Source organism: Actinospineispora spinosispora DSM 44797, assembly GCF_000429025.1.
In the GTDB taxonomy this organism is placed as follows: domain Bacteria; phylum Actinomycetota; class Actinomycetes; order Mycobacteriales; family Pseudonocardiaceae; genus Pseudonocardia; species Pseudonocardia spinosispora.
Window position 1 is genome coordinate 1 of sequence record NZ_AUBB01000048.1, and the last position, 47,147, is coordinate 47,147.

The 47,147-nt window shown below is 69.2% G+C and carries 42 protein-coding genes; 21 read left to right on the top strand and 21 right to left on the bottom strand.

Annotated elements, in window-relative coordinates; all coding sequences use genetic code 11:
* Window positions 1–1,042: 1,042 nt before the first annotated feature.
* Entirely contained in the window at window positions 1,043–2,230 is a 1,188-nt protein-coding gene (locus tag G406_RS0120270; protein ID WP_037077568.1) for a lactate 2-monooxygenase, read from the bottom strand.
* 38 nt (window positions 2,231–2,268) lie between these two features.
* Here G406_RS0120270 and G406_RS0120275 point away from each other — a divergent pair, with 38 nt between their 5' ends.
* Complete coding sequence (locus tag G406_RS0120275) at window positions 2,269–3,054, top strand: DUF427 domain-containing protein (RefSeq protein WP_028935226.1); 786 nt, start codon at window positions 2,269–2,271, stop codon at window positions 3,052–3,054.
* Window positions 3,055–3,060: 6 nt separating this feature from the next.
* On the opposite strand, the gene coaA is transcribed toward G406_RS0120275, so the two are convergent.
* The 5 genes from coaA to G406_RS0120300 form a co-directional block, all read right to left on the bottom strand.
* A complete protein-coding gene (gene coaA, locus G406_RS0120280) occupies window positions 3,061–4,050 on the bottom strand; it encodes a type I pantothenate kinase (RefSeq protein ID WP_245607174.1) in 990 nt (329 codons plus the stop codon).
* 75 nt (window positions 4,051–4,125) lie between these two features.
* A complete protein-coding gene (locus tag G406_RS0120285; RefSeq protein WP_028935228.1) occupies window positions 4,126–4,506 on the bottom strand; it encodes a hypothetical protein in 381 nt (126 codons plus the stop codon).
* On the bottom strand, window positions 4,503–4,748 hold the full coding sequence (locus G406_RS0120290) for a ribbon-helix-helix domain-containing protein (RefSeq protein WP_028935229.1): 246 nt from the start codon (window positions 4,746–4,748) through the stop codon (window positions 4,503–4,505). The genes G406_RS0120285 and G406_RS0120290 overlap by 4 nt, the downstream gene beginning before the upstream one ends.
* Window positions 4,749–4,830: 82 nt before the next feature.
* Complete coding sequence (locus tag G406_RS0120295; protein WP_037077576.1) at window positions 4,831–6,003, bottom strand: DUF418 domain-containing protein; 1,173 nt, start codon at window positions 6,001–6,003, stop codon at window positions 4,831–4,833.
* Window positions 5,996–6,604 carry a hypothetical protein gene (locus G406_RS0120300; RefSeq protein WP_051342410.1) on the bottom strand — a complete coding sequence of 203 codons (609 nt, stop codon included), beginning with the start codon at window positions 6,602–6,604 and terminating at the stop codon, window positions 5,996–5,998. The genes G406_RS0120295 and G406_RS0120300 overlap by 8 nt, the downstream gene beginning before the upstream one ends.
* Before the next feature lie 143 nt (window positions 6,605–6,747).
* Between G406_RS0120300 and G406_RS48340 the strand changes: the two genes are divergently transcribed.
* Window positions 6,748–7,974 (top strand): sensor histidine kinase, encoded by a 1,227-nt coding sequence (locus G406_RS48340; RefSeq protein WP_064742979.1) that lies wholly within the window; start codon window positions 6,748–6,750, stop codon window positions 7,972–7,974.
* Window positions 7,971–8,618 carry a response regulator gene (locus G406_RS0120310; protein ID WP_028935232.1) on the top strand — a complete coding sequence of 216 codons (648 nt, stop codon included), beginning with the start codon at window positions 7,971–7,973 and terminating at the stop codon, window positions 8,616–8,618. Before G406_RS48340 ends, G406_RS0120310 begins: the two co-directional genes overlap by 4 nt.
* Before the next feature lie 3 nt (window positions 8,619–8,621).
* Here the strand turns inward: G406_RS0120310 and G406_RS0120315 are convergent, their stop codons facing one another.
* Window positions 8,622–9,605, bottom strand: a complete 984-nt coding sequence (locus tag G406_RS0120315) for a helix-turn-helix transcriptional regulator (RefSeq protein WP_028935233.1) — start codon at window positions 9,603–9,605, stop codon at window positions 8,622–8,624.
* Between the two features lie 61 nt (window positions 9,606–9,666).
* Here G406_RS0120315 and G406_RS48345 point away from each other — a divergent pair, with 61 nt between their 5' ends.
* From G406_RS48345 to G406_RS0120340, 5 genes are all read left to right on the top strand, one after another.
* Entirely contained in the window at window positions 9,667–10,266 is a 600-nt protein-coding gene (locus G406_RS48345) for a DinB family protein (protein WP_156935016.1), read from the top strand.
* A 545-nt stretch (window positions 10,267–10,811) separates the two neighbouring features.
* The gene (locus G406_RS0120325) at window positions 10,812–11,279 is read left to right on the top strand and encodes a PPOX class F420-dependent oxidoreductase (RefSeq protein WP_028935234.1); all 468 of its coding nucleotides are present in this window, start codon (window positions 10,812–10,814) and stop codon (window positions 11,277–11,279) included.
* Window positions 11,280–11,361: 82 nt separating this feature from the next.
* The gene (locus tag G406_RS0120330) at window positions 11,362–12,699 is read left to right on the top strand and encodes a hemolysin family protein (RefSeq protein ID WP_028935235.1); all 1,338 of its coding nucleotides are present in this window, start codon (window positions 11,362–11,364) and stop codon (window positions 12,697–12,699) included.
* Window positions 12,696–13,754 carry a hemolysin family protein gene (locus G406_RS0120335; protein ID WP_028935236.1) on the top strand — a complete coding sequence of 353 codons (1,059 nt, stop codon included), beginning with the start codon at window positions 12,696–12,698 and terminating at the stop codon, window positions 13,752–13,754. The genes G406_RS0120330 and G406_RS0120335 overlap by 4 nt, the downstream gene beginning before the upstream one ends.
* A gap of 10 nt (window positions 13,755–13,764) precedes the next feature.
* A complete protein-coding gene (locus G406_RS0120340; protein ID WP_028935237.1) occupies window positions 13,765–14,637 on the top strand; it encodes a hypothetical protein in 873 nt (290 codons plus the stop codon).
* Between the two features lie 27 nt (window positions 14,638–14,664).
* Here G406_RS0120340 and G406_RS0120345 read toward each other — a convergent pair whose 3' ends face one another.
* The 6 genes from G406_RS0120345 to clsA all read right to left on the bottom strand — a co-directional run bounded on the left by G406_RS0120345 (window position 14,665) and on the right by clsA (window position 18,219).
* On the bottom strand, window positions 14,665–15,243 hold the full coding sequence (locus G406_RS0120345; RefSeq protein ID WP_051342412.1) for a MerR family transcriptional regulator: 579 nt from the start codon (window positions 15,241–15,243) through the stop codon (window positions 14,665–14,667).
* 60 nt (window positions 15,244–15,303) lie between these two features.
* Window positions 15,304–15,777, bottom strand: a complete 474-nt coding sequence (locus G406_RS0120350; RefSeq protein WP_028935239.1) for a bifunctional nuclease family protein — start codon at window positions 15,775–15,777, stop codon at window positions 15,304–15,306.
* A 163-nt stretch (window positions 15,778–15,940) separates the two neighbouring features.
* Window positions 15,941–16,663: a transcriptional regulator FtsR gene (ftsR, locus tag G406_RS0120355; protein WP_037077570.1), complete on the bottom strand. Its 723-nt coding sequence runs from the start codon at window positions 16,661–16,663 to the stop codon at window positions 15,941–15,943.
* The gene (gene garA, locus G406_RS0120360) at window positions 16,660–17,142 is read right to left on the bottom strand and encodes a glycogen accumulation regulator GarA (RefSeq protein ID WP_028935241.1); all 483 of its coding nucleotides are present in this window, start codon (window positions 17,140–17,142) and stop codon (window positions 16,660–16,662) included. The genes ftsR and garA overlap by 4 nt, the downstream gene beginning before the upstream one ends.
* Before the next feature lie 88 nt (window positions 17,143–17,230).
* Complete coding sequence (gene gcvH, locus G406_RS0120365) at window positions 17,231–17,620, bottom strand: glycine cleavage system protein GcvH (RefSeq protein ID WP_028935242.1); 390 nt, start codon at window positions 17,618–17,620, stop codon at window positions 17,231–17,233.
* Entirely contained in the window at window positions 17,617–18,219 is a 603-nt protein-coding gene (gene clsA, locus G406_RS48350; RefSeq protein WP_037077572.1) for a cardiolipin synthase ClsA, read from the bottom strand. Before clsA ends, gcvH begins: the two co-directional genes overlap by 4 nt.
* A gap of 132 nt (window positions 18,220–18,351) precedes the next feature.
* Here clsA and G406_RS0120375 point away from each other — a divergent pair, with 132 nt between their 5' ends.
* The 3 genes from G406_RS0120375 (at window position 18,352) to G406_RS0120385 (ending at window position 21,902) form a co-directional block, all read left to right on the top strand.
* Window positions 18,352–18,867, top strand: coding sequence for an OsmC family protein (locus tag G406_RS0120375; RefSeq protein ID WP_028935243.1), 516 nt, complete (start codon window positions 18,352–18,354; stop codon window positions 18,865–18,867).
* Window positions 18,868–18,930: 63 nt separating this feature from the next.
* Window positions 18,931–20,310, top strand: coding sequence for an FAD-binding oxidoreductase (locus G406_RS0120380; protein ID WP_037077574.1), 1,380 nt, complete (start codon window positions 18,931–18,933; stop codon window positions 20,308–20,310).
* A gap of 23 nt (window positions 20,311–20,333) precedes the next feature.
* Entirely contained in the window at window positions 20,334–21,902 is a 1,569-nt protein-coding gene (locus tag G406_RS0120385; RefSeq protein ID WP_028935245.1) for an acetolactate synthase large subunit, read from the top strand.
* A gap of 1,033 nt (window positions 21,903–22,935) precedes the next feature.
* On the opposite strand, the gene G406_RS0120390 is transcribed toward G406_RS0120385, so the two are convergent.
* Entirely contained in the window at window positions 22,936–25,275 is a 2,340-nt protein-coding gene (locus G406_RS0120390) for a glycoside hydrolase family 65 protein (RefSeq protein WP_245607175.1), read from the bottom strand.
* Between the two features lie 160 nt (window positions 25,276–25,435).
* Here G406_RS0120390 and G406_RS54230 point away from each other — a divergent pair, with 160 nt between their 5' ends.
* The 6 genes from G406_RS54230 (at window position 25,436) to G406_RS0120420 (ending at window position 33,526) form a co-directional block, all read left to right on the top strand.
* Entirely contained in the window at window positions 25,436–26,338 is a 903-nt protein-coding gene (locus G406_RS54230; RefSeq protein WP_028935247.1) for an ATP-binding protein, read from the top strand.
* Window positions 26,339–26,402: 64 nt separating this feature from the next.
* Window positions 26,403–27,338, top strand: a complete 936-nt coding sequence (locus G406_RS48360; protein WP_169736743.1) for an MEDS domain-containing protein — start codon at window positions 26,403–26,405, stop codon at window positions 27,336–27,338.
* A complete protein-coding gene (locus tag G406_RS54235; RefSeq protein ID WP_028935248.1) occupies window positions 27,335–28,288 on the top strand; it encodes an anti-sigma factor RsbA family regulatory protein in 954 nt (317 codons plus the stop codon). Before G406_RS48360 ends, G406_RS54235 begins: the two co-directional genes overlap by 4 nt.
* 249 nt (window positions 28,289–28,537) lie before the next feature.
* A complete protein-coding gene (locus tag G406_RS0120410) occupies window positions 28,538–29,386 on the top strand; it encodes an AfsR/SARP family transcriptional regulator (protein ID WP_169736744.1) in 849 nt (282 codons plus the stop codon).
* A 44-nt stretch (window positions 29,387–29,430) separates the two neighbouring features.
* Window positions 29,431–30,978, top strand: coding sequence for an adenylate/guanylate cyclase domain-containing protein (locus G406_RS48370; protein ID WP_051342415.1), 1,548 nt, complete (start codon window positions 29,431–29,433; stop codon window positions 30,976–30,978).
* A 49-nt stretch (window positions 30,979–31,027) separates the two neighbouring features.
* Complete coding sequence (locus G406_RS0120420) at window positions 31,028–33,526, top strand: DEAD/DEAH box helicase (protein WP_028935250.1); 2,499 nt, start codon at window positions 31,028–31,030, stop codon at window positions 33,524–33,526.
* A 202-nt stretch (window positions 33,527–33,728) separates the two neighbouring features.
* Here G406_RS0120420 and G406_RS0120425 read toward each other — a convergent pair whose 3' ends face one another.
* From G406_RS0120425 to G406_RS0120440, 4 genes are all read right to left on the bottom strand, one after another.
* On the bottom strand, window positions 33,729–36,110 hold the full coding sequence (locus tag G406_RS0120425) for a xanthine dehydrogenase family protein molybdopterin-binding subunit (RefSeq protein ID WP_028935251.1): 2,382 nt from the start codon (window positions 36,108–36,110) through the stop codon (window positions 33,729–33,731).
* Window positions 36,111–36,157: 47 nt separating this feature from the next.
* Window positions 36,158–36,649 (bottom strand): hypothetical protein, encoded by a 492-nt coding sequence (locus G406_RS0120430; RefSeq protein ID WP_028935252.1) that lies wholly within the window; start codon window positions 36,647–36,649, stop codon window positions 36,158–36,160.
* Window positions 36,650–36,677: 28 nt separating this feature from the next.
* On the bottom strand, window positions 36,678–37,370 hold the full coding sequence (locus G406_RS0120435; protein ID WP_028935253.1) for a hypothetical protein: 693 nt from the start codon (window positions 37,368–37,370) through the stop codon (window positions 36,678–36,680).
* A gap of 175 nt (window positions 37,371–37,545) precedes the next feature.
* On the bottom strand, window positions 37,546–38,454 hold the full coding sequence (locus tag G406_RS0120440; RefSeq protein WP_156935017.1) for a hypothetical protein: 909 nt from the start codon (window positions 38,452–38,454) through the stop codon (window positions 37,546–37,548).
* Window positions 38,455–38,594: 140 nt separating this feature from the next.
* On the opposite strand from G406_RS0120440, the gene G406_RS0120445 reads away from it, so the two are divergent.
* A complete protein-coding gene (locus G406_RS0120445; protein ID WP_028935255.1) occupies window positions 38,595–40,106 on the top strand; it encodes an acyl-CoA synthetase in 1,512 nt (503 codons plus the stop codon).
* Between the two features lie 2 nt (window positions 40,107–40,108).
* Here the strand turns inward: G406_RS0120445 and G406_RS0120450 are convergent, their stop codons facing one another.
* From G406_RS0120450 to G406_RS0120460, 3 genes are read right to left on the bottom strand one after another with little or no spacing between them, the layout of a single operon-like run.
* Window positions 40,109–41,365: a cytochrome P450 gene (locus G406_RS0120450; protein ID WP_051342416.1), complete on the bottom strand. Its 1,257-nt coding sequence runs from the start codon at window positions 41,363–41,365 to the stop codon at window positions 40,109–40,111.
* A 43-nt stretch (window positions 41,366–41,408) separates the two neighbouring features.
* The gene (locus G406_RS48375; protein ID WP_051342417.1) at window positions 41,409–41,984 is read right to left on the bottom strand and encodes a TetR/AcrR family transcriptional regulator; all 576 of its coding nucleotides are present in this window, start codon (window positions 41,982–41,984) and stop codon (window positions 41,409–41,411) included.
* 18 nt (window positions 41,985–42,002) lie between these two features.
* A complete protein-coding gene (locus tag G406_RS0120460; protein ID WP_028935257.1) occupies window positions 42,003–43,031 on the bottom strand; it encodes a patatin-like phospholipase family protein in 1,029 nt (342 codons plus the stop codon).
* Between the two features lie 125 nt (window positions 43,032–43,156).
* Here G406_RS0120460 and G406_RS0120465 point away from each other — a divergent pair, with 125 nt between their 5' ends.
* The 3 genes from G406_RS0120465 to G406_RS0120475 all read left to right on the top strand — a co-directional run bounded on the left by G406_RS0120465 (window position 43,157) and on the right by G406_RS0120475 (window position 46,602).
* Window positions 43,157–43,933 carry a sulfite exporter TauE/SafE family protein gene (locus G406_RS0120465; RefSeq protein WP_028935258.1) on the top strand — a complete coding sequence of 259 codons (777 nt, stop codon included), beginning with the start codon at window positions 43,157–43,159 and terminating at the stop codon, window positions 43,931–43,933.
* Window positions 43,934–44,333: 400 nt separating this feature from the next.
* Window positions 44,334–45,890, top strand: coding sequence for a long-chain-fatty-acid--CoA ligase (locus G406_RS0120470; protein WP_084216244.1), 1,557 nt, complete (start codon window positions 44,334–44,336; stop codon window positions 45,888–45,890).
* 73 nt (window positions 45,891–45,963) lie between these two features.
* Window positions 45,964–46,602: a TetR/AcrR family transcriptional regulator gene (locus G406_RS0120475; RefSeq protein WP_051342420.1), complete on the top strand. Its 639-nt coding sequence runs from the start codon at window positions 45,964–45,966 to the stop codon at window positions 46,600–46,602.
* Window positions 46,603–47,147 lie beyond the last annotated feature (545 nt).

Sequence of the window (47,147 nt, forward strand, 5' to 3'; positions counted from 1 at the left end):
CTCTGCGAAGTCACCCCGGGCGTTACGCGTGTGACAGGTGGGGTGATCCTGGGGTCGGGGCACGTGCACACAATGAGCGCGGTGCACCCGGAGACTGTGGGAGGCGACGCAGCCGTGACCAATTCCCCGCGATCCTGGCCAAGACCTGGCGTGGCCAGGATCGCGGAGATGGAGATGGTGTGCGTGCACGCCCCTCGCGGTGGCGAGCCGATGGCGCCTTCTTTGCGCATTGGGCTGCGCCCTCGCGCGATCGCGTAGCCCCAGGAGTCTCTGTGGTCACTTCTGTCACGCCTCGCAGAGCTACGTGTTGCGTCGCAGATGTTGGAACATGTGCGACGCGACATGAGCCTCTGCGAAGTCACCCCGGGCGTTACGCGTGTGACAGGTGGGGTGATCCTGGGGTCGGGGCACGTGCACACAATGAGCGCGGTGCACCCGGAGACTGTGGGAGGCGACGCAGCCGTGACCAATTCCCCGCGATCCTGGCCAAGACCTGGCGTGGCCAGGATCGCGGAGATGGAGATGGTGTGCGTGCACGCCCCTCGCGGTGGCGAGCCGATGGCGCCTTCTTTGCGCATTGGGCTGCGCCCTCGCGCGATCGCGTAGCCCCAGGAGTCTCTGTGGTCACTTCTGTCACGCCTCGCAGAGCTACGTGTTGCGTCGCAGATGTTGGAACATGTGCGACGCGACATGAGCCTCTGCGAAGTCACCCCGGGCGTTACGCGTGTGACAGGTGGGGTGATCCTGGGGTCGGGGCACGTGCACACAATGAGCGCGGTGCACCCGGAGACAGTGGGGGGCGACGCAGCCGTGACCAATTTCCCGCGATCCTGGCCAGGACCTGGCGTGGCCAGGATCGCGGGGATGGGGGTGGTGTGCGTGCACGCTCCTCGTGGTGGCGAGCCGATGGCGCTTTCTTGCGCATTGGGCTGCGCCCTCGCGCGTGCACTTAGTCCCAGGAGTCTCTGCGGTTGCTTTTGTCACGCTTCCCGAGCGTTACGCGCGTGGCTGGTGGGGTCACCTCGTGCGCAGAGTGCTCACGTCAGGGGCGGCCTCGCACCAGGGCGTCTGGCGTCAGGGTGGTTGCGTCCGCGTGGCCGGACAGGCCCAGGGTTATGTCCAGCTCGGTGAGCAGGCAACGCAGGACGTGGCGGATTCCGTGCTGGCCGGCCAGCGCCAGACCGTAGACGTACGGGCGTGCCAGCAGCACCGCATCCGCGCCCAGCGCCAGTGCCTTGAACACGTCCGCACCGGTTCGGATACCCGAGTCGAACAGCACCGCGGCCTGTCCGGCGACCTCCGCCACGATGCCCGGCAAGGTGTCCAGCGCGGCCACAGCGCCGTCGATCTGCCGTCCCCCATGGTTGGAGACCACGATGCCGTCCATGCCCGCCTCGATCGCTCTGCGCGCGTCGTCGGGATGCTGGATGCCCTTGAGCAGGATCGGGCCTTCCCAGTGCTCGCGCAGCAGGTCCAGCCGGTCCCAGCGCAGCGCCGTCCCGGTGAACATCGGGACCCACCGGCCGACCGCGGCCATCAGGTCGTCCTCCGGTGCGACCGCGAGCCCAGCGCGGAACGCCGGGTCGGAGAACGGGATCGCCGTGCCCACTCCGCGTAGGAACGGCAGGTAGGCCTGGTCGAGGTCCAGCGGGCGGTAGCCCAGCGTCCAGGTGTCCAGCGTGACCACGAGCGTGCTGTACCCGGCGGCCTTGGCGCGGCGCAGCAGGCTGATCGTCACCGCGTCCTCGGTCGGCCAGTACAGCTGGAACCAGCGTGCACCGGGGCCGGATGCCTCGGCGACCTCTTCGATCGTGTACGAGGACGCCGTGGACAGTACCGTCGGCAGGCCCAGCTCGGTGGCGGCCCTGGCCACCGCCAGCTCACCGTCGGGATGGACGATCGACTGCACGCCGATCGGGGCCAGCAGCACCGGAGCGGTCATGTCGGTACCCAGCACGGTGGTCGCCAGGGTGCGCTTGGTCGCTTCGCGCAGCATCCGGGGCACGATGCGCCAGGCGTCGAACGCCTCCCGGTTGGCCCGCATGGTGGCGCCGCTGCCCGCGCCGCCCGCCACGTAGCCGTACGGGCCCGCGTCCAGCTTCTCCCGCGCCAGCTGCTCCAGCGTGGTCAGGTCGGTCGGCAGAGCAGGCACCGCCCCGCTCAGCCCACCGAGGTAAATCTCGGCCTGATACGCGGTGGCGGGAACAGAATCCGGCGCTGGCGTGGTCATAGGGGGAGGCTAGTAGTCGCGCCCTGAGGAGGACGACCGTGACCCTGACCCGACTTCCCGGCCCGTTGGCCGGCACCGACGACCTGCTCACCAACTACCGGATCGACGGGCCGAAGCACCGCCTGCTGATGCAGCCGTTCCCGCGCAGGGTCCGCGCCGAGTTCGCCGGCGAGACCGTCCTGGACACCCGCGACGGGGTGCTCGTGCACGAGACCGGCCTGCTCCCCCAGCTGTACGTCCCGGAAGCCGACCTGCGCACCGACCTGCTCGAGGCGACCGACCTGCACACCCACTGCCCGTTCAAGGGCGACGCGTCCTACCGCTCGATCCGGGTGGGCGACCGGGTGGCGGAGAACGCCGTGTGGCACTACCCGGAGCCGATCTCCTCGGCGTCCTGGCTGAGCGGCTACGCCGCGCTGTACTGGTCGGCGCCGGACCGCTGGCTCGACGAGGACGACGAGGCCGTCGGGCACCTGCCGGACCCGTTCCACCGAGTCGACATCCGCGCCACGAGCAGCCGCGTACGGGTGCTCGCGGGTGACGTGGTGGTCGCCGATTCGACCCGCGCGCTGCTGCTGTCCGAGACCGGACTGCCGAACCGCTACTACCTGCCGGCCGAGGACGTCCGCGAGGAGCTGCTGGTACCGACCGAGACCAGGACCGTCTGCCCGTACAAGGGCTGGGCCAGCTACTGGTCGCTGCGCACCGGCGACACGGAGATCGCCGACGTGGCCTGGGGCTACCAGGAGCCCCTCGACGAGTCGGCCCGGTTGCGCGGCTACCGGAGCTTCCTGCACGACGAGCTGACCACCGAGGTGTCCTGAAGCGCGTCAGAGCTTGCGCAGGCGGACCCTGGTCACGGCGTGGTCGCGGCCCTTGCTGAGCACCAACGTCGCCCGGCCTCTGGTCGGGGCGATGTTGTGCTCCAGGTTCGGGCCGTTGATCTCGTCCCACAGCTGTTCGGCACGAGCGACGGCGGCCGGCCCGTCCAGGTCCGCGTAGCGGCGGAAGTACGAGGCAGGGTCACGGAACGCGGTCTCCCGTAACCTCAGGAACCGGCTGATGTACCAGCGCCGCACGTCGTCGGTTGCCGCGTCCACGTACACCGAGAAGTCGATGAAGTCGCTGACCGCGAGGCCGCTCCGGCGGCCGGTGCTGCTCGGCTGCGCGGGTTGCAGGACGTTGAGGCCCTCCAGCAGCAGGATGTCCGGCCTGCGCACCAGCACCGACTCCTCGGGCACGATGTCGTACACCAGGTGTGAGTAGACCGGCGCCCTCACGACGTCCTTCCCGCCCTTGACCTCGGTGACGAACCGCAGCAGGGCCCGCCGGTCGTAGGACTCCGGGAACCCCTTGCGCGCCATGAGCCCTCGGCGTTCCAGCTCCGCGTTGGGGTACAGGAAGCCGTCGGTCGTGATGAGCTCGACGCGCGGGTGGTGCGGCCACCTGGCCAGCAGCGTCCGCAGCAGACGCGCGGTGGTCGACTTACCCACCGACACCGAGCCCGCGATGCCGATGACGAACGGGGTGCGCGCGGGCTGACCACCGAGGAACGTCCGGTAGGCCCGGTACAGCCTGCCGCCCTCCTGCACGTGCAGGTTCAGCAGCCGGGACAGCGGCAGGTACACCTGGCGGACCTCGTCGAGATCCACCTCGTCGCCGAAGCTTCGGATCTGGTCCAGCTCGTCGGCGGTCAGCGGCAGCGCTATGGACTCGCCAAGGCGCGCCCAGGACGCTCGGTCGAAGTCGACGAAGGGCGACGACGACCGAGAGCCGTTGGTGGTCAATTGATTGACCCGCTGCGTCATTGCCTCGGCCATGGCCGAACGCTACCCGCGCTCGGTACCGGAATCCGACCCCTACGGGGTGTGATCTGTGCGTCGGCTGCGACTGGGTTAGGGAAGCTCCTCGGCGGGAACTTCGACATTGAACTCTTTGTAGCGGGTCGCGTCGGTGGTCACCAGCGGCCAGCCACGGCGCTGGGCGCACGCCACCGCGTGGGCCGCTTCCAGGTCACCCGGCTCCAGCTGTCCGACCGCCCGCGCCCGGTCTGCGTCGAGATCGTCGATCACCGTGTTCGGCAGCCTCAACAGCACTTCGAGAGCGGGATGGTGTTTGTCCTCCAGCTGGGACCACGCGGCGGCAACAGCCGCCGAGGGCAGCACCAGCACCATGTGTTCCTCGACGACGGTCCACACCAGGGCGGCCGCGTAGACCGATCGCTGCGAAGCGAAGGCCATCACGGCGGAGGCATCGAGTACGCGCCCGCCGATCACGCGACTTGCTGACCCGCCGCGGGAAGCCCCAAGTCGCGCCGGACCGCATCCAGCGCCTCCTGCGGAGGTCGACCTCCCAGGACGCGCTCCAGCTCGATCAGTGCCTGATTGCGCTCCATCTGGCTACGGAGCGCGTCGGCAACGAACGCCGAGAGGCTCGCCGCGGCTCCGCTACGGACCGCGGTTCGAGCGTTGGCCACCAGCTCAGGCGGCAAGGTGACCGTTATCCGCTCGGATCCCATGTGTCGGACATTACCGGAGTTCAAACACCCTGCGACAGCGGGTACTCACGTGAGTGTTGAGACTTGGCCGATTTGCGCCATGTCACCCGACCCGAGCGTTTCGCGTGTCCTTGCGCGAAACAGCCATCGGCCGCTGGTAGGCCCACTGCCAGACGATCTCCAGTGGTCCTCGTTCATGGCGTCCGACCCACACCGTCGCCAGTACGGCAAAGCTCAGGCTGATGCCGGCCCACAGGCCGATCACCCACCACGGCCGGTATCCGGACAGGGTGTCCGCCAGCCCCAGCCCCCAGCCGTAGCACAGCGCGCTCGCCACCAGGTTCTGGAACACATAGCAGGACAGTGCACAGCGACCCACCGCCGCGAGCGCCCGTCGACATCGGCCGGGCGCCTCTCTGTGCCGTAGGGCGATCGTGGTCACCAGTCCGAGCAGCCCAAGAGCCACGATCGGCGGCAGCAGGTAGCGGTCCAGCAACACCCATCCCGGTCCGGCCAGACCGGTCGCCAGATTGAGCGGCGCCGCGACCAGCAGACCCGCGATGATCAGCCGGGTACGGATGAGCTGTCCCCGGTCGGAGTCGGCAAAGACGCCGGCTCGCAGCAGCCGGGAGCCCGCCAGGAACAGCACCACGGCGGACGGTACGATGATCACGGCCTCGGCGCGGAGCAGCAGCGCGTTGTCCATCCGCATGAGGACCTGCGCGAAGTAGCCGCCCTCGCTGTACAGCCGAGGGTCGACGCCCGGTATCTGAACGCCCTGCCCCGGCGAGCCGCTGAGCAGGACCGCCGTGCCGAGGCTCAGAACCGCCACCTGGGTGACCCCCAGCACGATCATGACCGCCCGGACCGCACGATCGCTGCGTCCCACGAGATAGGCGACCACGAACGAGGTGATCGCGTACGCCATCAGCACGTCACCCTCGAAGACCAGGACGAAGTGCAGGGCGCCCTCGATCAGCAGCAGCGCGGACCGCCAGAGGTACCAGCCCGGCCAGCGCGCCCCCCTTCGGCGCGCTGACCGGTACTGCAGCTCGAGACCGACGCCGAACAGAACGGTGAGCAGCCCGAGGAACTTCCCGTTGGCGAGAGAACGCAGCAGCAGCTCGACGGTGTCGCCGACCGAGCCGGTGCGCGGAACGTCGGCGAAGAAGCCGACGATGCCGCCGGGATCGGTGAAGATCCAGATGTTGGTCCCGAGGGTGCCGATGATGGCCACGCCGCGAAGCAGGTCGAGGGACTCGATGCGGTCAGCCATCGTGCGCACCCGGCCGCAGTACCTCGCGGACGCTCACCCACACCGGCCAGCCGATCAGCCAGACGACCAGGACCACGGTCAGGTGCCGCATCGAGCCGAACAGAGCGTCCACCCTGCTGTCGTCGCCGACCATCGCGACCAAGCCCAGCATGATCGCGCAGGACAGCACCCAGGCGAGCGCGAAGCGACCCCATTCCTGCCATTCGTAGCGAACCCGGGCCCACCCCGATGTGGGTGGACGGTGCGGCTCGGGCCCTCCGGCGAACCGGTGCGCGATCCGCTGGTCCGCCCAGCGCACCATCCGGTGTCCGAAGACGACCGTGACGCCGACGTAGGTCGCGGCGAGACCGTGGCTCAACCGTGCCTCTCCACCGGCACGCAGGTCGATCACGGCCGCGACCAGCACGATCAGGTCGACCACCGGCAGTCCCCAGAGCAGCACCGTCGACAGCGTGCGCAGGCGCAGCAGGTAGCGCACGGCCAGTGCGAGAGCGAGCAGTACCCAGAAGCCGATCTCCCCCGCCGCGATGACCGTCAGCACCGGGTTGGCGGCGAAAAGGTCGGTCGCGGCGGCGGCCCGCCCGTCGAAGAGGTTCACCATGCTCCACAGGCTGGCCGGAGGAGGATGCCCGCGTCGTCGCCTGACCTCACCAGATCCCGGTCATCATTTCGGAGGACGATCACGGCGATCGGGTCCGGCCTCGGCAGGACGAGAACCGGCCGTCGTTGTGCTGTGATGAGGTCGTGCATCACGCCCCCGCCCTGGCCCGACGGCTGATCCAGCCGCCGTGGCGGGACGTACTGATCGCGGTGGGGGTCTTCCTCGGCGGCCTGCTGTTGTACCTCGCGGACATGTACACGCTGCGGGTCGAGCCGGCCGGTACGCCCTGGTGGCGGCTGGGGCTGCTGGCGGCGGGGTCCGCGACGCTACTGATGCGCAGGAACCACCCCGGCCTGGCCCTCGCGCTCGGCGCGCTGCCCGTCACCGCCGACCTCGTGCTGGGGCTGAGCCTCCCGATGTCGCTCGTCGCGGGCGACGTCCTGTACTCCGCGACGTTGAACGGGTCCCGCGCGTTGAGCAGGACCCTGTTCTTCGCCACGGTCGCCAGCCCGATCGTGACGTTCGTCGTGGCGCTCGTCCTGCTGCCGAACTGGCGCACGGCGATCCCGCTGACCGTGGGGATCGTCGCGCTACCGCTGATCGCGGTCGGCTGGGGCCGGGAGGTACGCCGCCACCGCGAGGTCGCCGACGCGGAGCGCACCAGGTCCGGTCAGCTCGCCAGGATCGCCGAGCTGGACCGGCAGGCCGCGATCGCCGAGGAACGTTCCCGCATGGCCCGTGACCTGCACGATGTCATCGCCGGTCACCTATCCGCGATCGCCATCCAGTCCGAGGCCGTGCTGTCGGTCGCCGACCGGGACCGCGAGACAGTGCACGCGGTGTTGCGTTCCGTGCGGGAGAACAGCATCGAGGCACTCACCGAGATGCGCGCGATGATCGACCTGCTGCGCGCGGGCACCGGCCACGCCGACGACCCGCCGACGGCGCCCCCGCGTCTGGTGGAGCTGGACCGCCTGGTGGAGTCCGCGCGGGCCGGCGGCCTCAGGGTGACCCGGACCGACGACCCACCGGTCGACGGCCTTCCCTCGGTCGTCGACCTGACCGCATACCGGATCGTGCAGGAGGCGCTGACCAACGCGGTCAAGCATGCGGAGGGCGCACGGGCGGACGTGACGGTCCGGCGCGACGGCAGCCGGCTGCTCATCGAGGTCACCAACGAGCTCCCCCAGGGCGTCAGCACCCGGGCGGCACCGCCCGGTGGCGGGACGGGGCTGACCAGCATGCACGAACGGGCCGCGGCCCTCGGCGGAACCCTCGACGCGGGCCGGCACGGCGCCGGCTGGCGGGTCCGCGCCCGGCTCCCGGTACCGCCGACGGACAGAACCAGCGACGAGAAGGTGCAGACGTGACGGTCAAGGTGCTGGTGGCGGACGATCACGGCGCGATCCGGGCCGGCCTGGTGCTCATCCTGCGTGCCTCACCCGGCATCGAGGTGGTCGGCGAAGCGGCGGACGGCGCGACCGCCGTCCGGATGGCGCGCACTCTGCGCCCCGACGTGGTGCTGATGGACGTCCGGATGCCCGGCACCGACGGCATCGAGGCGACCCGCCAGCTGGTCGGCGACGGGGTGTGCGAGGTGCTCGTCCTGACCACGTTCGATCTCGACGACTACGTGTATGCCGCGATGCGCGCCGGTGCCGGCGGGTTCCTGTTGAAGTCCGTCGAGGCACCCCGCCTGGTCGAGGCCATCCACCAGGTCGCGGCGGGCGAGGGCGTGCTGGAGCCGAAGATCACCCGACGCATGATGACCGCCTTCGCGGCGTCCTCCCCCGTCCCCGTGACACCACCCCGGGGGTTGGCCGAGCTGACCGAACGCGAGTCGGAGGTGCTGGCCTGCCTGGGTGAGGGGTTGTCCAACGCACAGATCGCCCGCAGGCTGTTCATCGGTGAGACGACGGTCAAGACGCACGTCTCCCGGGTGCTGACCAAGCTCGACCTCCGGTCCCGGGTACAGGCGGCGATCCTCGCCCAGGAGCACGGACTGGTGCCCTGAGCTTCAGGTTCCGTAGCGATCCAGCAGCTGCCGCGCGATCGTCGCGATCCGGTCGCGCAGCTCGGGCGGCGCCAGTACCTCGACCTCGACGCCGAGGCGCAGCCACACCGACTCGGCGTGGCGGACCGACTCGATGGGCACGGTGGCGGTGATCCAGCCGTCGGCGTCCGGCTCGGTCGCGGTGTCCTGGACGGCGCGTGCCTCGGTCGAGCCGACCAGCCACTCCACCAGCTGCACGCCTCGCGGTGAGAGCCGGACCGTCGCGCTGCCCCGCCACATCGCGGCCTTGAGCTCGGCCGAGCGCTGTTCCCAGTACCCGGCCAGCGAGAAGTCCGGCGGACGGGTCGCGGCCTCGGTCCGCCGGGTCAGTTCGAGCACCCGGGCCACCCGGTAGCTGCGCGGGCCCGGTTCGGCTTCGTCCGAGCGCGTGGCGACCAGGTACCAGACGCCCGCCTTCAGTACCAGGCCCAACGGGTCCAGCTCGCGGTCCCGGATCGTGCGGTCCCACCGCTGGTATCGCACCGAGATCCGGGTACCGGACCAGACCGCGTCGGCGATCGCCGCGAGGAACGGGGTCGGCTGCGGATCACGGAACCAGCCGGGTGCGTCCAGGTGGAACCGTTCCGTCGCGCGGGTCGCACGATCCCGCAGGTCGGCCGGGAGCGCGGCGCCCAGCTTGAGCTGGGCGGCCGCGAGGGCGCTGCCGAGACCGAGCTCCGCGGCCGCTCCTGGCACCCCGGCGAGGAACAGCGTGTCTGCTTCGTCGCCGGTCAGCCCCGTCAGCCGGGTCCGATAGCCGTCCAGCAGCTGGTAGCCGCCGAGCGGCCCCCGGTCGGCGTAGATCGGCACACCGGACGCGCTGAGCGACTCGACGTCCCGGTACACCGTCCGCACCGACACCTCCAGCTCGGCCGCCAGCTCGGGCGCGGTCATCCGCCCCCGGTTCTGCAGCAACAGCAGAAGGGACAGCAACCGACTCGCGCGCATGACCCAAGTCTGACGCAGTACCTGTCAGAAGATGTCAGGTATGTGCTCGAAGCTCTGTGTCATGAGCATCCCCGAGCAGACCCTCTTCGGCACCGCCTGCCAGGCCCTGAGCACCGTGATCGGCCAGATCGGCGCCGAGGACTGGGATCGTAAGACCACACCGAGCGGCGGCTTCCCCGGCCGCATTGTGCGCGAGGTCGTGGCATCGCACGCCAAGGAGAACCGCTGGGTCGGCCATGTGCTGGCCGGCGGCACGATCGAGGACGGAACGACGCTGTACCCCGAGTACCCGGCGGACCTCAGCGGTCCGGACGCGGTCTCGGCGTGGCACGAGGTCACCGCCACCGCGGCCTCGGACGTGCTCGCGCTGGACGATCCTTCGCGGCCCGTGCACCTGTCGTTCGGCTCGTTCGGTGACTTCACCGCGCGGGACTACCTGCAACAGGTCATCACCTACCACGGGTTCGAGACCTTCGACCTGGCCCGGCTCCTCGGCCTCGACTCCACGCTTCCTTCCGATCTGGTGGCGGGGTTGACAGTGATCATGTCCGAGGTGGCTGAGCAGTGGCGGACGTGGGGAGTCTTCGGGCCCGAGGTGACTGTCTCCCCGGACGCGAACGCTCAGGCGAAGCTCCTGGCTTTGTCAGGCCGCACCCCCTGAGTGCCCACGCCCCCGGTCCAGCACCACCGCGAGTCGCGGATTCCATCACCGCGAGTCGCTGGATTCCGTCAGCGCGAGTCGCTGGATTGTGCGGCGTCGGGGCGTCCCCGCTGGCCGTCCAGTGTCTTGGCGTGGTCGGGCGGTATCAACCCCCGGCTTCGCCGGCCTCGCGCTCGTTCCTGGTTGCACGCCGTTCGGGGGCGAGGGTTCCGGGTTGACACCGCCCGACCACGCCAAGTGCGGGCCAGGATCGCGGGGAAGGGAGCAGTGTGCGGGCTCTTTCGGCGGGGCTGCGGCCGCGGCCTGTGGCGCCTTGTTGGGTCACGGCTGCGCCGCGCCCCTGCGTCCGGCGTGCAGTGCGTGCCCCGGGCGTGCGGTGCGTGCCCGGGGCGCACTTCGCCGCCAGCGTCCCAACCGTCACGCCAGTCACATCTCGCAGAGGCTCGTGTTGCGTCGCAGATGCTGCAGTGTCTGCGACGCAGCGTGTGGATCTGCGAAGTCAGGGGTCGCCAGCGGAGAACCGGTGCACGCCATACAGTGCAGGCATGGCACCTACGATCGCCCGTGCGGATCGCGTGGACCGCGCGGCACTCACCGAGTTCCTGTCCACCCGTCACCACGCGTTGCTGATCACCGACCGCGCCGACGGCGGGGTCCAGACCTCCCCCGTGACCTGCGGTGTCGACTCCGAGGGTCGCATCGTGGTGTCCACTTACCCGGCTCGGGCCAAGGTCACCAACATCCGGCGGACCGGCCGAGCCTCGGCCTGTGTGCTGTCGGACGAGTGGAACGGGGCGTGGGTCCAGGTCGACGGCACCGCGGAGGTTCTGGACCTGCCGGAGGCGCTCGACGGGCTTGTCGAGTATTTCCGATGCATCTCCGGGGAGCACCCGGACTGGGACGAGTACCGCGACGCGATGCAGCGCCAGGGCAAGAGTCTGATCCGGCTGACGATCGAGAAGTGGGGACCGATCGCGACCGGCGGCTTCCCGCCGGACCGGGCACCCGCCTGAGGGTCTGACCGGCGCCCGTACACTGGGGGCTTCCCTAGGAGGTCTCCACCCCCCGTGCCCCCGCCCTGTTGAGCGATTCATCATGAGCACGCTCTGGTCGGTTCTCGGAGTACTCGCGGTACTGGCGCTCACGTTCGCCGCCGCGCTGTTCGTCGCGGCCGAATTCTCCCTCACGACCCTCGAACGCAGTCAGGTCGACTCACACGTCAACGAAGCCGGTGATCGGCGTGCACTGCAGGTGCAGCGTGCGCACCGGACGTTGTCGTTCCAGCTGTCCGGTGCGCAGCTCGGCATCACCATCACGACCCTGATCACCGGCTACATCGCCGAGCCCGCATTGTCGGTGTTGATCACGCCCCCGCTCGAGGCGATCGGGCTACCTGACGGGGCGATCGCTCCGGTCAACCTGACGATCACCCTGGCGCTGGCCACCGCGTTGTCCGTGGTGTTCGGCGAGCTGGTCCCGAAACACCTGGCGATCGCTCGTCCGCTGCCCACCGCGCGCGCGGTGGCGGGTCTGCAGACCGGGTTCAGCCGTGCCTTCCGGTGGCTGATCAACGCGCTCAACTCGTCGGCCAACTGGCTGGTGCGCAAGCTCGGCGTCGAGCCCGCCGAGGAGCTGCGGTCGGCCCGGTCGCCGGACGAGCTGCGCGCGCTGGTGTCCAGCAGCGCCGAGCACGGCACCCTCGACGAAGGCACCGCGATGCTGCTCGCCAGGGCGATCCGGTTCACCGACCGGGTCGCCGAGGACCTGATGACTCCGAGAGTGCAGGTCAAGGCACTGGAAACGGATGCGACCGTGGCGGACCTGGTGGCCACCTCGCTGGAGACCGGGTTCTCCCGGTTCCCGGTCTACCGCCACGACCTCGACGAGATCCGGGGCGTCGTGCACGTCAAACAGACCTTCGGGGTACCCGCCGACCAGCGTGCGAGCACCACGATGGCCGAGCTGGCGCGGCCGGTGCTGACCGTGCCGGACTCGTTGGACGGCGACGCGCTGCTCGGTCGGCTCCGCATGGGCGAGTCGGAGATCGCGATCGTCGTCGACGAGTACGGCGGAACGGCGGGCATCGTGACGCTGGAGGACCTCGTCGAGGAGATCGTCGGCGACGTCAGGGACGAGCACGACCAGGCCGGTCCGAGCCCGGTCCGACAGCTCGGGCAGGACGGCTGGCTGGTGTCCGGGCTGCTGCGCGGCGACGAGCTGGTCGAGGCGACCGGCTTCGTGCTGCCCGAAGGCGACTACGAGACGATCGCCGGCCTGCTGCTGGAGCGGCTCGGGCGCATCCCGGAGGTCGGCGACTTCGTCGACGTCGACGGGTGGCGCCTGACCGTGATGCGCAGGGAACGCAACCGGGTCGCCGAGCTCCGTCTGGCCCGGCGCACCTCGCTGAACGGACCGTCGGAGCTTCACCGATGAGCGAGTTGGTCGCAGTCCTCGTCTCGGTGCTGCTGCTCGCCGGCAACGCGTTCTTCGTCGGCGCGGAGTTCGCGGTGATCAGTGCCCGGCGCGACCGGCTGCTCGCGATGGCCGAGGGCGGCAGCGCCGGAGCCCGCTCCACCCTGCGCGCCGGGGAGCACCTGCCGTTGCTGATCGCCGGAGCGCAGCTGGGCATCACGCTGTGCTCGCTCGGCCTCGGCCGCCTCGGTGAGCCTGCCGTGGCGAGCCTGCTGGAGCGCCCGTTCGCGCTGCTGGGGCTGCCCAGCGCGATCCTGCACCCGATCGCGTTCACCCTCGGCCTCGGCATCGTGGTCGTCCTGCACACGGTGATCGGCGAGATGGTTCCGAAGAACCTCGCGATCGCCGGCCCGGAACGTGCCGCGGTGATCCTGGTGCCCGCGCACTACGCGTTCTGCCGCTTCACCAGCCCGGTGCTGTCGCTGTTCACCGCCGCGGCGACGGTCGTGCTGCGCCTGGTCAAGGTCACGCCCAGGGAGGAGATGGACAGCGCCTACACCCAGGCCGAGTTCAGCGAGATGATCGCCGACTCGCGCCGGGAAGGCCTGCTCGACGATCAGGAGAGCAGCCGGCTCACCGAGACGCTCGGTTCCACCGGGCGCACGGTGGCCGACGTGATCGTTCCGCTGGACCGCGTGGTCACGTTGCCCGTGTCCCCCACCGTCGGCGACGTCTCCGCGGCGGTCGCACAGGTCGGGGTCTCCCGCTTCCCGTTGAAGGACGGCTCCGGCCGCCTCGTCGGCTACCTCCACGTCAAGGACGTGCTGCCCGAGCTGGACGACCCGACGGCGGTCGTGCCGGCCAGCCGGGTACGCGGGCTTCCGGAGATTCCCTGCGACGCCAGGCTCGACGACGCACTCGCCGCGCTGCGCAGGTCGCAGGCGCACCTGGCCAGGGTCGTCACCGACCGGGGCGGCGAGACCGTCGGTGTGGTCTCCATGGACGACCTGGTCCAGTACTACGTGGGAGCGGTGCGCGCGGACCCTTCCGGCACCTCATCCGGCCACGCGTCGTAGGTTCGACGTCGTGCAGGTGTGGGACGAGCCGACCTGGCGTGCTCGCCAGTACGCGCATCGGGAGCGGGTGAACCGGTGGACGCAGCCGCACCGGGAGCGTCGCCGCGAAGGCCGGCCGCACCCGGTGCTGGATTTCCTGTTCACCTACTACTCGTTCCGCCCGAGCAGGTTGGAGCGCTGGCACCCCGGCCCCGGGGTGGTGCTCGGCGGCGACGCGGACGAGTTCCTCGGGACCCCGGGCTACCGCCGGGTGAGCGACGGAGTGGTGTTCGACCCGGTGCTGTTGCCGGACAACCGCCGGACGACGGCACGATTCGTGGTGTCGCTGCTGAGAGCTACGGCGTCCCGCCCGGCTCGCTTGAGCTGCTTCGGTCTGCACGAGTGGGCGATGGTCTACCGGGACGACTCACCGCGCCACGAGCAGCTACCGCTGCGGCTGGGGTCGGCCGGCACGGACACCGTCGTCGAGTCCCTGCCGGTGCGCTGCACCCACCACGACGCGTTCCGCTTCTTCACCGCCCCGGCTCGGCCGCTCAACGCGACCTTCCCGACCAGGGAGGGCCAGGTGGACTCCGAACAGCCCGGGTGTCTCCACGCGACGATGGATCTTTATAAGTGGAGTTACAAGCTCGCCCCGGCGACACCCGCTGAGCTGGTCGCCGACTGCTTCGAGCTCGCCGCGCGGGTCCGGGAGATGGACATGCGCGCCAGCCCCTACGACCTCAGCGAGCTGGGCTACTCAGCGGTCCGGATCGAGACGGCGGCCGGCCGCGCGGAATACGTCCGTGCGCAGTCGGAGTTCGCCGAGGCCGCGGTGCCTCTGCGTGCCAGGTTGATCGAGTTCGCGGAACGTCTCACGGAGCCGTCACCAGCGGTTCAGTAGCTGGCGTCAATCACCCGCGGGTGGGTCTCAGCTGATGCGCTTCGTCGCCCGACGCCTGCTCAGCTCGTCGGTCGGGGTCTCCTCGATGACGAGCCCGTCGGCGCGCTCGGCCGGGAACTCCTTGATCGTGCCGCTGATCTCACGCATCGCACCGCCGATGGCGATACCGAACACACCCTGACCACCCTGAAGCAGGTCGACGACCTCTTCGGGCGACGCACACTCGTAGACCGTCGTACCGTCACTGAGCAGCGTGATCCCGGCCAGGTCCCGAACACCTCGTGCCCTCAGGTGGTCCACGGCCAACCGGATGTTCTGCAGTGACACACCGGCGTCCAGCAGCCGCTTCACGACCTTCAGTACCAGGACGTCCTTGAACGAGTACAACCGCTGGGTGCCGGAGCCGGAGGCGCTCCTTATGGTCGGAACGACCAGCCCGGTCCGTGCCCAGTAGTCCAGCTGCCGGTAGGTGATACCCACTACCTGGCAGGCGGTCGGGCCTCGGTAGCCGCTGAGCTGGTCCGGCAGCCCGTCCGCCAGATCCGCGCCGGGGAACAGCTCGCCCTGCCCGGCCGGCTCGTCAGGGGCTTCGAAGTCCATAACCATGACCGTAAGAGGAGGTCACCGCGCGGTCAACGCGACGCGCGGGAACCGTGAAGGGGAACTTCAGGGTTGAGCCCCACGAAAATCCTCCGGCGAGACCGAATCGAGGAACTCACGGAACTTCTCCACCTCGTCCTCCTGCTCATCGGGGATGATCAGGCCGGCCTCGGCGAGGACGTTCTCCTCGGCGTGGATCGGAACCCCCACCCGCAGCGCCAGCGCGACCGAGTCACTCGGCCGGGCGGACACTCGGGCACCTCCGTCGAACACCAGCTCGGCGAAGAAGGTGCCTTCCTGAAGATCCGTGATGCGAACCTGCTCGAGGCGGCGACCCAACGACTTGATCACGTCTTTCAACAAGTCGTGAGTCAGTGGCCTCGCCGGTTTCACACCCTGTTGCTCGAGTGCGATAGCGGTAGCCTCGACCGAACCGATCCAGATCGGAAGGTAACGGTCGCCGTTGGTCTCCCGCAGTAGAAGAATGGGCTGGTTTGCGGGTAGCTCTACCCGAACACCCACCACGCGCATCTCACTCACGCGTCTCGCCTCCCTCCCCGACGGGGACTAGCACCACCTGATCGGCCCAGCGCTGGAACCTGTGGTCGGGTCGGATCCGATGGACCCTGATACATGAAGACGCTACACGGGCTAGCGGCGGTTCGCGCGCCGTCTGGCGACGGAAAACCGCTCTGGCCCAGATTCATCGAGGAAGACCCTCCCGCAGACCCACACGGATCAGCAGAGCGTGCAGTCGCACCGACAGACCGGCCATCTCGCGGAGCAGATCCTCGGCGCGCGCGGCGGCATCCGGGTCACGCTGCCTCGCCACGGGCCCGACCACCTGCTGCAGCAGACCCGTCTCACGGTCCGCCGCCGCGCGGAAGGCCCGCAGATGCCTCGGCTCGATACCGAACTCGGTCAGCGCACTCGCGGTACGAGCGAGCGCCACGGCGTCCACGTCGTAGAACCCGGACTGGCCGGACCGGACGATGCCGTACTGCTCCAGCGCGGCGAGCATCGACGAACTGATCTCGGCTTCGCTGAGCAGGTCTTCCCGGGTCAACCGGACCTTCGTCGGAGCGCTCACCTGCTCAGGTTCCCCGCTGGGGACCACAACCAGTGGACGCGACTCGCCCGAGTTCACTCGATCTCGGTCGTCCAACTGTTGTTTGATCACCTTCAGCGGAAGGTACTGATCGCGCTGCGCCGCGAGGACGAACCGCAACCGGTCGAGGTCGTCACCGGAGAACTGCCGGTAGCCCGACGCGCTCCTGGCCGGGGACACGAGACCTTCCGATTCCAAGAAACGAATCTTGGAGATGGTCACGTCCGGGAACTCACCCCGGAGCCGGTCGAGCACCGCGCCGATGCTCCACCGGCCGTCCTCGGAACCACGCCCCCTCGACCAGTGCGGGGCGGTCACGTGGTCCCCTGAACGCCCCCCTGACCGGCATCTCTCGGGCCGGTCAGGAAGACCAGCCGAAACTTGCCGATCTGCACCTCGTCGCCGTTAGCTAGCACTGCGGTGTCAACCGGTTCGCGGTTTACATAGGTTCCGTTGAGGCTGCCGACGTCGACAACCACGAACTCACCGACGTCACGCCGGAACTCGGCGTGGCGACGCGACACGGTGACGTCGTCGAGGAAGATGTCGCTCTCGGGGTGCCGTCCCGCGCTCGTGGTCGCCTGGTCCAGCAGAAAGCGCGAACCCGCGTTCGGCCCGCGCTTCACCACCAGCAGGGCAGAGCCGGGGGGCAGTGCGTCGACACCCGACACCGGCTGCTCCGGTGCCGGTGCGGCCTGTGCCTCGCGTTCCTGGAACTCGGTGAAGTCGGCGCGGAAGACCGACGTGGTCTCCGGGGATCGCTCCGGTGGTACACCGGGCCCGTCGTTGCTGGTCACCTCGGGGTCTCCTCCTGCGCGGTGTCGAAGTGGGCCGCACACACGGCGGCGGCTGGGGTTGCCCCCAACGTACCGCGCGGCCTCTTGGTCAGGACTGGTCGGTCAGCGAGCGGTAACCGGAGGCGTCGAGCAGACCTTCGAGGCTCTGCTCCACCGGCTCGTCGAGCCGCAGCTCGAACATCCAGCCGACGCCGTAGGGCTCCGCGTTGACCAGCTCGGGTTGGTCGGCCAGTGCCTCGTTGGCCGCGACCACCTCGCCGCTCAGGGGCGCGAAGAGCTCGGAGACGGACTTGGTCGACTCGACCTCGCCCACCGCGACTCCCACGACGATCCGTTGACCGACCTCAGGAAGCTCCACGAACACCACATCACCGAGCTGACGCTGGGCGTAGTCGGTGATGCCCACCCGAACCACGTCATCAGCGGTGACTCGGACCCACTCGTGGGCATCGGTGTAGCGCAAGTCCTCTGGGATCACCCGGTTAGCCTATCGAGGTCGTCGGACGGGGCTGGCACCGGTCGGCGCATCGCCCGCGCGAACTGCACGAGGTAGACGAACGCCGACCACAGGTACAGCGCGCCGCCCCAGGCAGTGAAGGCGTACCCCAGCGGAAGCGCGATCGCCGCGAGTCCCGACCGGCCCTGTGCCAGCAGCAACAGCGGGAACGCGTACAGCAGGTTGAAGGTCGCGGCCTTACCCAGATAGGTCACCTCGAACGGCCGATAGCCCCGCCGTCGCAGGATTCCCACGCACACCGCGAGCACCACGTCACGGCCTACGAGGGCCGCCACGACCCACCACGGCACGATCCCCCGGATCAGGAACGCGGCGAGCGTGGCGAGGATGTACAGGCGGTCCGCGGCGGGGTCGAGCATCTCACCGAGCTTGCTGTACTGGTCGAGCCAGCGGGCCGCCTTGCCGTCCAGCCAGTCGGTGAAGCCGGCGACCATGAGCACCAGCACGGCGTACCCGTCCGCGTGCGGCCCGAGCAGCAACCACAGGAACAACGGCACACCCGCGAGCCGAAGCATGCTCAATGCGTTCGGCACGGTCCAGACCCGTTCGTCCCCAACCACGGCCTGAGCGTAGCCCGCCCCACACCACCGGCCCGCTGACACAGACCGAGTACACGCCGCACAGAGGCTCGAGCCTCTGTGCGGCGTGTACTCGGTCTGTGCGAGCTCAATTTCTGATGCAGACTCGAGTCCATGGATTCCGCGAAGCTCAGGGAAGTTCAGGGGCCGCTCAAGGCCCAGTACCGCGAAGAGCCCACCAGTGCCGTCGTCACGCTGAAGGCCGATGGGGAGCTCGACGGCACGGGGATCGCCTGTCGGGTGCAGACCGCGACCGCGCTCGCCGAGGCCGGGCTGCATCCGGCCACCGGTGGGGACGGCACCCAGCTGTGCTCCGGCGACATGCTGCTCGAGGCGCTCGTCGCCTGTGCCGGTGTGACGCTGCGCGCCGTGGCGACCTCGCTCGGGCTCGAGGTGTCCGGCCGGGTGCACGCGGAGGGCGACCTGGACTTCCGGGGCACGCTCGGGGTGGCGAAGGACGCTCCGGTCGGGTTCCGCGACATCCGCATGACCTTCGACCTGGACACCTCCGCCTCCGAGGAGGAACAGGCCACCCTGCTGAAGCTCACCGAGCGGTACTGCGTGGTGCTGCAGACGCTGCGCTCCGCTCCCCCGACCGACGTCGTGATGCGGGCCAACACGGCAGGCTGACCGGGTAGGGTCGGATTCCTACCCGGCAGTAGGTTCCACTCGGGGCGAGCGAGGAGGACGGCGATGAGCAACGACGTCATCGCGGCACTGGGCGAGGTGGTCGGTCAGGACCAGATCCTCACCGGCGACCGGATCGGCGAGGACTACGGCCACGACGAGGCGCTGTCCCAGCTGCCGAGGCCACCGCTCGCGGTCGTCCGGCCGACCAGCTCCGCCGAGGTCTCGGGGGTGCTGCGCGTCGCGTCCGCCCACGGTGTCCCGGTGACGGCGCGCGGGAGCGGCAGCGGTCTGTCCGGCGCCGCCATCCCGGAGCCCGGCGGTGTCGTCGTGTCGTTCGAGCGGATGAACCGGGTGCTGGAGATCGACGTGGAGAACCACGTCGCGGTCGTCCAGCCCGGCGTCACACTGCTCGAGCTCGAGGAGGCGACAGCGGAGCACGGCCTGGCCTACCCGGTCTATCCGGGCGAGCTGAGCTCGAGCCTCGGCGGGAACGTCGCCACCAACGCGGGTGGGATGCGCGCGGTCCGCTACGGCGTCACCCGCAGCCAGGTGCTGGGGCTGGAGGCCGTATTGGCGACCGGCGAGGTGATCCGGACCGGCGGCAAGCTGGCGAAGGCGAGCACCGGCTACGACCTCACCCAGCTGATCATCGGTTCGGAAGGCACGTTGGCGCTGGTCACCGAGGCGACGCTGCGGCTGTATCCGAGGGCGGCGCACCAGGCGACCGTGCTCGCGCCGTTCCGCACTGTCGACGAGGTCGCCCACGCCGTGCCGAAGGTCGTCACGAGCGGCGTCGGCCCCTTGATCCTGGAGTACATCGACGCACTGACGATGGCCGCGATCACCCACGCACAGCAGCTCGACCTCGGCATTCCGGCGGAGATCCGGGAGAGCGCGCAGGCCTATCTGCTGGTCATGCTGGAGGACCAGCACCAGGATCGGGTCGAGCAGGACACCCAGCAGCTGGGCGAGCTGCTCACCGAGCTCGGCGCCGTCGATCTCTACGTCCTGCCGGGGCACTCGGCGCGACGGCTCGTCGAGGCGAGGGAGAAGGCGTTCTGGACCGCGAAGGCGGTCGGTGCGAACGACATCATCGACGTCGTCGTCCCGAGGGCGTCGATCCCCGAGTTCCTGAGACTCTCCACAGAGATCGCGCAGCGGCACGGTTCGACCGTGCTCGGCTGTGGCCACGCGGGCGACGGCAACGTCCACCTTTCGGTGTTCCAACCGGACGACGAGGTGCGTTCGGTGTTGCTGCGCGAGCTGTTCGAGGCCAGCATGAAGCTCGGCGGGTTGATCTCCGGCGAGCACGGCATCGGGCGGTCCAAGAAGCGGTACTTCCTGGAGCTGACCGACCCGACGACGATCGAACTGATGCGCCGCGTCAAACGAGCTTTCGACCCCGAGGGGATCCTCAACCCCGGCGTGCTGCTCGAAGCGTGAGGCCCGACGATGGAGGACACTGGATGAACGGCGCGCAGGCACTGATCAACACGCTGGTGGACGGCGGCGTGGACGTGTGCTTCGCCAACCCCGGGACGTCGGAGATGCACTTCGTCGCCGCCCTGGACTCGGTGCCGCAGATGCGCGGCGTGCTGACCCTGTTCGAGGGTGTGGCGACCGGCGCGGCCGACGGGTACGCACGGATCGCCGGCAGGCCCGCGGCCGTGCTGCTGCACCTGGGCCCCGGGCTGGGCAACGGGCTGGCCAACCTGCACAACGCCAGGCGCGCCCACGTCCCGATCGTCACCGTCGTGGGTGATCACGCCACGTACCACAAGCAGTACGACGCACCGCTCGAATCCGACATCGACGCACTGGCGGGCAGCGTCTCGGGCTGGGTCCGGCGCACCGAGCGGGTCGCCGACGTCGCCGCCGACACCGCGGCCGCCGTCGCGGCGGCCACCGCGGCCCCCGGCCAGGTCGCGACGCTCATGCTGCCCGCCGACGTATCCTGGGGCGACGGCGCACAGCCGGCACCGACGCCCGAGCCCGCCCCTGCCGAGACCGGCACGGCGGTCCAGGACGCCGTGACCTCGGCCGCGAAAGCGCTGCGGTCCGGCGAACACACCGTCATCCTGATCGGCGGCGACGCGACCAGGGAACCGGGTCTGAGCGCCGCGGCCAGGATCGCCGAGGCAGCGGGAGCCACACTCCTGTGCGAGACCTTCCCGACCCGTCTGGAGCGCGGCGCGGGCCTCCCGGTGGTCGCCAGGCTCGGCTACCTCGCCGAGATGGCCAGCTACCAGCTGGACGGCGCGAAGCACCTGGTGCTGGCCGGCGCCAGGTCACCGGTGACGTTCTTCGCGTACCCGGGCAAACCCAGCGACCTGGTACCCGAGGGCTGCGAGGTCCACGTGCTCGCCGAGCCGACCGCCGACGCCACCTCGGCGTTGTCCGCGCTCGCCGAGGAGATCGCTCCCGGGACGACCGCGACCACGGCGGCCCCGCATCGTCCGGAGCTGCCCACCGGCGAGCTGACCGCGGAGAGCATGGCCGCCGTCATCGGCGCGTTGCTGCCCGAGCGGGCGATCGTCGTCGACGAGGCCAACACGTCCAGCTTCATGCTGCCCGCCGCAACCGAGGGCGCACCCCGCCACGACTGGCTCACCCTCACCGGCGGCGCGATCGGCTACGGCCTACCGGCCGCCACCGGGGCCGCCGTCGCGGCGCCCGATCGTCCGGTTCTCTGCCTGGAGGCGGACGGGTCCGCGATGTACACGATCTCGGCGCTGTGGACGCACGCCAGGGAGAACCTGGACATCACGACCATCATCTTCAACAACAGCGCGTACGCGATCCTGCGAATGGAGCTGCAGCGCGTCGGGGCCGAATCCGACGGGAAGCCCGGACCCAAGGCCTCTCAGCTCCTGGATCTGAGCAACCCGTCGCTCGACTTCGTGTCGCTGGCGACCGGGATGGGGGTTCCGGCTGTGCGTGCGACCACAGCGTCGGAGTTCGCTGACGCGTTGCGGGATGCGCTCGCGTCGCCCGGGCCTCATCTGATCGATGCGATCATTCCGAGCATCGTGTGAGGTTTCAATCCCCGCTGGCGCGTCAGTGTGCTTGGCGTGGCGGGCCGGCCTCAACCCCCGGCTGACGCCGGCCTCGCGCGGGTTCCTGGTTGCACGGGCTCGGGGGCGAGGTTTCAGGGTTGACCCCGACCCGCCACGCCAAGTGCCGGCCAGTATCGCGGGGATGGGGGAGCTGCGCGGCGCTTGTGTTGGTCACGGCTGCGCCGCGCCCCGCTCACGGTCTCCGGGTGCACCGCGCTCGTTGTGTGCGCGTGCCCGGTGCGCCCAAGATCACCCCATTTGTCACACGCGTAACGCCTGGGGCGACTTCGCAGAGGCTCAGGTTGCGTCGCACATGTTCCAACATCTGCGACGCAACACGTAGCTCTGCGAGGTGGGGCCAAAGTAGCCACAGAGACTCCTGGGACTGCGTGATCGCGTGGGGCGCAGCCACCTGCGGCATGCACGCACACCACCCCCTTCCCCGCGATCCTGGCCACGCCAAGTGCCGGCCAGTATCGCGGGGGAAGGGGACGCCCTGCGGCGCTTGTGTTGGTCACGGCTGCGCCGCGCCCCCCCACGGTCTCCGGGTGCACCACGCTCGTTGAGTGCGCGTGCCCGGGGGCTCCAAGATCACCCCATCTATCGCACGCGTAACACTCGGGGCGACTTCGCAGAGCTACGTGTTGCGTCGCAGATGTTCCAACATCTGCGACGCAACACGAAGCTCTGCGAGGCGGCACCAAAGTAACCACAGAGACTCCTGGGGCTACGTGATCGCGCGAGGGCGCAGCCCAATGCGCAAAGAAGCGCCATCGGCCCGCCACCACCTACGGCATGCACGCACACCTGCCCCTTCCCCGCGATCCTGGCTAAGCACTTGGCGTGGCCGCCCGCTGTCAACCCTGAAACCTCGCCCCCGAACTACGTGCAACCAGGAGCCTGCGCGAGGCCGGCGCCAGCCGGGGGTGGAGAGCGGGCGGCCACGCCAAGCACACTGAAAGCCAGCGGGGACGCACACTGGACGAGCCAGCGGGCATGACCAGAGCAAAGATCAGCTGAACCAGGGATTCGGATCCCCGACCAGAGGAGGCCTCCCGGGCGGCTGGTTCACCGGCACCGGCGTCACCGCCGGTGGAATCTTCACGGTGATCGCCTTCCCGGCCTCGACCGTGATCTCCTCGCCGTGATGTCGAGTCGTGAGCGGCTCCCCCTCGGCGAGCTCATACGTTGCCGAGTCCTGCGTGATCTCGACCCGCAGCAGTCGTCCACGCCAGATCATCCCGAACCGCAACCGGGTCCAGTCCGGGGCCAGGCGAGGCGCGAACGTGAGCGAACCGTCGTGGTCGCGCATACCGCCGAAGCCCGCGACCAGCCCCAGCCACACGCCGGCCAGGTTGGCCATGTGCAGGCCGCTGCCGGTGTTGTGGTGCAGGTCGTCCAGGTCGGTGAGCGCCACCTCGCTCAGGTAGTCCTGCGCGAGGCGCATGTGGCCGATCTCGGCGGCGAGCACGGCCTGGGTGCACGCCGACAGCGACGAGTCGCGGACGGTGAGCGCCTCGTAGTAGGCGAAGTTGCGGGTCTTCTGCTCGGGAGTGAACGCGTCACCGCGCAGGTGCATGGCCAGGACCAGGTCGGCCTGTTTGATCACCTGCCGGCGGTAGATGTCGCCGTAGGGGTAGTTCAGCAGCAGCGGGTAGTGCGAGGCGGGGGTGTTCTCGAAGTCCCAGCGTTCGTGGTCGGTGAACCCGGTGGCCTGCGGGTGCACGCCCAGACGCTCGTCGTAGGGCACGTACATGGACTCGGCCGCCCTGCGCCAGCGCTGTACCTCGGCGGTCGCGACGCCCAGCTCGGCGGCTTTCTCCGGGTGCGCGGCGACGACATTCACCGCGCCGCGCAGGTTCCGCTGCGCCATCAGGTTCGTGTAGACGTTGTTGTCGGTGATCGCCGAGTACTCGTCGGGGCCGGTCACCCCGTCGATCCTGAACTTCCCGGCCGCGTCGGAGTGCCCGAGCGATACCCACAGCCGGGCGGTCTCGACGAGGATCTCCAGGCCGTACTCGCGTTCGAACTCCAGGTCGCCGGTGGCGTGGACGTAGCGCAGCACGGCGTCGGAGACGTCGGCGTTGATGTGGTAGGCGGCGGTACCGGCAGGCCAGTACGCCGAGCATTCCTGGCCTCTGATGGTGCGCCAGGGGAAGGTCGCGCCGGGGTGCCCCAGCTGCGTCGCGCGTTCCCTGGCCAAGTCCAGAGTGCTGTGCCGCCAGCGCAACGCGTCGCGAGCCGCCCTGGGCGCGGTGTAGGTCAGGACCGGCAGCAGGAACGTCTCGGTGTCCCAGAACGTGTGCCCGTCGTACCCGGAGCCGGTGAGGCCCTTGGCCGGGATGGCGCGCTGCTCGGCCCGCGCGCCCGCCTGCAGCACGTGGAACAGCGAGAACCGGATGGCCTGCTGCAGCCTCTCGTCACCGTCGAGCTGCACGTCCGCGCGGGCCCAGAAGTCGTCGAGATACTCCCGCTGCTCGGCGCACAGCCCATCGAAACCGGTGTGCTTCGCGGCGGTGACCGCCGCGGACACCTGGCTGCGCAGCGCGGGGCGCGAGCGCCTGCTCGACCAGCCGTAGCCGACCAGCTTCGTCAACCGGAAGGTCTGGCCGGGGTCGAGCGTCGTGCTCAGGGTGACGCGACCGAGGTCCTGGTAGCAGTTGACGGTGACCAGTACGTCGTCGTCGCCGTCCCACTGGTGGTCCATCATCGCCGCCATCCGCAGCCCGCTGCGCCGGGTGCGGTGCACCAGCGTCGCGCTGCTGTGGTTCGACTCGACCTCTTCCTCCTCCAGCGGCGCCTCCATCACTGCCGCCACCCGAGGGTCGTTGCCGGCGGACGGCAGCTGCTCGTTCGCGATCAGCTCCGACTGCAGGACGATGCGGACCGGCTCGTCCACCGGGGTGACCTCGTACTGGATGGCCACCACCGAGCGCTGCACGAAGGACACCAGCCTGGTGGACTTGACCGCCACCCGGCGCCCGGCGGGGCTGGTCCACTCCAGGTCGCGGCGCAGGACGCCGTCGCGGAAGTCCAGCACCCGCTCGTGACGGTGCAGCTCGCCGTAGCGCACGTCGAACGGCTCGTCGTCGACCAGCATCCTGATCGGTTTGCCGTTGGTCACGTTGATGACGCTCTGCCCGGACTCGGGATAGCCGTATCCCGCCTCGGCATACGGCAGCGGTCGCAGCTCGTACAACGAGTTCAGGTAACTGCCGGGTAGCGAGTGCGGCTCACCCTCGTCGAGGTTGCCGCGTAAACCGATATGGCCGTTGGACAGGGCGAACAGCGATTCGCTCTGCGCCAATCGCTCGAGATCCAGCTCGCGTTCGACAAGACGCCAAGAATCCACGGCCACGACAATGACATGGTCACCGGGTGTAGGGACACTCGCCCGCTCCTTGTCCCGTTCAGGTGTCTCAGCAGAGACTCAGGCGCCCGAACGAGTGTTATATCTTTGGGAATTCGTCATCCGCGGTTGACCTGGTCGCGTCCGGGGTAGCTACGAGTCCATGACAGCGACCCAGGTCGGCCTACGCCACGAGGCCGTACCGCACCACACCACGGCGGAGCTGCTCGCTGAGCTCACGCCGAGGGTGCGGGACGCGCTGAGCAGAGCGGAGCAGGTCGAGACCGTTCTCGAACCGGAAGCCGAGGCCGGCCTTCGCCGCCGCCTCGGCGACTCGGCCCGGCACGTGACCTTCCGTGACCCGACCGAGGTGTACGGCTGCTACTCGGCGCAGAGCATCGCGGTCGCGCGACGCAGAGAGTTCGCCGAACTGGGCTCGCTCGGCCCACGCACGGTGTTCGAACAGGTCGACTGCATCGTCGACGGCGCCGAGCGGCCGGCCGCCTTCTGGGCCGAGCTGGTCAGGGCGACCGACATCGCGCTCGCCGACCTGCCGGTCACGGTCCTGCGTACCAGCTCACATCGAGCGGAGCGCCCCAGCGCACGACGGCACCGGCGGACACTCGCCGCTCCGGCGCCGCCGATGCCTACTCCCCCTGACCTCACGCTGGAATTCGGCCTCGCCGAACTGCGCGATGTACGCGCCGAAGCGACACGCTTCGCCCATTGGTGTCAGCTCGATTCGGACCTGACCGAGTCATTCGTCCTCGCACTCGGTGAAGTCACCACGAACAGTGTCGAACACGGAGCCGGCAGGGGCACGGTACGACTGTGGGCCGGCATGGGCGAATTGGCCGTCGAGATCCACGATTCGGGTGTCCTCGCCGATCCTCACCTGGGACTTTGCCCGCCCGATCCGCGCGGCGCCCGCGGCCGCGGGCTCTGGATGGCTCGCCAGTTGTCCACCGTGATGCAGGTCTGGATAAGCGGATCAGGAACCTTTATTCGACAGAACTTCGACCGAGCGTCCGCTCGGCGCTCTAATCAGGCCGTCCATCTTCGTTGAAGGCATGAACTTACCGATACTCACATAGAGTGTGCGTCGGGGCGGGAATGTGTAACAAGTGTGGGTGGGGTGGCAGTTGTCCGTGGCGAAGACGCTCGACGAGATCGCTCTGGGCGATCACGTGTGCGCCGTCCTGGACAGCGACGAGCAACACTGGGAAGTCGCGGCGGGCTTCGTCGCCTCCGGCCTGCGGCGCCGCGAGAAGATCGTCTATTTCGACAGCGCACGGTCGGCGACGCCCCTGCTCCGCCGGCTGCGCGAGGACAACGTCGACGTGGAGCGGTACCTGCGCACCGGCCAGCTCTCACTGATACCGCCCGAGATGACCGACAAGTTGTGGTCCATGTCGGTTCCCGAGGTGCTCGCCCTGCTCGGCGAGACGATCGGCGACGCGCTCGCCGAGGGATACCCCAGCGTGCGGCTGAGCGACGAACCCGCCACGGCGGTGAACCGCCCGCGCGGCATCTCGCTGGCCGAGTACGATCGCGCTGTCCACGGCGCGATGCAGGGCAACCCAGTCACCTTGCTCTGCCAGTACGAGCGGACCGACTGGTCGACAGCGGAGTTGAGTGAGCTGTGTGAATTGCACGCGATCGAGGTGATTACGCCGGCCATCTACGACGACGGTCTCCTGCGGATCACGCGGATGGCACCGTTCAGCACCCGCGTCTCCGGTGAGATCGACTTCAGCAACCGACACCTCGTCCGCGGGATCATCGAGAAGGAGCTGGACCGGGCTCTTCGTGCCCTCAAGCACGACGGTCAGATCGCGATCCATCTCGAGTCGCTGCGCTTCGCCGACGTCACGACGATAGTGCAGTTCGTCCAGGCCGCCGAGAGCTTTCCGCAGAGCCACCAGCTCGTGCTCTACGGCGTCCAGCCGCTGGTCCGGCGCGTGCTCGATCGCTGCGGCGCCGCATTCACCACGCAGCTCACCCTGCGTGACACACCTCTGAACACCGAGACGGCCCCAGCGGGGCCGATCGAGGCGACAGAGTGAGAGTCGAGAACACCAGGAATTCGCTGCCCAGCCAGTTCATCCATCGGGCGGCGTTCTACGCGTCGCACGACGAACTGCTGGCGGTGGCGGTTCCGGTCGTCGAGGACGCCCTGCGCCGGGACGTTCCGGTCGCATTGATCGCGTCCTCACCCACCGAGGCCCGGTTGCGCCAGGTGCTCAACGGAGCCTCCGGGCTGATCCACCTGCCGCCGCCGGAACCGCTGTTGCGCGGCTCCGGCCAGGCCGTGGTCACCCAGCGCGCCCGTGAGCTGCGGGAGCTGACCGACTGGGCCGGCCCGATCTCGGTGATCTCCGAGCACCACCAGTACCGGCCGGGGATCAACGCGACCGCATGGGTCGAGGCGGACGCGGCGATGAACGTCGCGCTCAGCACGTTGCCGATCTCGATGACGTGTCTCTACCCGACCGGCCTGGGGCCACAGGCCGACGCACTGCGCTGGAACCACGCGTACCTGGTCGACCAGGACGGCACGGTCCGCGAGAACACCGACTGCCGGTCACCGGTCGACGTGCTGGCCATGCACCCGGTGTCGGCTCCGGTGAGCCTCGGCAAACCGCACAAGGAGATGACGTTCAGCCCGTGGCAGCTGATCGACCTCCGCACGATGGTGACCGAGGCGACGGTGACGGCGGGACTGGGCACCGACCGCGCCGACGACTTCGTCCTCGCGGTCAACGAGGCCGCGAGCAACGCGGTCGAGCACGGATACGGCATCGGCCTGCTCCAGTTATGGCAGCAGGACGGCCAGTTGATCTGTGAAGTTCACGACACGGGCTCGCTCGACGAGCCGTTGCCAGGGCTTCGGCCTCCGCACCCCAGCAGCTTGCGCGGCCGGGGCATGTGGATCGCTCGACAGCTCTGTGACCTGCTACATGTGTGGACCGACAGCTACGGGACGCACGTGCGGCTGCACGCCACACGAGACTGAACGACCGGTCCGGCCGACGCCGGGCGTACCACCACGGGGCCCTTGTCGGGCCTCCGGCACTAATGGGCGAAGATGTTTCCCGAAACGGACCTAGGCAGCGTCGTGCACAGCGGGAAGACTATGAGGGCCGATCCGCGCCCTCAGGCGTCCATGAGCGTCGGCATACATGATCATCGCAGTCGGTGTTGTCATCCGGGGGCTCACATCCTTCCGGCTGATCGCGCCGACCGAAATGTGGGGAAAAGGAAAATGTCAGGAATTCAGCCATGCTCCGGCGCGACGGCGTGCCGGGCTCGACTGCGAGTGCTCGGCAACTTCGAGCTGCGGTTCGACGTCGGCGCTGATACCGCCCCACTACTGGCCGCCGACGAACGCAGGCTGCTCGCCGCGCTCGCCGTCGCACCCGCGCCGCGCACCAAGAGTGAGCTGGCCGCGCTGCTGTGGCCGACTCTCCCGAGGGACACCGCGCTGGGCACGCTGGCCGGGGTCCGTGACTCCCTCGCCGAGCTCGTCGAGGAGAACGACCAGCTCCTCGGCCTGGCCAAGACCGTCGAGGTCGACCTGGCCGACGCGTTGGCGCGCCTTCGCGGGTGGCAGCGCGATCCGTTCGGCGCGCGACCGGAGGCGCTCGAGGAGCTCGTCGAGCTGCTCAGCCACGATCTGCTCGCCGGGTGGACCGAGCCGTGGGCCCGCCAGGAGCGGGACCGGTTCGAGCGGGTCCGCCTGCACGCGCTCGACTCCCTGTGTTGTCAGTTCACCGCCATCGGCCAGCACCAGGGCGCGATCCGCGCCGGCGCCCTCGTCGTCGACGCGGAGCCGCTGCGCGAGGACGCTCGCCGCCACCTCATCGAGGCCCACCTCGCGGCCGGCAACGTGTCCGAGGCCGTTCACCAGTACGAGTCGTTCGTCCAGACCTGCTCGAAGGTCGGTCTGGTCCCCGGCGCCGAGCTGAGCGCGTTCTTCCCACCGACGCCCGCGTGGCCGGTGCTACACGTCCGTCGCCCGGTCAACACCGGCGGCGCGGTCGGTCGCGGTCTGCGGCTCGACGGCCCGGTCCGCCACAACACGGTCGGGGCAGGAACGGTCGCCAGAGGCTGACCGCCGCGATCCGGTTACCCGTTTCGCGTAGAGTTTTCCTGGTCATGGGTAGACCGGAGCGCACTGCACGCCGGAAGGTCGTGATCGACCTTCCGGTGCGACTGTTGCTGTCCTCGGTCATCGTGGCCGGCAACATCCTGAGCAGCGCCGCGGTCACGGCGTACGCGGCGTGGCTGCTACCCAAGGGCGATGTCGCGGATCCGCGCGGGGTTCTCACGTTCAACCTGATGATCGTCGCGGGTTTCCTGCTGGTGAGCATCCCGGTGTGCGTCGTGATCGGTGCACTGAAGTTCCGGGTGCCGCCCGACGACGTCGACCAGAAGCGGCTCGCGGTGATCTACGCCCCGCGTCGGCTGGCGTTTCTCCAAGGCAGCTTCTGGTTCGCCGCCGCCGTGTTGTTCGGCGTCGTGAACGCCCAGTTCTCGGTCCGGCTCGGCCTCGCCATCGCCGAGACCGTGCTCATCGTCGGAATCACCTCCAGCGCGCTGTCGTATCTGCTCACCGAACGAATCCTGCGCCGCTCGGCGACCAGGGTGCTGGCCGGCAAGCCGCCCCGGATGCGGCTGCACGCGGGTGTCCTCATCCGTTCCGTGCTGTTCTGGGCGCTGGGCACGGCGACACCCGTCTGCGGCCTGATGATGGCCGGATTGTCCGCCTTGATCTACTCCGACATCTCGGTGGAGCTCCTCGCCACCACCTCGCTGGTGGCCGGTGGCGCGGCCTTGGTCATCGGCTTTCTGACCACCGTCGGAGCCGCGCGCGCCGTCGCCGATCCGGTGCGCGCCGTGCGCAAAGCGATGCAGCAGATCGAGCAGGGCCGGATGCACACGTCGGTCCCGGTGTACGACGTGACCGAGCTGGGCGCGCTGCAAGCCGGGTTCAACACGATGGCGGCGGGCCTGCGCGAGCGGGAACGGATCCGCGAGCTGTTCGGTCGCCAGGTCGGCCAGGAGGTTGCCAGCGCGGCCGCCGAGGCCTCCGAGGTCCGGCTCGGCGGCGAGGTCCGTTCGGTCGCGGTGCTCTTCGTGGACCTGGTGGGCTCGACGACCCTCGCCGGTGAGCGTCCGCCGACCGAGGTGGTGGCGCTGCTCAACCAGTTCTTCGGCGTCGTCGTCGAGGTGATCGAGTCGAACGGCGGGTGGATCAACAAGTTCGAGGGCGACGCGGCGCTCGCGGTGTTCGGCGCCCCGAACGAGATCCCCGACCCCGCCGGACAGGCGCTCGCCGCCGGCCGGCACCTGGTCGCCCGTCTCGCCGACGACGTGCCGGACCTGCTCGCCGGCATCGGCATCTCGGCCGGGGACGCCGTGGCGGGATACGTCGGCAACATCCGGCGGTACGAGTACACGGTCATCGGAGACCCGGTGAACGAGGCCGCCAGGCTCACCGAGCTGGCGAAATCCGCTCCGGGCAGGATTCTCGCCTCCGCCGCCGCCGTGTCGCTCGCCGGACGTGCCGAGGCCAGCAGGTGGACACTGGGCGACGCGGTCACGCTGCGCGGCCGCACCCAGCCGACCAGGCTTGCCGGGCCCTCGGACCTGGCGTTCACCGGTTCTACGACTCTGGATTCGGAGGACGTCGTCACGTCCTGAGCACCCGGGTGGGGTTCCCCCATCCGGAGCAGGCACCATCGACACCGTCATGACCCTCACCGAACAGCTCCCGGGCACCGCCGATCCGGACGCGCTCTACGACGCGTTCACCCTCTGGACCACCGCGCAGGGCCTGAACCTGTATCCGGCGCAGGAGGAGGCGCTCATCGAGATCGTCTCGGGCGCCAACGTCATCCTCAGCACCCCGACCGGTTCCGGCAAGAGCCTCGTCGCGACCGGCGCGCACTTCGCCGCCCTCGCGCGGGGAGTGCGCAGCTTCTACACCGCGCCGATCAAGGCGCTCGTGTCGGAGAAGTTCTTTGCGCTGTGCGACCTGTTCGGCGCCGACAAGGTCGGCATGATGACCGGCGACTCGAGCATCAACGCGCAGGCGCCGATCATCTGCTGCACGGCCGAGATCCTGGCCAACATGGCGCTGCGCGATGGCCCTGCCTCGGACGTCGGCCAGGTCGTCATGGACGAGTTCCACTTCTATGCCGACCCGGACCGCGGCTGGGCCTGGCAGGTCCCGATCATCGAGCTGCCACACACCCAGTTCCTGCTCATGTCCGCGACGCTCGGTGACGTCACGCGGTTCAAGGAGGACCTGACCCGCCGCACACTGCAGCCGACCACGGTCGTCAGCTCCGGTGAGCGGCCGGTGCCACTGATGTTCTCCTACGTGCTCACCCCGCTGCACGAGACCGTCGAGGAACTGCTCAGCACCAACCAGTCGCCGGTGTACGTCGTGCACTTCACGCAGGTCGCGGCGATCGAACACGCCCAGGCGCTGACCAGCATCAACGTGTGTACCCGGGCGGAGAAGGACCGGATCGCCGAGCTCATCGGCGGCTTCCGCTTCTCGGCCGGCTTCGGCCGTACCCTGTCCCGGCTGGTCCGGCACGGCATCGGGGTGCACCACGCGGGCATGCTGCCCAAGTACCGCCGTCTCGTGGAGCGGCTGGCCCAGGCGGGCCTGCTGAAGGTCGTGTGCGGCACCGACACACTCGGCGTCGGTATCAACGTCCCGATCCGGACTGTCGTGTTCACCGGCCTGGCCAAGTACGACGGCATCCGGACCCGGCACCTCAACGCCCGAGAGTTCCACCAGATCGCCGGGCGCGCCGGTCGCGCGGGCTACGACACGCTGGGCACCGTCATGGTGCAGGCACCCGACCACGTCGTGCAGAACGAGAAGGCACTGGCCAAGGCCGGTGACGATGCGAAGAAGCGCCGCAAGGTCGTGCGCAAGAAGCCCAAGGACGGTGAGGTGTCCTGGACCGAGTCGACCTTCACCAGGTTGATCGAGTCCCAGCCGGAGCCACTCGCGTCGAGCTTCACGGTCAGCCACGCGATGGTCCTGAACGTGCTGAACCAGCCCGGCGACACCCTGGCCAACATGCGCCACCTCCTGGAGGACAACCACGAGGACCGGCCCGCGCAGCTCAAGCACATCCGCAGGGCCATCTCGATCTATCGCGGCCTGCTCGCCGGTGGTGTGGTCGAACAGCTGCCCGAACCGGATCCCGACGGCCGCCGCGCCAAGGTGACGATCGACCTGCAGCTGGACTTCGCGCTCAACCAGCCGCTCTCCCCCTTCGCCCTCGCGGCGATCGAGCTGCTGGACCGTGAGTCACCCGACTACCCGGTAGAGGTGCTGTCGGTCATCGAGGCGACCCTGGAGAACCCCAGGCAGGTGCTGCAGGCCCAGAAGGCGGTCGCCAGGCGGATCGCACTCGCCGAGATGAAGGCCGACGGCGTCGAGTTCGAGGAACGCAACGAACAGCTCGACCTGATCACCTACCCGCAGCCGCTCGCCGAGCTGCTGGAAGGCGCGCTGGAGACCTACCGTCGCGGTCATCCCTGGGTGGCGGACGCCGAGCTGTCCCCCAAGTCGATCGCCCGCGACCTGTACGAACGGGCAATGACCTTCGTCGAGTACGTCGGCCACTACGGCCTGGCCCGCTCGGAGGGTCTGCTGCTGCGCTACCTCACCGACTCGTACAAGGCACTGCGCCAGACGGTGCCCGAGGAGGCAAGGACCGAACAGCTGACCGACCTGATCGAGCTGCTGGGCGAGCTGGTCAGAGAGGTCGACTCCAGCCTCATCGACGAGTGGGAGAAGCTGGCCAACCCCGACGAGCTGGCCGAGCAGCCCCCCGGGCACAGCACCGTCACGGCGAACCCGAGGGCACTGCGCGTACTGGTCCGCAACGCGATGTTCCGCCGGGTGCAGCTGGCGTCGCGCAAGCAGTGGGACCAGCTGGGCGAGATGGACCCGTCCGGGGTGTGGGACGCCGACCAGTGGCACCTGGCGCTGGAGCCGTACTGGGAGGAGTTCGACGAGATCCGCACCGACGCCCACTCACGGGGCCCCGACCTGTTCATCGTGGACGAAGGCCCGGGCCGCTGGGACGTGCGCCAGATCCTGGACGACCCCGAGGACCACCACGACTGGGCCATCTGCGCCGAGGTGGACCTGGAGGCCTCCCACAAGGCCGGAACGGCGGTCCTGAAGGTGACCACGGTGGAGCGCCTCTTCCAGTGACCGCCCGCCGCGGCGTGCGGTCCTCCGTACCCGGCTTGGCCCGTGCCCGGCTCCAAGGCATCTCGGCTTCGCCGTCGACTCGTGAGTGGCAAGGGCGCCTATAGGCTCCCGGAACACTCACGACGAAAAGCGTGTCGCGAGTGCTCCGAGCGCCTACGCCTGCGGCGCCGCTTCGCGGTAGACGTCCTTGCCACTCACGATTTCAGGCGCCCGGGGGCTCGGCGTCGGGGTCGGGGGCCTGGCGCTCCGGGAGGGTCGCGAAGATCGCCGGGGGCTCGCGCCACGGCTCACCCGCGCCGCCCGAGCGGGCCTCCTGGACCGCCCGCCACACCGCCTGCGGCGTGCACGGGATGTCGATGTGCCGCACCCCGAGGTGGCTCAGCGCGTCGACCACCGCGTTGTGCACGGCCGGCGTCGCACCCACGGTGGCGGACTCACCGATGCCCTTGGCGCCCAGCGGGTTGTACGGCGTCGGGGTCTCGGTGTTGCTCACGTCGAACCAGGGCAGCTCGACAGCACTCGGGATGGTGTAGTCGGTCAGCGACGCGGTGAGCGGGTTGCCCTCCTCGTCGTAGACGAAGTGCTCCCACAGCGCCTGGGACATGCCCTGCGCCAGTCCACCGTGCTGCTGGCCGGCCACGAGCATCGGGTTGAGGATGCGACCGCAGTCGTCCACCGCGTAGTGCTTGAGCGGGATGACCTTGCCGGTGTCGGTGTCCACCTCCACGAGGCTCAGGTGGGCGCCGAACGGGAAGGTCGAGCCGCCGGTCTGCTCCCAGTCGAGTTCGGTGCCGAGCGGCGTGCCACGCTCGGTGGCCGTCTTGGACAGCGTCGCCCAGTCGATCCGCTGGTCCGGCACACCCGCCACACCGAGAGCGCCGTCGTCGGTGACCTCGATGTCGTCCACGCCGGCTTCGAGCAGCTCGGCGGCCAGCTCGCGCGCCGACTGCAGCACGACCTCCGCGGCGTGGTTCACCGCGTTGCCGCCGATCTGCAGCGACCGCGAGCCCATCGTGCCGCCACCACGCGGCACGGTGGCGGTGTCGGACTGGACGAACTCGATGCGGTCCATCGGGATGCCCAGTTTGTCGGACACGATCATGCTGAACGCGGTCGCGTGTCCCTGGCCGTGCGAGGACGTGCCGACCTTCACGGTCGCGCCGCCGTCGGAATGGACCTCGACGGCCGAGTACTCGGTGAAGTTGCCCGCGCCGGTCACCTCGACGTACGCGCTGAGCCCGATACCGAGCTGCTTGGGGTCACCGGACTCCCTGCGCCGCTTCTGCTCGGCACGCAGCGCCTGGTAGTCGGCGAGTTCGAGGGCCTTGCGCAGCGGGGCCTCGTAGTCGCCGCTGTCGTACTTGGTCCCGACCACGGTGGTGTGCGGGAACTCGTCGGGCTGGATGAAGTTGCGCTTGCGCAGCTCCGCCGGGTCGATGTCCAACCGGACTGCGGCCATGTCGAGGATGCGTTCGAGCAGCTCGGCGGCCTCCGGGCGGCCGGCACCCCGGAACGCGCCCATCGGTGTCGTGTTGGTCAACGCCGCCGCGACCGTGTAGCTGATCTTCGGGATGCGGTACACCCCGGCCGCCATCATGCGGGTGAAGACGATGCCGAGGAACCCGTTGAACCCGGCGTAGGCGCCGCAGTCCGCGATGACGTGCAGTCGCAGGCCGACGATCGTGCCGTCGTTGCGGAGACCGAGCTCGACCCATTCCTGCTGGCCACGACCCTGCACCATGCAGACCGCGTTCTCGCTGCGGGTCTCGATCCACTTGACCGGCTTGCCGAGCTTCAGCGCGGCGGCGAGCACCACGTCGTGCTCGGTCTGCGCGCCGATCTTGGCGCCGAAGCCACCGCCGACGTGCGGCGCGATGACCCGGAGCCGGTCCGGCGCGAGGCCGCAGGCGCCCGCGACGGCCTGGTGGAAGCCGTGCGCCGCCTGGGTCGACACATAGACGGTCGCGTCGTGGTCGGCTCCGTCGACGCCACCCGGCAGCGCCGCCATGGCGTGCGGTTCCATCGGCATCGGGGCGAGGCGCTGGTTGCGCATGGTCAGCCGGACCACGACGTCGGAACCCTCCAGGGGGTCCTCGTCGCCCGGCTCCCGCTCACCCGCTGCCAGGTTCGAGCCAAGTTCCTCGAACTGCAACGGGGCGTTCGGCGCCAGCGCCGCCTCGAGGTCGACGACCGCGTCCAGCGGGTCGTACTCGATCACCACGAGCTCGGCCGCGTCCTGTGCCTGCGCCTTGGTGTCGGCGACGACCGCGGCCACCACGTCACCGACGAACCGCACCTTGCCGACCGCGAGCGGTGGTCGGGCGCACGCCGGGTTCAGCGGAATCGCCATGATCTGCGGTTCCAGCTGCATGTTCTCGGCCGTGTACACCGCACGCACGCCCGGTGCGGCGAGTGCTTCCTCTACGTCGATGCTGTCGATCCGAGCGTGCGCCAACGGCGACCGCACGAAGCTGAGGTGCAGTGCACCCGGAATGTCGAGGTTGTCCACATAGGTGCCCTGGCCCTGGATCAGCTCGGGGTCTTCGACCCGTCGGACCTCGGTTCCCAGAATTGATCCGCGCATGACCGGACTCTATGCGGGTGTGACCGAACCGGCACGCGCAACCCTCGTCAGAGCGGTTGCATCCCCGAGACGAGCCACTGGTCACCGACCTTGGTCATGGTCACCTTGATCTGGTTCATGACGCTGGCAGGCTGCGGCTGAGTGGGCGCGGTGCTGGTCTGGTTGACGAACAGCAGCGCGTCGAGCTGGTCGGGCCGCGAGTCGATGACGGCGGCGCGCGTCACGGTCGCCTTGTTGCTGAGACCCGCCTGCTTCGCCACCGGGTCGATCACGGTCGCGACCAGCTGCTCGAAACTCACCGCGAACTCGCCGGAGACCAGCTTGCGGGACTTCGCCACGTCCGCATCCAGGGTCTTCGCGTCGTAGCTGAGGATCTGGGCGGACGAGGACCGGGCGGTGTCCAGTGCCTGTGCCTTCGCCGCCTCGGCCCGTGAGTCGCTGAAGGACTGCCAGGCGAGCACGCCGACCACGACGGCGGCGACGAGGACCAGTGCGCCGAGGATCGAGGGGACCAGCCACGGGCGTCGGGAGATGCTCACGTCGAGCTCCGGTTCATCGTCGGGAGGATCACTGCACGAAGGTCACGCCGGAGACCAACCACCGGTCGTTCTCACGCTGGAGCTGGATGGAGAGCCGGTACGCGAGCTGCTGGGCCTGCGGCTGCTTGTCGTTGGTGATCCTCGCGGTGACGGTGGCCAGCACGGACGCCGAGTCCCCCTCGACCTTCTCCAGCCCCGCCGCGCTGATCACCCCGGTCGAGCCCGCCTTGCTCTGCGCGAGCACCGACTGCACGACCGTCGCGTACTTCGTGATCTCGCTCTTGAACTGCCCGGTGGAGTCCTGGGTGAGGCTGCTGATCCTGGCCGGCGCGTCGGTGGCACCGAGCGAGGTCAGATCCGTGGCGACCTGCTTCGCGACGGCGAGTGCCTGCTGTCCGCTGGCGAGCTGCTGGGCCGCCTTCCGATGCTGGACGTAGAGCAGCGTTCCCACGGCGAGGAGCACGACGAGCAGGACCGCGAGCACGGCGGTCACCACCAGACGCGCGGTCCCCTGCCCCGCCGAGGCGGATGCCTCGGACTTCGACGCGGCGTCGACCGGCACGGTCTTGTCCTGACCGGAGTCGACCGGCACCGTCTTGTCGTCGTCCACCTCGACCGGGACGGTCTTGTCCTGCTCGGCCTTGTCCTGTTCGGCCTCGACCGGGACGGTCTTGTCCTCCGGGGACCCGGTCTCGTCCTCGTGCACGTCCACGTTGGCCATAGCCATCGACCTCGCTCACTGTGCTGTCTCGGCGCGCGCCGGTGCCGGGGCGGACAGCCGCCCGATGCACGTCTCACCATGGCGTCACAGGGCCGCTGTGGCCCGTCGAGCACGTCGGTGGGGCGATGGTAGGGGCCGGGCCGAGCGCTGTGGCAGTCGGGGTCGATGCGACCGCTCAGCGCTCCACGCGCTCCAGCTCGTCGGCGAGGGTGCTCGTGCGTGCCGTCCCGTTCTCGTGGAAGCGCAGCTCCGCGTAGATGACCACCACGACGGCGACCATCGCGATTCCGGCCGGAACCGACACGACGCCGGCCAGCAGTGACTCGCTCAGCGAGTTCGGCTCGCTCAGCGCACGGACGACGAACCCGCCGACGACCTGGTACGCGATGTTCGCCGCCAGGGCGAGGGTCATGCGTCCCATCGCGGGCAACATGCGCGGCCCGGCGAGCTGGAAGCACCTGGCGATGGTGCCGCGCTCGACCGTGACCACCCCGAGCAGCGTCGTGTAGAAGAAGATCGTCAGGAAGATCCCCGGTATGACGAGCAGTGCGAACCCGAGCATGATCAGGATGAACGCGACGACGATCCAGCCGATCAGCAGTGCCGCGCGCGACGCGGCGAAGCGCATCGCGGCGTCGGCGGTGAACGGCTTACCCGCCGCGTCCCTGATCACGGCGTAGATCGACGTCGTCCAGGCGAACGCGAGGGCCACGAGCAGGACCGTGAGTGCCAACAAGACCCTGAACAGGTCGAATCCCTCGAGACCACCGGTACCGTCCGGTGCGGGGGTCAGCGGCACTCCGCCGGGGCCACGCAGTGTCCCGTCCGCCGCGACGGTGATCTCCGGGACGACGAAATGGAACGTGAGGCCGGTGACGACCGCCGAGGCGAGCTGGATGGCCAGCAGCGGCTGCCAGCTGCGGCGTACGACTCCGACCACCCGGTCGAACCAACCGGAGAAGTTCGGTGGAATCAGCGGATCACCCAGCGGCGGAACCGGCGTCGTCCCCCCGCGGCCTGCCCACGGGTCGGAACTCCAGCTCGAACCGCCATGGTCTGGGCCGGGCGGTGGCGGTGAGGACATAGGACGACGTTATCGCTGCGGGGCGCCCCCGGCTCCCCCCGGCACGGCCTTGGTCATGAAATAACTGGTAGATGAGATCACACCGAGACCCGAACACGGTGTGATGAGCACCTGAACCGTCCCCGACGAGGAGACAGCCAATGACGGCTATCCGTTCGAGCACCGTGGCAGACGTACCGAGACGCAGCGCGGGCCGCGCACCGAACCAGGTCGCGCTGCGGTTCGGCGACCGGACCTGGACCTACCGCGAGCTGGACGACGCCGTGAGCCGTGCCGCCGCCCTGTTGCTGGAGCTGGGTCTGGCCAAGGGTGACCGGGTCGCCGCGTACGGCAAGAACTCCGACGCCTACGTGATCGCGTTCCTCGGCTGCGCCCGCGCCGGTCTGGTGCACGTGCCGATCAACTACAACCTCAAGGGCGCTGAGCTGGCCTACCTCCTGGAGCAGTCGGGCAGCAGGGCGGTGCTCGCCGACCCGGCGCTGGCCCCCCGCGTGCGGGAACTGTCGGAGGCCCCGGAGCAGCTGCTGATGCTGCGCGACGACGACGGCTCGCTGCTCGAGCGCGCGCGGACCGGGGACGTGCCGGACCTCGACGTCGAGGTCGCGGAGACCGACCTGGTGCAGCTGCTCTACACCTCGGGCACCACCAGCAGGCCGAAGGGCGCGATGATGACGCACCGGGCGCTCGTGCACGAGTACGTGTCGTGCATCGCGTCGATGGGATGCGCACCGGACGACGAGCCGCTGCACGCCATGCCGCTGTACCACTCGGCGGGCATGCACGTCATGATGCTGCCCTACCTGGCGGTCGGCGCCACGAACCATCTGATGGAGGCGCCCGACGTCCCGGAGATCCTGCGCCGGGTCGAGGCCGACGGCATCGGCGCGCTGTTCCTGGCGCCGACGGTGTGGGTGCCGCTGTCGAACCACGCGGATTTCGCCGACCGTGACCTGTCCTCGCTGCGCAAGGCGTTCTACGGCGCCTCGATCATGCCTGGGCCGGTACTGGACCGGCTGCGCAAGGCACTGCCCGAGCTCGGCTTCTACAACCTGTTCGGCCAGTCCGAGATCGGGCCGCTGGCGACGGTCCTCGGACCGGACGAGCACGCGGACCGCCCCGATTCGTGCGGTCGCGCCGTGCTGTTCGTCGAGCTGAGGGTCGTCGACGGTGACGGCAACGACGTGCCCGCCGGCGAGCTCGGCGAGGTCGTCTACCGCTCACCCCAGCTGTGCGAGGGCTACTGGGACAAGCCGGAGGAGACCGAGGAGGCCTTCGCGGGCGGCTGGTTCCACTCCGGCGACCTGGTGCGAGCCGACGAGCAGGGCTACATCACCGTGGTCGACCGGATCAAGGACGTGATCAACACCGGCGGCGTCCTCGTCGCGTCCCGCGAGGTGGAGGACGCGATCTACACCCATCCCTCGGTCGCCGAGGTCGCGGTGATCGGCACGCCCGACGACCGGTGGATCGAGGCGATCACCGCGTTCGTCGTCGTGAAGCAGGACGTGGAGCCCACCGAGCTGATCGCGCACGCGAAGGAGCGCCTCGCCGGGTTCAAGGTGCCCAAGTCGGTGCACCTGATCGACGAGCTCCCTCGCAACGCGTCGGGCAAGCTGCTCAAGCGGGTGCTGCGGGACCGTCTGGAGGACTGAGGTCAGGCGTCGACCGCGTCGCGCATCCGGTACCGGAGCGGCAGCTGCTTGAGTCCACTGACGAACGTGCTGTGGACTCCGGTGACCGGGCCGGCCAGCTCGACGTGCTCGAGCCTCGGCAGCAGTTCACCGAAGATCGCCTGGGTCTCCATCCGGGCGAGCTGTGCGCCGAGGCAGAAGTGCACGCCGGCGCCGAACGCGACGTGCCGGTTCGGCCTGCGGGTGATGTCGAACTCGTCCGGCCGGTCGAACTCGGCCTCGTCACGGTTGCCGGACGGGTACATGAGCAGCAGGCTCTGCCCCTCCTTGATGGTGACGCCACCGATCTCGTAGTCCCGCGACGCGGTGCGCATGAACTCCTTGACCGGGGTGACCCACCGGATGATCTCCTCGACCGCGCCCGGCAGCAGGCTCGGGTCGGCGCGCAGCTTCTCCAGCTGTTCGGGGTGCTGGACCAGTGCGTGCATGCCCCCGGCGATCGTCGAGCTGGTCGTGTCGTGGCCGGCGGTCGCGATGATCACGAAGTACGAGGCGGCGTCGATGTCCGACAGGTACTCGCCGTCGATGCGCGCGTTGGCGATCGCCGAGGCGAGATCCTCGGTCGGGTTCTCCCGACGGTTCGCGATGAGCTGCTGGAAGTAGGCGAAGAAGTCGAGGACCACGGCCATCATGGCCTCGGGGTCCTCCCCTCGGCGTCGTTCCGGGTCGTCGCCGCCGAAGATTTCCTGGGTGAGCTGCAGCATTCTCGGGAAGTCGCTCTCCGGCAGCCCGAGCAGCGACAGGATGACCGACAGCGGGTAGTGCACCGACACGTCGGCGACGAAGTCGCACTCGCCACCGCGCTCGGCCATCAGGTCGATGTAGCGGCGGGCCAGCTCGTTGACGTTCTCCTGCATGGTGCGCAGCGTCTTGGGTCGGAACCAGTCGGCGGCGATCGGGCGCAGCGCCTTGTGGTCCGGATCGTCGATGTGGATCAGGGTGCGCAGCAGCTGGCCCTGCTCGGCCTGGCGCTTGTCCTCGTAGGCGGGCACCAGAACGGGCCTGGGGTGGTTACGGAAGACCTCGTGGTTCTTCTCGATCTCGAGGATGTCCGCGCGGCGGGTGATCACCCAGAACGGGTTGTAGTCCGGGCTTCCGTCGACCCAGTGCACCGGCGACTCACGCCGCAGGATCGCGCACGCCTCGTGCAGCCGGTGTTCCTCCGCATAGGCACTCGGGTCGACGACAGTCAGACCGGCTTGCTCGACCGTCATGGTCATGGTGCGCTCCCGTTCACCCAGAATGCGTCAACGACAAACCGTACTACGCGGTACGTTCTCCGAAAAGCGCAGCCCCCTCGCGCCCCCACCAGGGGGTCTGTCCGGCGAGTTCGGTCAGCATCGCCCCGAGAGACTCGACGTCGACGGGATGCTCGCGCTGCTGCGTTCCGACCAGGATCGCCATGGCCATCCTGGCGTGCAGCCTGCCCGCCCGCTCGGTCGCGCCCGCCAGGACCGCCGACTCGTAGAGGTGCTGCTCACGAACGCTGTCCACGCGTTCCACCGCTGCCCGGACCTGGGGGTTGCTGCGGCCCCACGCGCGCAGCGCCGCTTCGGCCGCGTGCGGAAGCTCCAGTGCGATACCGATCAGACGACCGGCGCGCACATCTGGGTCCGGCTCCGCCAGCGAGGACGCGATGAGCTGCTGGTTGCGCTCTTCGCCCCAGAACCGCAGCAACGCGGTCACCAGGTCCGACATGCCGGAGAAGTGGTGGTAGAACGACCCTTTCGTGACGCCGAGTCGTGTGCACAGCTCAGCCACGGTGAGGCCTTCGCTGCCCGAGTCGGCGAGGATCTCCATCGCCGACTCGAGGTACGCCGTCCGACTGACCCTCGCCATGTTCTCCCGACTGTTGATCTACGTCGCAGAGGATAGCCCTGGTGGCAGGCTACTGGCTACGCGCGGGCAGGCTAGCGAGGCGAGGCGACGCGCCTTGCGTGTGGCGAACCTGCGGATGGCGTCCTCCTTGGACGCGCGCAGCACATCGAGGCGGCGGGCGCTGTCCATCATGTTGGCCCCCATCGCCTCCAGCTCACCCCGGTTGGGCGCCAGCACGGTCACCGACGTGCCGGATGCGCGCAGCTTCGCCACCTCGCGCATGACCCTCTTGGTCGCGGACCTGCGGTAGAGCCGCTCCATCCGGGCGACGAGCGACGTGGGCCGGTCCGGCCGCAGCGACGCCATCGGCGCGAGCACGTAGACCTCGTCGAGCCCCTGGCCCACGAGCAGGTCCGCGTTGCACGGTGAGCACACGGCACCGTCGATGTAGGGGACGTCGCCGATCGTCACCGGCGAGTACCAGGCGGGTACCGCGCAGGAGGCCATCACCGCCGACGCGATGGTCGTGCGCGGCCCGTCCGCGCTGCCGAAGCTGACGCGGGATCCGGTCTGGTAGTCCATGGCGACGATCCAGGTGCCGGACGGCCACCTGTCGCCGAGGTGCGCCCGCTCCACGATGCCGCCGATCCGGGTCAGCGGTCGACGGCCCCTGGGCAGGATTCCGGCGCACACCGCCGCCGGTGTCAGACGTTTGGGTTCGCGGACCGCACGCAGCACCAGCGGCAACGATCCCAGGCCCAGGTGCGGCAGAGCCGGGTAGCCGGGCTCGTCCCCGAGGTCGAAGGCAAGTGCGGGTATCGGCTCGGCAGGCATCCGTCCGATCGACTCGGGATTGCTGTCGTCCTGCTGCGCCCGGTAGAGGTCCTCGACGGAATGCCCTGCTCGCAGCAGCGCACCGAGCACCGAGCCCGCCGACGTCCCGACGACCAGGTCCGCGTCGCGCGCGTCCCAGTCGGTCGCTTCCTGGAGGGCGGACAGCGTCCCCAGCATCCAGGCGGCGCCGAGAAAGCCTCCGGCGCCCAACACCAGACCGATTTGCCTGCTCATGCAATTAACTACCCCGTTACTTACCGGTAAAACCGCAGGTTTTCGCCGGTCAAGTGCTGGTGACCAATCCCCCATCAGGCCAGGTTCGGTTGGCCGCCCCCACCGGGCGGTGCGATCGTGGCCACGTGTCGGCCGCCCAGTTCACCCTGCTCGTCACGGCGGGGATCGCGGCCGGGCTCGCCGGCTCCATCGCCGGGCTGGCGTCGCTGTTCTCCTATCCCGCGCTGCTCGCGGCCGGACTGCCCGCGACGGCGGCCAACGTCACCAACACGGTCTCGCTCGCCGTGAGCAGCATCGGGTCGGTGCACGGCTCGCGGCCCGAGCTGGTCGGTCAGGCCGCCACGGCTCGCCGTCTGGGGGTGATCTGCGCGGTCGGCGGCGCGGCCGGCGCGGCGTTGCTGCTGGCCACGCCGCCCGGGGTGTTCCAGCGCATCGTGCCGTTCCTCGTCGGCGGTGCCGCCGTGGTGATGCTGGTGCGTCGACCGACACCCGACGCATTGGCCGTGCCCACCTCGGAGATGTCCGACCGGCGGCGCAGGCTCACGCTCGTCGGCGTGGCGGCCGTCGCTGTCTACGGCGGGTACTTCGGAGCCGCCGCCGGCGTGCTGATGCTCGCACTGCTGCTCGCCACGACGCCGGACAGCCTGATCCGGATCAACGCGCTCAAGAACGTCCTGCTCGGCCTGGCCAACTTCATCGCCGCACTCGGATTCGCGGTGTTCGGCCCGGTTTCCTGGTCGATCGCCCTACCGTTGACCATCGGACTGTTGCTCGGCTCCCGAGCCGGGCCCGCCGTGGCCCGCAGGCTCCCCGCCGACCTGTTGCGGATCGGGATCGCGCTCGCCGGGCTCGGGCTCGCGGTGAAGCTCGGATGGGACGTGTTCGTTCCCGATCAGCCGTAGGAGTTCTCTCCCCGCGCTCACCCAGGGCCACCGAGGCAGGGCCAACAGGGTGAGCCTCGCCCCACCGGGTCAGGAAGGGTTGAGCATCGGCATACACCGTGCTTACGGTCAGGATTCACCACATCCAAGGTGCGAGGAGGTACGGGCGATGATGTCTCTACGGGGTACGGACGGCTGCGCGACCAACTGCGGCTGCAGCACACCCGCCTGACCGATCGCGGCCCAGCGGCCGGGCCACCGGGCCGCCTGAGAATCTCCCAGGCTCGGTCCGGCCGCTGGGTACGCGGTACATCAGCACCAATTCAGCACACACAGTGACGCACAAATGGTTGACCACTGCCCCGCATACCCGCAGGATGGCGCGGTGGCCACCAACGATGTTCGCCTTTCCGGTCGAGGGATGACCGCGAGCGACCAGCTCGCCCGACACGCGCGCAAGATCCCCGACGCGACGGCACTGCGGTTCAACGGCTCCGGACGCACCTACCGGGAGCTCGACGACCGGGTCACCCGGTTGGCCAACGCACTGACCCGGCGCGGTGTCCAGCGAGGTGACCGGGTCGCGGTGCTCGGCATGAACTCGCTCGAGGTGGTGGAGTCCTACCTGGCCGCCACCCGGCTCGGTGGCATCTGCGTACCGATCAACTTCCGGCTGGTCGCCGAAGAGATCGCCTACGCGCTCAACGACAGCGGCGCGACCGCCGCCATCGTCGACACCCCGCTGTCCGGACTTCTCGCCAAGGCTCGTGCGAAGGCTCCGGGCGTACATACCTGCCTGGTCATCGGCGGGGCCGACGGCGAGGGCACAGAGGACTTCGAGACCGCGATCCGAGACGCGGACCCCGAGTTCCACGATCTGCTCCTGGACGAGCACGACGGCGCCTACATCATGTACACCTCGGGGACCACCGGTCGCCCGAAGGGCGCGGTGCTCACGCACTACAACCTGATGCTGCACGCCTTCAGCAGCAACGCCCACCTGGGCGTCGCGAACGACGACAAGGTGTTCCTGTCCGGCGCGCCGCTGTTCCACATCGCGGGGCTGTCCGGCTTCCTGCCCAGCCTCCTGACCGGCGGCCACAGCGTCATCATGCCCACCGGGGGCTTCGACCCGGAGGAGACCGTCACCCTGCTCGAGAAGGAAGGGGTGACCGCGTGTTTCTTCGTGCCGTCCCAATGGCAGGCGATCTGTTCGGTGCCGGGCGTCGCGGAACGTGACCTGTCCGCGCTGCGCCGGATCTCCTGGGGTGCCGCACCGGCGTCCACGACGTTGCTCCGCACCATGATCGAGCTGTTCCCGCAGGCGCAGGTCCTCACCGCGTTCGGCCAGACCGAGTGCAGCCCGGTGACCTGCTACCTCCGCGGTGAGGATTCCATCCGCAAGATCGGCTCGGTCGGTACACCGATGCTCAACGTCGAGGTCAGGGTCGTCGACGACGAGATGAACGACGTGCCACAGGGTGAGATCGGCGAGATCGTGTACCGGAGCCCGATGGTCATGAAGGAGTACTGGAACAAGCCGGAGGCCACTGCCGAGGCGTTCGCGGGCGGCTGGTTCCACTCCGGCGACCTGGTGCGAGAGGACGAGGACGGCTACTTCTACGTGGTCGACCGCAAGAAGGACATGATCATCTCCGGCGGGGAGAACATCTACTGCGCCGAGGTGGAGAACGCGCTCGCCGCGCACCCCAAGATCGCGGACGTCGCACTGATCGGCATCCCCGACCCCCGGTGGGGCGAGACGCCGCTGGCCGTCGTCGTACCGAAGGACCCCTCGGACCCGCCCACCCCCGAGGACATCGACCGGCACAGCAGGGAGCACCTCGCCGGGTACAAGCGCCCACGACGGCTGGCCATCGTGGAGGTACTCCCCCGCAACCCGAGCGGCAAGGTTCTCAAGACCGAGCTGCGACAGACACACGCCGACGGCGCACTCCGGAGCGTGACCATCACGTGAATTGTCAAGTGAATTCTGACAACTGGACCGTTCCAGACATAGAGAACGGTCCGTTTTCAAGTAGAGTACGGAAATGATCGCCGATACCGACGACGACACCGACCTCGACGTGGACTGCCTCGACCATCGTAGGGCACCACGCCGTCGAGGCGATGCTCTCATCGAGGCCATCTTCGAAGCCACCCTCGCCGAACTCGGCGAGGTCGGTTACGCCGAGCTCACCATGGAGCGCGTCGCCAGCCGGGCCAAGGCCAGCAAAGGTTCGCTGTATCGCCGCTGGTCGAGCCGCGTCGAGCTGGTCGCCGACGCCATGGCGCACCGCAGACCGCACGACATCGAGCTCCCCGACACCGGCAACGTCCGGGGCGACCTCCTCGGCTTCCTACGCCAGCTCACCGAAATCCACGACGGCCCGTCGGGCGAGGCGACGCACGGGCTCATGGTCGAGGTCATCCGACACCCCGAGCTGATGAAGGCCGTCCGGCTGCGCTTCATCGACCCAGCGATCGCCATGGCACTGGAGATCCTGCGACGAGGTGCCGTCCGCGGAGAGGTCCGCCCGACGGCGCTGACCCATCGCATCGCCAGCGTCGGCCCGTCACTCCTGCGCCAGCACTTCCTGCTGTTCGGCGCCCCGATCCCCGACTCGGTCATCTACGAAATCCTGGACGAGGTCTTGATGCCGTTAATCCAGGCGAGCCCCGCGCGCTAACGTTCCCGGAAGGCCCTCCGGGCCAACCGGGAACGTTCGAGGCGGCTCGCCTAACGGCTCGCTGCCTCGGGATTCCTTTCCTCGCGGACCCCTTCGGGGCCCACTCCGAAAGGAACGTCGCCTCCGGCGACGCGCGCGCTTGGTGCCCCGGCCTGGGAGCCGCCACTCATGCACTACCCGCCTTCGGCGGAACCCCTCCGGGCGCCTCTGCGGGGCCACCCGTGAAACGTGCGTTCGCCATAAGGACCCGTGAGTGTTTTGGGCTGCCCCAGCAACCCAAAACACTCACGGCTCCCCATCCCGCTGCGCGTGCCCATACGTCTGTAAAACCGGCTCCGCAAGTCTCCGAAGGAGTTCCGGCGAAGGCCGGGCAGTGAATGTCAGCAACAACCCGCCCAGCTGCCAGGGCGGCTCCCCAGGTGGCCCCAAGCGCGCGCCCGGGCGAGTCCCCGAGCCTTTTTTTCTGGGAGTACCCCAGCGAGCGTTTACGCGAGCCGGGGTGGTCACAGAAAAATATCGCGCGCGAAACAGGCCCAAGCAATACA

Coding starts and splice junctions, on each gene's coding strand:
- G406_RS0120270 (WP_037077568.1), bottom strand. CDS start 2,230: ATGACCACGCCAGCGCCGGATTCTGTTCCCGCCACCGCGTATCAGGCC.
- coaA (WP_245607174.1), bottom strand. CDS start 4,050: ATGGCCGAGGCAATGACGCAGCGGGTCAATCAATTGACCACCAACGGC.
- G406_RS0120290 (WP_028935229.1), bottom strand. CDS start 4,748: ATGGGATCCGAGCGGATAACGGTCACCTTGCCGCCTGAGCTGGTGGCC.
- G406_RS0120295 (WP_037077576.1), bottom strand. CDS start 6,003: ATGGCTGACCGCATCGAGTCCCTCGACCTGCTTCGCGGCGTGGCCATC.
- G406_RS0120300 (WP_051342410.1), bottom strand. CDS start 6,604: ATGGTGAACCTCTTCGACGGGCGGGCCGCCGCCGCGACCGACCTTTTC.
- G406_RS0120315 (WP_028935233.1), bottom strand. CDS start 9,605: ATGCGCGCGAGTCGGTTGCTGTCCCTTCTGCTGTTGCTGCAGAACCGG.
- G406_RS48345 (WP_156935016.1), top strand. CDS start 9,667: ATGAGCATCCCCGAGCAGACCCTCTTCGGCACCGCCTGCCAGGCCCTG.
- G406_RS0120325 (WP_028935234.1), top strand. CDS start 10,812: ATGGCACCTACGATCGCCCGTGCGGATCGCGTGGACCGCGCGGCACTC.
- G406_RS0120330 (WP_028935235.1), top strand. CDS start 11,362: ATGAGCACGCTCTGGTCGGTTCTCGGAGTACTCGCGGTACTGGCGCTC.
- G406_RS0120335 (WP_028935236.1), top strand. CDS start 12,696: ATGAGCGAGTTGGTCGCAGTCCTCGTCTCGGTGCTGCTGCTCGCCGGC.
- G406_RS0120345 (WP_051342412.1), bottom strand. CDS start 15,243: ATGGTTATGGACTTCGAAGCCCCTGACGAGCCGGCCGGGCAGGGCGAG.
- G406_RS0120375 (WP_028935243.1), top strand. CDS start 18,352: ATGGATTCCGCGAAGCTCAGGGAAGTTCAGGGGCCGCTCAAGGCCCAG.
- G406_RS0120380 (WP_037077574.1), top strand. CDS start 18,931: ATGAGCAACGACGTCATCGCGGCACTGGGCGAGGTGGTCGGTCAGGAC.
- G406_RS0120385 (WP_028935245.1), top strand. CDS start 20,334: ATGAACGGCGCGCAGGCACTGATCAACACGCTGGTGGACGGCGGCGTG.
- G406_RS54230 (WP_028935247.1), top strand. CDS start 25,436: ATGACAGCGACCCAGGTCGGCCTACGCCACGAGGCCGTACCGCACCAC.
- G406_RS0120410 (WP_169736744.1), top strand. CDS start 28,538: ATGTCAGGAATTCAGCCATGCTCCGGCGCGACGGCGTGCCGGGCTCGA.
- G406_RS48370 (WP_051342415.1), top strand. CDS start 29,431: ATGGGTAGACCGGAGCGCACTGCACGCCGGAAGGTCGTGATCGACCTT.
- G406_RS0120420 (WP_028935250.1), top strand. CDS start 31,028: ATGACCCTCACCGAACAGCTCCCGGGCACCGCCGATCCGGACGCGCTC.
- G406_RS0120425 (WP_028935251.1), bottom strand. CDS start 36,110: ATGCGCGGATCAATTCTGGGAACCGAGGTCCGACGGGTCGAAGACCCC.
- G406_RS0120435 (WP_028935253.1), bottom strand. CDS start 37,370: ATGGCCAACGTGGACGTGCACGAGGACGAGACCGGGTCCCCGGAGGAC.
- G406_RS0120440 (WP_156935017.1), bottom strand. CDS start 38,454: ATGTCCTCACCGCCACCGCCCGGCCCAGACCATGGCGGTTCGAGCTGG.
- G406_RS0120445 (WP_028935255.1), top strand. CDS start 38,595: ATGACGGCTATCCGTTCGAGCACCGTGGCAGACGTACCGAGACGCAGC.
- G406_RS0120450 (WP_051342416.1), bottom strand. CDS start 41,365: ATGACCATGACGGTCGAGCAAGCCGGTCTGACTGTCGTCGACCCGAGT.
- G406_RS48375 (WP_051342417.1), bottom strand. CDS start 41,984: ATGGCGAGGGTCAGTCGGACGGCGTACCTCGAGTCGGCGATGGAGATC.
- G406_RS0120460 (WP_028935257.1), bottom strand. CDS start 43,031: ATGAGCAGGCAAATCGGTCTGGTGTTGGGCGCCGGAGGCTTTCTCGGC.
- G406_RS0120470 (WP_084216244.1), top strand. CDS start 44,334: ATGACCGCGAGCGACCAGCTCGCCCGACACGCGCGCAAGATCCCCGAC.
- G406_RS0120475 (WP_051342420.1), top strand. CDS start 45,964: ATGATCGCCGATACCGACGACGACACCGACCTCGACGTGGACTGCCTC.